Origin of the sequence: Bacillus sp. FSL W7-1346 (assembly GCF_038593335.1) — a bacterium.
Taxonomy (GTDB): domain Bacteria; phylum Bacillota; class Bacilli; order Bacillales; family Bacillaceae; genus Bacillus; species Bacillus altitudinis.
In genome coordinates this window covers 1902139-1959809 of the sequence record NZ_CP151988.1, presented here as the reverse complement: position 1 = coordinate 1959809, position 57671 = coordinate 1902139, and the positions used below count along the sequence as shown (strand labels likewise).

The window sequence follows — 57671 nt, the reverse complement described above, 5'->3', positions numbered from 1 at the left end:
TTGGTTAAAAGAAGACTTGTCCTAACACGAATAAAAAGTAAGGAACACAGAAAAAAGCAATCACATAAAACCATCCCCTCAAGATACGGCCCATCACCTGATCAAAAGTATGTCCATCTAAAATGCTTAACCATTTCATTGCCTCATGCCCCTTTTCTTTTCGTTTACTGCATTTATATGTATGGAATGAGCCATTATGACAAACTGTAATAAAAATAAGGCGACGTTCATACATCATAAAAAAGGAGGCGGAAAGCAATGAAAGAAGCAGATTTGGTGATTGATACAGAGGAAATTGCAGAATTCTTCTACACGGAGCTGGTCAAAAGAGGGTACATACCATCTGAACTGGAAACGTTTGAGCTTGCCGATATTACATTTGAATATATGCTGAGGAAAGCAATGATAGTTGAAGAAGAGGCGTGGTAGGCACTATACTTTGAAGAGATTCTGAGTAGAAAGGGAGGGAAATTGGTTCGCGTGTATGTCATCATTTTTTTCCTTTTGTTTGGCGCCATCGCAGCGCTTATGGTGTCTGGCATGTTCCAGGAGTTGGACAACCAGATCATCTTATCGTTTGAAAACATCAGACTTCCTTTTTTAAATGATGTCATGCTGACTTTGACTGACTTTGACTGACTTTGGTATCAGTGCGCTGCTTGTCCCAATCATGCTCATCTTTAGCGTGGTGCTGTTTATGTATAAACGCTACCACTCTATTATGCTGCTTTTTCTACTATATATAGCAGAAAAAACGGTCAATCATGAACTGAAAGGACTGTTTGCTAGAGAGCGTCCAGCCTTTGATCATCTAGTGAATGAGACCTATTACAGCTTTCCGAGCGGTCATTCTATGAATGCAGCAACGATCTATCCATTTATCGCCTATCTATTCATTGAAATGGTTCCGTGGCTGAAAAAGAGACAAAAAGCAGTCTACATGGTGACAGGGTGCTATGTGCTGATGATCGGCATCAGCAGGATGTATATCGGTGTTCATTATGTCACTGATGTAGCAGGGGGCTTTGCGATAGGACTAGCTTTATTTCTCATATGTAAAAAGATTGACGAAAAATTGTCTGTCATTCGACAAAAATAGAAGAAGGAAATTCATAGATCCCAGCCAATTTTATATAAAAGGGGAGGGATTTGAATGCAATTGACGTTGAGATTTTTTCAAAAGAAACCTTCAGCTTATCACTTAACCATCTACCAAACACCTGAATATGGTGCAGAAAGCGGACATCAGCCTGTGTACCGGACAAAGATTGGCGGCAGGACACACCTTGATGTACTGGAAAAAGCATTCTCGACATTTAATGTACAAGATACAGTCCCTAATGATTACAATGCACGGTTTATCACAACAGGGGATATCGTTGTGATTGATGACCAGAAAAAAGGGAAGTGCTACTACCAGCTCTTTCCGGCAGGATGGAAACGCAGTGAACGCCTAATGACGATGAGTTAAATATAAACGACGATGCCAGCTTTACTTTCAGCTGGTATTTTCTTTTTTGAACGCAATCGTTTATAATAAATGGGACTAAACACATGTTAAACGTAAGTGGAGGCTAAAAAATGAGTGTACATATTGGAGCAGAAAAAGGACAAATTGCAGAAACGGTATTGCTGCCAGGCGATCCGCTTCGTGCGAAATATATTGCAGATACATACTTAGAAGATGTTGTGTGCTATAACGAAGTGCGCGGCATGTATGGTTATACTGGAACATATAAAGGAAAACGCATTTCTGTACAAGGTACTGGAATGGGCGTACCGTCTATTTCGATCTATGTGAATGAGCTGATCCAAAGCTATGATGTTCAAAACTTAATCCGTGTTGGCTCTTGCGGAGCGATCAAAAAAGATGTCAATGTACGTGACGTTATCTTAGCTCAAACATCATCAACAGATTCTCAAATGAACCGTGTGGCATTTGGACCGATTGATTACGCACCATGTGCTGATTTTGGTTTACTGAAAAAAGCCTACGACACAGCAGAAGCGAAAAATGTAGCTGTGCGTGTTGGGAATGTATTTACAGCAGACCAGTTTTATAATGAAAAACCACTTGAGCTGATGGACCAATATGGAATTCTAGCGGTCGAAATGGAGACAACGGCTCTTTATACGCTTGCTGCAAAATTTGGCAGAAAAGCGTTGTCGATTCTGACAGTGAGCGATCATGTGCTAACAGGAGAAGAAACAACTGCTGAAGAGCGTCAAACGACATTTGACGAAATGATCTTAATTGCACTAGATTCTGTTTTATAATAGTATAAAGGGTGTGCTACGATGTAGCGCATCTTTATTTTTTTAGTAGAGCAAAAGGAAGGTATGTCATGAAGAAAAGCTATAAAATACTCTCAATCGCATCGATTCTTGGTTTGACGGCCGCATTATCAGGCTGCCAGTTGCTGGATCAGAAAAGCGGTACCACTGAATCTAACAAAACAAACGAACAAAAGAACGCAGCAAGTTCATCATCCCAGCAAAACTCAAACGATACGGCAGATTCATCTAATCAAGAGCTGACGTTAAAGAGTGAATATTTCAATGACATCAAGGTAGTGAGCGGACTGAAGACCATTCAAAACCCTGAAAATGTGCTTGCTTTAGTGAACAAAGAATATGCACTGCCAGGAACCTATAAACCTTCTGATCTCGTTGTACCAAAAGTGGAATTCTCTTTTTCAGAGGATATTGAAAAACGATATATTCGAAAAGAAGCAGCGGAGGCACTTGCGAAGTTATTCAAAGGTGCTAAAAAGGAAAACTTTGAGCTAGCTGCAGTATCTGGCTATCGTTCCTATGACCGTCAAAAAGTCATTTTTGATAGTGAAGTGAAACTAAAAGGGAAAGAAAAAGCCCAAGAAGCCGTAGCCTTACCAGGCGAAAGTGAACATCAAACAGGTTTAGCTATGGATATTTCCTCAAAAAGTGCCGGCTTTGAAATCTCTGAAAAATTTGGTGAAACACCTGATGGTAAATGGGTAGCCAAAAACGCTTATAAATATGGCTTTATCATCCGTTATCCAAAAGGGAAAGAAGACATCACGAAATATGAATATGAGCCGTGGCACTTGCGCTATGTAGGGAAAGAAGCTGCAAAAGCGATGCATGATCATGATTTAACTTTCGAAGAGTATATGAATAAAGTGAAGAAAATATAAACAAATAAAAGGCCTCCCGAAGCTGGGAGGCCTTCTTTTATACGCCGTTTTAAAAAAAGAACAAACCTGCTAAAGCGAAGCCGGTAATAAAACCGAGACCGATGCCATAAGCTGCACCCCAGCCATAATAACCTCCGTAATATCCATAACCAAAGCCCCCGCGGGACCCGCCGACTGGCCGGATATAAACTTTGCGGTTTGACACCCGCTCAATACGTCCAACATGTACTCTGCCATTTCGATCAGTAATTCTAGCTACTTTCCCCATATGCTGCTGACAAAGTTTATAGTAGCGCTCCATGTTTTTCCTCCTTATGACAAACTCTTTTCACTCTTATCCTATGCGAAAGACTTCATAGAGTTTGGACAAAACATATAGGAGATTCGCTCATTTTATACTGTACATTCAAATACAAGGTGACTCAGGTGTTCTCGGTGTGTTTGAATCAGGTCATAGTGTGTCTGCAATGTATCATAAAGAGAAGGTGGTATTTGATCTGATAATTCCATTTCGGTCGGCTCTTCCTGCACCATGTGTTCATCAAATGAGAGAATCTGAATGTCACGGAATCCTGCGGACGCTAACTGTTTTTTCCATTCAGGAAATGAAAAGAGGGAGTGAAACCCATAAAACTCCCGAATGGTTGCCTGTTCTTTTGAGGGGAGCGGCACTTTTAACACAGCCTCATTTGCGATCAATTGCTTTCCAGGAGCAAGCACCCGTTTGATCTCAGCAAGCGCAGCAGGTAAATGGGTGAAACTTAAAACAGATTCACTGATCAGTAGAGAGAACGAGTCATCTGAAAATGGCAGGTGTTCGATCGATGCTTGCTGTGCACGGAAAGGTAGTTGTTCCCGCTCGAATCGCAGATTGGCTTTTTCAATCATCAAAGGGTGTGTATCAATCGCCTCTACTTCATAACCTAAATGTCCTAGATAGGCGGCTGTTTGTCCTGTGCCGCATCCAACATCCAGTATACGATCGTCAGACGCCAAGTGAAGATGCTCAATCATCGTTTTTGTTAGCTCAATTCCGCCAGGATGGGCACCTGATACACCAAAATAGGCAAGCATTTCTACATAGTCACTCATGGAATCCCTTCTTTCTTTATCATGTTTCTCTCTAAAGATTATGCATTGCAAGGCGAAATGGCTTATCTTTTCAAATAGAAGTTTGATCCTTTGGTTGACGGATGAAGAATCGTCCTTGATAATAATGAAAGGAGATAAAGGTGGTGTTTTTTTGAAAAAACAATTCAAGTTCGTGATAGCCATTCTGGTGACAGCAGCGCTTTCCTCAGCGATTACATTTGTGATCACAAAACAAGGTGCTGTCAGCGTTTCAGGAGATGAGAAGTTTAGTAAACTCATGGCTGCATATACGAAGGTAAAAAACGAGTATTACGAAAAAACGGATGATCAAAAACTAGTAGACGGTGCGATTCAAGGAATGATTGCATCACTTGATGATCCATACTCTACATATATGGATCAGGAGGAAGCCGAAGGGTTTAACAACACCATTTCATCTTCATTTGAAGGAATTGGTGCACAAGTAGAAGAGAAGGATGGACAAATTTTAATTGTCGCACCGATTAAAGGCTCTCCTGCTGAAAAAGCTGGTTTGAAACCTCATGATCGTATTTTAAAAGTGGATAGTAAAAGTACAAAAGGCATGTCAGTGAATAAAGCCGTTTCTCTTATCAGAGGGAAAAAAGGAACGGATGTCAAACTGCATTTGAACCGACAAGGTGTTGGAAATGTGGATGTCACGATCACAAGAGATACGATTCCACTTGAAACGGTGTATGCAAAACTAACAAAAGATAAAATAGGCGAAATCCAAATCACGTCTTTTGCTGAAACCACGTCTAAAGAGTTAGATAAAGCGATTGATGACCTCGAGAAAAAAGGGGCAAAAGGTTTTGTCATTGATCTGAGAGATAATCCAGGCGGCATTATGACAGAAGCAATTGAAATGAGCAATGACTTTATCGATAAAGGAAAAGTCATTATGCAGGTTGAGGAAAAAGGAAAGAAACAAGTGTACAAAGCGGAAAAAGAACGCAAAGTTCATCAGCCGACAGTTGTTCTTGTAAACGGCGGTTCAGCGAGTGCTGCTGAAATCATGGCGGCAGCTCTGCACCAATCCTCTAGCATTCAACTTGTTGGAGAAAAGACATTTGGTAAAGGGACTGTTCAAAATGCGCAAAGCTACAATGATGGTTCTAGTGTGAAATTAACCATTGCCAAGTGGTTGACACCAGACGGGTCTTGGATTCACAAAAAAGGAATTGAGCCACAGGTGAAAGCATCTCTGCCGAGTTATGCGAAGCTGCCATACTTAAGTCCGAAAAAGACGTATCAACTGAATGATGATGGAGATGAAGTCAAAGCGGCTCAAAAAATGTTCCAAGCGCTTGGCTACAAAGCAAAAGCCAATGGAGAATATGATCAAGCATTCCAGTCGGTCGTGAAAAGTTTCCAATCAGATCACGATCTGAAGGCTGATGGTATTCTGACAGGGGACACAACGACGGTACTGATGACAAACATACAAGATAAGCTCAAGAAAAATGATACGCAAATGAAAAAAGCCATTGAAGTGTTGAAAAAAGAAATGAAATAGAAAAAGCAGTCCTCATCAGGGGACTGCTTCAAATTGTTGACAAAGGGCTAAAATGAACTTTATTTTAGCCCTTTGTCTTCTTTTCAGCTCAGCGTGATAGAAAACCTTTGAAGTCTAGGAAGGACGAGTACTGGAGCGGAGCGAATTTGACATTCGTGAGCACCAGCACGCAGGACTGACAAAGAATGCGAGGGTTTGTCTACACGCTGAAGCAGTCCTTATCAGGGGACTGCTTTTTTCTTGTGTTATGCTTTGTTAGCCACAGGTTCCGTTGTTTTCCCATTCTTTTCAAACAAATCACTTGTCACAGAATTAGATGCGACATTCTTCTGGAAGAATGGATTCAATATCAAGATGACCACAACGTTTGCTAGTAAACCGAGAAAGCCTTCATAAAGGCCGAATGTCATTTGTGTCATATTCGCTGTAAAGGTCACGATAATTCCTACGATGAGCCCCGCAATCGTTGCTTCTCTCGATTGTTTTTTCCAGAACAAGCTGATGGCAATGGCTGGGAAAATTTGAACCATTCCAGAAACACCGATCAGCTGAAGCGTGACGAGCGCAGTCGGGAACAGCATACCGAATAAAAGAGCAAGACCGATCACGATAAATACCATCGAACGTGTAATGATCGTTAACCGTTTAGGTGACACATTTGGATGGATTAAATCACGGTACAAATTATTGGCAAATAAATTCGACGCCCCAATGGCCATGATCGAACATGGAATGAGAGAAGCAAGTGCAATCGTTGAATACGCAAGCCCCTGCATCACGCCGCCATATGACGTCTGAATTAAATGAAGAAGAGCAAATCTTGGATTTGTATCTTCCGGTAAGACTAAAAAGGCAATGAAGCCAAGGAAGATGACCAAAATCAATACAATGTTGTAAAGAGGTAAAAACATACTGTTTTTACGGATGGCATCTGCGCTTTTGGCTGTGAAAACACCAGTTGCTGCATGAGCCCACATAAATAATGCGAGTGCAGAAACACCTGATGCGGTAATAAACCACAAAATGCCTTTAGGGCCGCTTTCAGGAATCGTCAGAAGCTGTGGAGCTTCCTTAGCTAACGTATTCATCATTGGTGTCCAGCCGTTAAAATGAATAATCGGGAGGGAAACGACCATAAAGAGCATGATCACCCAAACAAGAATATCTTTAATAATGGCTGTATATGTAGGACCTTTAATACCACTGAAAAATGTATAAAGTGCAACTAAAATAAATGAAATCATAACAACTGCATTCACATTAATATAACTCGTTCCAGCGACAGTTAACGTATCTTGAATCCCGCTGAGCTGAAGACAAATGTATGGAATGAGCATGAGTACACCAACAATGGCAATCAAACTAGATAACAGTTTACTGTCAAATCGCTCACGTGCATAGTCAGCAAGTGTTGTCAGCTTGTGATTTTTTGCAACCGTCCAAAGTTTTGGTAAGAAGAAATACGCAATAAAATAAGCAAGAACTGAATAGGGGATAGCGAAAAAAGCAACACTTCCCGCTGTATAAGCTGTACTTGTGAGCCCTAAAAAGGTATAAGCAGTATATAAGTCTGCGCCAACAAGGAACCAGACGAGAAGCCCGCCAAATTTTCTCCCGCCAACAGACCATTCTTCGACTGATTGTCTTGATGATTTATCACGACCAGCGGCAAAACCGATGACCACGACGATGAAAATGATACTTGCAGTAATCAATAAAGCTGTTAAGTTTCCTTGCATTCGTCAGTTCCTCCATTTGAATGTTGCATCCTGTAAATGATAAATGTGCAAACGGGTGTGAGTACAATCCATAGTAAGAGCCAGAAGTGGAAAAAAGGCAGCCCGATGACAAATGGATGAATACGATTCACAAAGGGGAGCAGTGCAAGCTGTCCAATGAATGGAATCGCGATGAGTAGCGCCAGTATCAGTTTTTTGTTCATGTTTTCCTCCTCTAATATTTTGTAATTTCATAATAATAGCAGTTGTCAGATTAGATCACAAGACCATTTTCAGAAAAAACAATCATTTTTATGAATATCATACTAATATAACGCTTTCATTTTTAAAAAGAGGTAAATAGTGAAGAATGAGAAAGGAAGACTTAAAAATAAGTATGGAAAAATAATATTCAGAGCAAATAAAAAAGCCCCAGCATGACGCTGAGACTGTGCCGTTTTTTATAGGAAATCAGATACTTCTTCGATGTCAAAACGATTGCTTTTGTGAGCTTCTTTTGCTGCTTTCCCGACAGAAATCAACATCACTGGTTCGTATCGACCACTCACATTGAATTCTTTTACGTACGCTTCTTTGCTGAAACCGCCCATTGCGCATGTATCATATCCCATTGCTTTCGCCGCAATCATTAACTGCATAGCAGCTAACGAAGCGTTTGAATACGCAGCTTCACGTGCATATTGCTCGCTTTGGTAAGCACCATTGATTTGCGTCATCAATGTTTCTTTAATATCTTCTGTGATGAAGCCTTGTTCTGCTAGCTCACTGTAGATTTTTTCACCCTTTAGATTGGCTTCAAGGTCACCTAGCACAGCAATCACAGCTGATGCTTGAGAGACTTGTTTTTGGTTGTAAGCAATTGGAAGAAGCTTTGCTTTTGATTCAGCACTATGGAACACAGTGAAATGCCAATGCTGAAGGTTCCAAGCAGATGGTGCTTTTGTTGTGATATCAAGAAGCTCTTTTAACTCTTCTTTTGTCATTTCATGAGTTGTATCATACTCTTTTACTGAAGCTCTTTCTTTTAAAATGTCAATCGTTTTTTGATCGCTCGCCATATGGATATTTCCTCCCGTTTTTGCAAATAGTATGGTACAATAAATAAAAAAGTGAGAAACTTACTTATTGTAACTAGAGATATATTTTAAATTGTACACCGTTAGTTTGTCAAACGATTATGAAAAGAAAGGCTGAAATATATGGAATTTCAATTATGTCCAAACATTCAGCAAGCTTTTTTGCTTCTTGGCAAAAGGTGGAATGGTCTCATCATTCATGTATTGCTTGATGGTCCGAAGCGGTTTAAAGACCTGACGGACATTATTCCATCCATCAGTCAAAAAATGCTCGCAGAACGCTTAAAAGAGCTTGAGCAAGAAGGAATCATAAAGCGCACTGTACTTCCTGAAACGCCAGTCAAAGTCATCTATTGTCTAACCGAAAAAGGGAGTGCATTACATGGTGTGTTCGGAGAAGTATCGCGCTGGGCAGGGGAGTATGCTGGATCTCATGTAAAAAAGGAGCAAGCCTAGTTTTAGGTTTGCCCAAACGTTTTGTCTCCTAATGAATATGCTGATGTTAGGCACATGACAAAGGAGGAGAAAAGCATGTACCCTCATACTCCGTATTTTCGAGGCGGTGCCCCTGGCATTCCGCCATATGAATCTAGAGTCCCTTTGTTTTTTGGTTTTGGCGCTCCTTTAGTCGGCGGACTGCTTGGCGGATTTCTAGGAAGTGCGATTTTTAATTATCCTCGTCCATATTACCCGCCACCACCACCGCCTGTTCCACCACCTTATGGCGGCGGATATCCACCATATTATTAAGAAAAAAGAGTAAGCCTGCTTCCATTTCAAAGCAGGCTTTTTATAATGGAATATCAATTTCAGAAATGCCTGGATCATCATGCTTTAAAAACATAATTTCTAAAATACCATCTTGATACGAAGCCTTCGTTCCTTTTCTTTTCACAGCAGCAGGCAGGACAACCTTCTTTTGTTTATTCTCTTCAGGAAAATGATCAATAAACAGCAGATTGGCTGTATGTTTGATTTTTACTTTCTCCGTGTTCGGACGATCGAGCTCTATTTTGACAAACACGTGATCTGTCGTCTCAAATACTTCAACATTCGGCTCTTTCTTTTTTTTATCGTCTGTCTCTCTTTCTTTCTGCTTCTGAGACAGCGGATCCTGAAAGGGGAATTGAGCAGAATAATTGGAGCCGAAAACACTTTCCATGACTTGATTGACATATTGCTCAACGTCTTTAGGATCTGAATTTTTTAACGCTTCTTTTGAAAATTGCTTTTGAAAAGGAAATAATCGGTTCCAGTCAAACATGCAAATCATCCTTTCTAAATGCCCTGAATTAGTATATGCCCATAAAGTGATGTGCGTGCTATAATATACGATAGGTTTAGAAAGGAATGGTTAGATTGAACGAACAGCAATCAAAAGGTGTCTTATATACGGCTGCATCTTTTACATTATGGGGGTTATTCCCATTATATTGGAAGCTGATGGAGCATATTTCGTCAGGCGAAATTTTAGCGCACAGAATCATATGGTCCTTTGTTTTTATGTGCGGTATTCTTTTATATTTAAAGCAAGTCCGTCCAGCGATGCAGACTGTGAAAGGTCTGATGATAGATGGAAAAGCACTTTTTTCATTACTTTTATCGGCTATTTTAATTTCGGTCAACTGGTATGTATACATTTGGGCTGTAAATCACGATCTGATGCTGGAAGCGAGTTTAGGGTATTATATTAATCCGCTTGTATCAGTTTTACTAGGCATCATTTTCTTAAAAGAACGACTGAATAAAATGCAAACCACCGCCATTCTCATTGCTGCAGCTGGGGTCATCATCTCAACTGTTCAGTACGGCTCATTTCCTGTCGTGGCTTTCGTATTGGCTTTTAGTTTTGGGTTTTATGGACTGATTAAAAAAAGGATGAGTTTTACGAGTGCCATTGGATTAACCATTGAAACACTGCTTCTTGCACCAGCTGCGCTTGTTTACTTATTCTTCTTCTTAAAAGAACCTGTTGTCACGATGAATCCGAGCAGCTTCGGCTCTCTTGGGCTATTATTTTTTGCAGGTGTCTTTACAGCTGTACCGCTTCTTTTATTTTCTGAAGGAGCCAAAAGAATTCCTTTATACCAAGTTGGTATTTTGCAGTATATTGCACCAACTATTACACTCTTTTTGGGGCTGTTTGTGTATCACGAACACTTATCTGCAGCAAAAATCGTGACATTCCTCTGTATTTGGGTGGCGATTTTACTATTTACAACCTCTCAACTCCGAATGAAAAAAACAGCGAATTCTCATTAAAGAGACGAAGCAGTTTGCTTTTTTTTGCAGGCGGATCATGTCATAATAAGTTGTTACCAAAACTGTAGAGGTGATCACATGTCATCAGTCGATGAGCTTGCACACGCTTATCAATCTTTATGGAAAAATCGGCAGCTTGATGTAGTGGATATGACTTCATTACACGAGGCGATACGAGATGATTTGCTTGATGCACGCACCCATCCTCGCGCAAGAAAGTCATTACATCAAAAGTATGTACTCGCTGTGGAAAGAATTTTAGAAAGCACGATTGAACAGGGTCATCAACTACAGCTGATCAGCTTACATACGAAAAAGCTGCGAGAACTAATTCAAAATGAAGGAAGGAACCACTCATGAAACCAATTCAAACGGAAGATGTCACAGCACATCTTGAATCGTTTTTAAATCGGCCAGTCTTCGTTCATCTTGAAACGACAACTGGTTCTTATTCAGCTCATGTGAATGAGCAAAATATGACGGTCGTGGCGTATATCCGCAACGCAAAAGTTGTCTATTCACAGGCAAAAATAAAAGGACAAGGTCCATACCGTGTCGGAATGAAAACAGAAGATGGCTGGATTTACGCAGAAGGTTTAACCGATTACGTGTTTGATGAACAAGGTCGCCTGCTGTTAGCAGGACACCTGCCAGACGGAAAACTAGCGATCTCATTACAAATTAGTGAAACACCATTTCAGGTGTAGGAGAGAGGGGAACAGTGATGAACGAACATGTACTTGTGATGCTGCCTCACCCCGACGATGAATCCTTCGGGGTCGCAGGGCTCATCGCGCAAAGCAGAAAACGTGGAATTCCAGTGACGTATGCATGCGGGACACTTGGAGAAATGGGAAGAAATATGGGAAGTCCAACTTATGCTAACCGTGAGACACTTCCTGAATTAAGAAAACAGGAATTAATCAATGCATGTAAAGAAATGGATGTCACAGACTTGCGAATGCTTGGTCTTCGAGATAAAACGTTGGAATTTGAAGATGATGAGTATTTAGCGGATGTGATGGAACGCATAATTGATGAAGTGAAACCAACTCTTATTGTCACGTTTTATCCAGGTCATGGCGTACACCCTGATCATGATGCGACAGGTGAAGCGGTCATTCGTGCTCTATACCGCAAGAAAAAAGAAGACCGTCCTGTCACATACTGCATGGCCATTACGAAAAATCGAGAAGAAGTGCTAGGAAATGCCGATATTGTGATTGATATTACGGATGTAGCCGATATCAAATTAAATGCACTAAGAGCGCATAGAACACAAACAGAAGGCATGCTAAGAGAGCTTGAACAAAAGCTGAAAAACAAAGAACCAGTCGTTCAAAAATGGTTTGATGAAGAAATTTTCTGGACGTATCAATGGAATGACTAAATGAAAGGCAGCTGACTGAAGTCAGCTGCCTTTTCCTGTTGTATCAGAATGCATACGTCTTTCAATCAACCTGAGACGAACAAATAGGACGATGGCACCTGCGGCAAGCCCAGTAATCAGCCCAACCCAATAACCAAACGCTCCAAATGAGGTATACGTGCCAATCAAGTAGCCAGCTGGAAGGCCGATGACCCAGTAAGAGACAAACGCAGCAATCAGTGTGTAATTCACATCTTTATAGCCGCGCAGAGCCCCTTGAATGGGTGCAGCGATCGCATCAGACAGCTGGAAAAAGATCGCATACATCAAAAAGTGCTGTGTCATTTGTAAAACAGCTGATTCAGTTGTATATAAACCAGCGATCTCAGGTCTAAATAACAAGATGAGTGCTGCAGTACATAATGAGAACAAAACAGCTGTTGCAATGCCAATATAGCTGTAGCTTTTTGCGTCTTTATACCGCATGGCACCGGCTTCAAAACCTACAACAATCGTTAAAGCCATTGAGATACTAAGCGGCAGGATATATAAAATAGAAGCAAAGTTCATCGCTGCTTGGTGACTGGCGATTGTCACGGTATCAAAGTGACCCATTAAGAGCGTGACAGCTGCAAAAATACTTGTTTCAAAAAAGATCGCAAACCCAATAGGGATACCGATTTTCAGTATTTGACCCATTCGGGAGACGTTAAAACGAGGTAATGTCTGAAACAACCGAAAGGATGCAAACGGTTCGGCTTTGATGACAATACAAATACTCATGATGAAAATCGCCCAATACGTCAGCGCAGATGCAAGACCAGCCCCTGCACCGCCAAGCTTTGGAAACCCAAAGTTTCCAAAAATAAAGAGATAATTTAAAACAAAATTAATAGGAAGTGCGGTTAACGTAATGAACATCGTCACACGTGTTTTTCCTAATGCATCAATGAACGATCTCATGACTGAATAACCAAAAAGCGGGATGATCCCAATAGCAAGGAAGCTGAGAAAATGACGGGCAATAGTTTCTACGGATGGTTCAAGCCCAAGTCTCCCTAAAATAAACGGAACACACAACGATCCAATAACAATCACCACGATACTTAAAAGAAAAGATAAATAAATGGCCTGGAAGACTGCACGAGGAACGTCTTCCCTGCGGCCGCCACCCATCAGCTGAGCCACAATAGGGGTAACAGCCATTAAAATGCCAGCGAGGCCAGTATAAACAGGTGTCCAAATGCTCGAACCGATCGCAACACCTGCTAGGTCTTCTGCACTCACTTTTCCAGACATCACCGTGTCTAAAAATGTGATGAGCGAAAGACCTGCTTGTGTAATTAAAATCGGAATCAATATGGTTAAAAATTGTGACAGCTTTGCTCGAATACTATTCGTTTCTCTCATCATAAGTTCCTCTCTGAACAGAAATAACGAGAGGAATTATATCACGCTATGTAAAAAAATCAATTCTCCGTCGGATTATTTTTCTTTGAGGGCTTCGTTTTTTTGAACATTTGGGCATAAATAAAAGAAAGACTGACAACACCTAAAATGCTGCAAGCATATTGAATCACTTTTTGAATGGTCATATTGAATTCACCTCCATACAAATAGAATGTGCACAATTTGTTATTTTATGACACAAGCGAAAGAAGGAGGGACATGGTGAGATGATCAATCGCACAAATGAAGAAGCGATGTTTAAGTTAGAAATGAAATCTCATTTAACGCAAATTATGATGGATGCAAGGAAAATCGTCGAATCGCTTGACCAGACGGAACAATGCCTTCTTTGTGAACTCGAATCATTGCATGATCAGTTTAATGAAATGCATGCAGAGGCTTCCTCGTTTTATTTACAAGCATATATGGAAGAATTCACACCAGGTTTTGCTCAATTTTCTTTAGCCATTGAGAACTTATCAAAACAAAAGCATGGCGCACTGATTGTGATTCAAAGGAGAGATGAGGTGGAGGATTATATACAAAAAGGGACAAACCTCCATGCGAAAATTAGCGCATCATTAATAGAAAGCATTTTCTATCCTGGAAACCCACTTCATGATGGCGCCCTTTTAGTAAAAGAAAACACGCTTGTTTCCGCTGCAAACGTCCTACCGCTCACCTCAAAAAAAGTCAGCCCTTCTCTAGGCACAAGACACCGGGCAGCCATTGGACTTTCTGGCATGACTGATGCCCTTGTTCTTGTGGTATCAGAAGAAACAGGGAAAATGTCGTTTGCGAAAGAAGGCGTCCTCTATCCGTTAACTGTAAAAGACCAAGAAATCAGAAAGTAAACATGAACACAGCATTCTTCTTTGGGAAGGGTGCTTTTTTTATTGAGGAGAAAAAACAGGCAATTAAGTAAAAAGTCATTTGATACAGAAAAATTTGTCATGTAGAATAGAACTATGAAACTAGCAACGTGCTTGTTTTGACAAATTTCTAAACGTCAACTTAAAAATTCCTTAAAAATTGTTTATAAATACAGCAAACAGCCGATAGAAACGATATGGCTTTGTTTTAGCATTTTGAGTTTGCTGCTCTAAAACCTATTTAGTATTGCCCAACGTCTTCATGTCGAGTAATATTATAGAAATAAAGATAAAATAGTGCAAGAGAAGCAGAACCATTAAATGCTAAACTCAAAACTAGTACATAAGTCTTATGGGACGAAATCATGAAAGGCGGAGATTCATCTATGAAGAAAAAAGTAGTAACCGGCCTCACAGTTTCAGCGATCGCGGGCTCAGCTGTTATTGCTGCACCGGCAGAAGCACAGACGATCAAGGTGAAAAGCGGTGACTCACTTTGGAAGATTGCCGAACAGTACAACACAAGTATTTCGGAACTTCAATCTCTTAATCAATTAAAAACGACGATGATTTTTGCAGGACAAAGCTTAAAGATTCCTGGTGCAAAAAGTTCAAAATCCAGCTCATCAACAAGTTCAAAAGCAACGAAATCAAGTGCTTCAACAACATCTAGCTATACAGTCAAGCTTGGGGATTCATTATGGCTGATTGCGAAGAATCACAAAATGTCAGTTGCAAGTTTGAAAAGTTTGAACAGCTTAAACAGTGACCTTATTCGTCCTGGACAAAAGCTGAAAGTGTCTGGAACGACGAAAACGAGCGGCAGCCAGTCCTCAAATTCAAACTCAACATCTAATTCCAGCTCAAGTAACAAATCAACGAATTCTAATAGTTCATCATCAGCATCTAGTACATATAAAGTAAAATTAGGCGATTCACTATGGAAAATTGCCAATTCGTTAAACATGTCGATTGGTGAAATTAAAACATTGAACTCGCTAAAATCTGATATGATTTATCCAAATCAAGTATTGAAGGTAAAAGGAACGGTGACGTCAAAACCAAGTCAGCCGAAAGCACCTGCTCAACCTAGCACGCCTTCAAACAGCAATCAGTCTTCAAGTAGTAAAACAACATCTTATACGGTTAAATCAGGTGATTCATTATGGAAAATTGCGAATCAGTTTAAGGTGCAGGTTCAATCAATCCGCACAGCAAACAGCTTGAAAAGTGATGTGCTGAGAATTGGACAAGTATTAAAAATCAACGGAACAGCTTCCGGTTCAACTGGATCTAATGGTTCTACGTCAAACGGTTCAACAACACCGGTCAACAATAATAAAACTGACGTTCCAATGAATGCAAAAATCACGACAATGATTCAAGAAGGTAAAAAACTCACAGGCATTCCTTACAGATGGGGTGGCAATACACCAGCTGGATTTGATTGTAGCGGCTTTGTTTACTATCTCATTAATAAGGTTTCATCAGTATCTAGATTGAGTACAGCAGGATACTGGAATATGATGACGCCTGTCAGCACACCACAAGTTGGAGATTTTGTTTATTTCACAACGTACAAAGCAGGTCCTTCTCATATGGGACTATACCTAGGTGGAGGAGATTTCCTTCATGCAAGTGACAGCGGAGTAGGAATTTCAAACTTAAGCAATCCTTATTGGAAAAAAGCCTACCTAGGCGCAAAACGTTTCTTCTAAAAAAGCCGATTTTCGGCTTTTTTTGTTTGCCCGTTGCTGTGATTGTCCATACTGATATCAAAAGGGGGCAGTCATAAATGAAAAAGTCAGTGTGGATGATCATGATATGTTTGATCTTTACCGCATCAGCATGTCATGCACCGCCGAAAAAAGAAACGACAGAAGAAACAAGAGAAGTTGCCGCACCTAAACAAGCACCAGTCACAACGTCACTCATAAACGAAAGCGGGCAAAAAATAGGGAGCATTGAAATAAGAGAGTCCTCAGAAAATGGGCTGGATCTGCATGTGAAAGCGAAAGGACTGCCACCAGGTCCTCACGGCTTTCATATTCATGAAACAGGAATATGTGAAACGCCAGATTTTGAAACAGCAGGTGCACATTTTAATCCGACCCATAGAGAGCATGGCTTCGACAACCCAAAAGGGCATCATGCTGGAGATATGCCTAATTTAGAGGTAGGGGCAGATGGACAAATTGATGTTGTCGTGAATGTACCAGATGTGACGTTAAAGGGAGGCCCAAATCAATTAATCGATCAAAACGGGCGAAGTTTCATCATCCATGCAGAAGCAGATGATTACTTAAGCAACCCTTCTGGCAACTCAGGGAAACGCATTGCTTGCGGAGCCATCACAAAAGAAATGGTAAAATAACAGAAGACGAACCTTTATGTATTGAGTGCATAAAGGTTTTTTTAGTATACTTGGTGAGGAAAATGATCGAAGAGAGGAATTAATCATATATGTTTAACCAACCATCACTCCCAGAAGAAATTCAAGCAATGATCGAAGCAAAAGGAAAAGTTCTCGAAGAAGAATTTCGTCCGCTTATCGGAACAGGCGGCTATGAATCACAAGATACGTCTATTATTCAAGATGCCATGATTGCACTTGCCCTAGGAAAAAATGTTCTGTTAAAAGGACCGACGGGCTCAGGTAAAACCAAACTAGCAGAAACTTTATCCGCTTTCTTTCAACAGCCGATGCACAGTGTAAACTGCTCAGTTGACCTTGATGCAGAAAGTCTTATTGGCTATAAAACCATCCATAATGATGGACAAGTTGCTTCTATAGAATTCATTGAAGGACCCGTTACAAAAGCAATGAAAAAAGGACACCTTTTATATATTGATGAAATCAACATGGCAAAACCAGAAACACTGCCTATTTTAAACGGTGTGCTTGATTACAGAAAAATGATGACAAACCCATTTACAGGTGAAGTCGTTAGAGCAGAAGAAGGTTTTGGCGTGATTGCAGCAATCAATGAGGGATATGTGGGGACAGTGCCGCTCAATGAAGCGCTGAAAAATCGTTTTGTCGTCATTGAAGTTCCTTACATTGGCGGTGGCATTTTAAAAGAAGTACTGCACACTCAATCCGTATTAAAGGATGAGCGTTTAATCGATCAATTCGTACAGCTCTCATCAGATCTCATCGTCCAAGCACACAATGGACAGGTCAGTGAAGAAGCCGCATCCATTCGCGCACTGTTAGACACATGTGATCTTGCGCAATATATTCCGCCGCTTCGTGCAATTGAACGAGGAATTGTAGAGAAGCTAGAAGATGACCGGGAAAAAGCAGCGGTAAGAAATATCGCTCAAACATTATTCGAGTGAGGTTCTGACTTTTGAAATTCATCAAATTTAATGACAGCAGAATCGATTCATTTCTATTTATGGAATTAACGGATTTAGCCAAAACACTTGCCAAAAGTGATGATGTGGAGCTTGAATACGGTGTTCAATCGTACTATGAACCGTTTGAAAAGAAAATTTTCATCAGCCATTTTTGGGATGATCGTCATCAAGAGGATATGATGGCAGGCTTAAAAAGTGATGTGTTTCTGCGAGCAGTAGGGACAGTGTATAGCGATCTTACAGTATTTGAAGACATCATTCGCTATGCCCACACATTATCCATTCCTGATGTGTGCAAACAATTGTTTATGCTGTTTGAAGATATCCGCATTGAAGAGCGGATTAAACGTGACCGCCCAGGAACAAAAAAGGTATTTAAACGAAGAAGAGAGCTTTACAGACGTCACTTTAAAACACAATTAACGATTAACCAAGAGCGTAGTATTTTAACAGATGCACTCTTTTGTGCGATATACGTGAAGCTGACAGCCGAATCTCCGCTTGAAGAAATTCCACCCCTTCATGAGCGGATAGATCCAATGATTCCGTTTATTGAGTCGAGTCTTGAACGTGTATATGACGCACGCTCGACATCTGATATCGCCACTATTGTGAAGGAATTGACAGAAGGCTTCGATGAGCTCCTTGAAAAGGATATGCTGAATACATACTTCTTCTTCCCAGAATTGGACTATGAAAAAGCGGCAAAAGAACCGCTTTTCCATGACCTCAAAAGAAAGCCTAAATTAAGTGAGGATATAAAAGTCGATCGGGAAAAAGAGGGGGATGAAGACATCCATAATGAATATATGGAAGTATGGCATAGAGAAACAGAAGCACCATCTAAAAGTTTCCTTCAATTTGATTTAGAACACGGTGGTAAAAGCGATCTCGGTAAAGATGCGGCAAGAGAAGGTGACGATGGAGATCAGGCGCTTGGAACGGTTCAAGGTTCAGCCAAACAAACCCATCGAAAAGACTATTCAAAGCTTGAAGCACTAGAAGAGGCAGAAGGAGAAGAAAGCGGGGCAGATGCGCATGAGAATGGAAAAGAAAACAAATATGCATTTCCAGTCATGATTTCACCAGAACCTCCTTCACCAGAGCAAGTAGATGTGTACAAGCAGCACGCAAAGGCAATCGAGCCTTATCAGAAACGCTTAAAACAAATGATTCAAAAAACACTTGAGCATAAAAAATCATGGCCAAAAACAGATCTTCATGCAGGACGTCTCAGTAAAAAGCTCATTCGTTATTTTACAGAGTCCAACCCTCGACTATTTTATAAAAAACAAGCGCCATCTTCTCAAATTGATGCTGTGTTCACTTTATTAGTTGACTGTTCTGCAAGTATGTTTGACAAAATGGATGAGACAAAAAAAGGGATTGTTCTGTTTCATGAAGCTTTAAAATCAGTGCAGGTACCTCATCAAATTGTAGGGTTCTGGGAAGATACAAATGACGCAACTGAAACAAGTCAGCCGAACTACTTTAACACCGTCGTATCGTTCAAAGATTCCTTATTTGACGCAGGACCATCCATTATGTCACTTGAGCCAGAAGAGGATAACCGGGATGGATATGCGATTCGCCAAATGACAAAAATGATTTTAAAACGAAGAGAAGAGCAAAAGTTCCTCATTGTTTTCTCAGACGGAGAGCCGGCTGCATTCAGCTACGAACAAAATGGGATCGTGGATACACATGAAGCGGTTCTCGAAGCGAGAAAAAAGGGAATTGAAGTCATCAATGTGTTTTTATCCAATTCTCCGATTGAAGAGGCGCAGATGAAAACGATCCAAGATATGTATGGCAAGTTCAGCATTTTTGTACCGGATGTCGATACATTGCCAGATGTGCTATATCCATTACTCAAGAAATTGCTGCATAAAAGCATTGGGGCATAAGGTTTTGCCCCTTTCTTTAAAATATTTTTCGGAATGATTTAAATTTTTTGTTTTTCTTTGAATTTTTTATCTTTAATTGAACAAAGAATGTAGAAAGTAATCCGAAACAGTGGTAGAATATGATTGGAAGCGTTTTATTACATAAATTTGGTCATTGTGTTCTGGAAGTTATATCGAGATAGTGTTCAATCACTTGATGATCAAAGTTGGGGGTAGTGTTCAAAATGTTTCAAAATGATGTGAAACAACCGTTGAGTTGGGAAGAATTTCATGGTCCGAACCTCGGCTACGTGCTCGAGCTCTACGATCAATATGTCCAGGATCCTACTAGTGTTGATGAAGACATAAGAGGCATATTTGATGAACTTGGTGCACCACCGAGTGAAATGAAGGAGGAAATTGGGAAAAAAGAAAATAGCGTAGTTACTTCTGAACAAATCCAAAAGATAGCATCAGTCGTTAAACTGGCAGAAGACATCAGAACGTATGGCCATTTAAATGCTTCCGTCAATCCTCTTCGCAAAGAAAAGGAATTACAAGAGCTGTTTCCATTAAAGGAATACGGTTTAACTGAAGAAGACGTTAAGAATATTCCAATATCAATTATTAGTCCAGATGCACCTAAACACATTTCAAACGGCATAGAAGCCATTAACCATTTGAGAAATACGTATAAGCGTACCATTTCATTTGAGTTTGATCATGTACATGACTTCGAAGAGCGCAACTGGCTCTCTAAATCTATTGAGTCTGGTGAATTATTTAAGAAAAAACCAGCAGATAAACTAGTTTCTGTACTCAAAAGATTAACAGAAGTCGAGCAATTTGAGCAGTTCCTTCATAAAACATTTGTTGGACAAAAGCGTTTTTCTATAGAAGGATTAGACGCACTTGTTCCAGTACTTGATGAAATTATATCCGAGTCTGTTACACAAGGGACTTCAAATATTAACATTGGAATGGCACATAGAGGCCGTTTAAATGTATTAGCACATGTGTTAGGAAAGCCATATGAGATCATTTTCTCAGAATTCCAGCATGCGCCTAATAAAGAGCTTGTACCATCAGAAGGCTCTATCGGCATCAGCTACGGATGGACAGGGGATGTAAAATATCATCTCGGTGCTGACCGCCAAATCAAAGATGAAGATACAAAGAGTGCAAGAGTCACACTTGCCAATAACCCAAGTCACTTGGAATTTATTGATCCGATTATTGAAGGAAGCACTCGTGCTGCTCAAGAATCGCGTACTCAAAAAGGCTATCCAGTTCAAGACGTTGAAAAAGCGTTAGCCATCTTAATTCATGGGGATGCTGCATTTCCTGGAGAGGGAATTGTCGCAGAAACATTAAATTTAAGTCAATTAGTCGGCTATCAAGTGGGGGGAACGATCCATATCATTGCCAACAATATGATTGGATTTACCACAGAAAGCAATGAATCTCGTTCAACGAAATACGCTAGTGACCTTGCAAAAGGTTTCGAGATTCCAATTGTTCACGTCAATGCAGACGATCCAGAAGCTTGTTTAGCAGCTGTTCAGCTGGCGGTAGAATACCGTAAACGGTTTAAAAAGGATTTCTTAATTGACTTGATTGGCTACCGCAGATATGGCCATAACGAAATGGATGAGCCTTCTACTACTCAGCCAATGCTGTACGATGCGGTCAGAAAGCACAAAACGGTCAAGAATATCTTCGCAGATAAGCTTGTCACTGAGGGCCTTCTGTCAAAAGAACAAAGAGAAGAAATTGAGCAGGCTGTCACGGCAAAAATTGAAGAAGCTTATAAAAAAGTACCTTCAAAGAAAGAACATACGATTCAAGAAATCGAACTGCCAGAGCCTGTATCTAACGGCTTCCCTGCAGTTGATACATCTGTAGAGTTTGATGTATTAAGAAAGCTGAATGAAGAATTAATTAGCTGGCCGAAAGACTTCCAAGTATTCGGTAAGCTAAAGCGGATCCTTGAAAAACGTGCAAAAGTGTTTACAGATGATCGCAAAGTGGAATGGTCACTTGGTGAAGCACTGGCATTTGCATCTATATTAAAAGACGGTACGCCGATTCGAATGACCGGACAGGATTCTGAGCGAGGCACATTTGCTCAAAGAAACCTTGTTCTTCACGACAGTCAAACGGGTGATGAATTCATTGCTCTTCATGAACTGAGTGATGCAAATGCATCATTTACAGTCCATAATAGTCCACTGTCAGAAGGCTCTGTCATCGGGTTTGAATATGGTTATAATGTCTATTCTCCTGAAACATTAGTGATTTGGGAAGCTCAATTTGGAGACTTCGCAAATGCGGCTCAAGTGTATTTTGATCAATTTATTTCAGCAGGCCGCGCCAAGTGGGGACAAAAGTCAGGGCTTGTGATGCTCTTGCCACATGGATATGAAGGACAAGGTCCAGAACATTCTAGTGGAAGAACAGAACGCTTCTTGCAATCAGCTGCTGAGAATAACTGGACAGTTGCGAACCTGACAAGTGCAGCTCAATACTTCCATATTCTTAGAAGACAGGCGAAAATGCTGCTTCGTGAAGAGATTCGTCCTCTTGTCATCATGACACCGAAGAGTCTGCTTCGAAACCCGAACACATTATCCGAAGTCCAAGAACTAACAGATGGACAGTTCCGTCCAGTTCTTGAACAGCCGGGCCTTGTGCATGATCATGAAAAAGTAACACGCCTTGTGCTATCGAGCGGGAAGGTATCGATCGATATTAGTGATCGTTTTACTCAAATGGAAGACTCAAAAGATTGGCTTCATATTGCGAGAGTGGAACAATTATATCCATTCCCAGCCAAAGATATTAAAGCCATTTTATCAAAACTGACGAACTTAGAAGAAATCGTATGGGTGCAAGAAGAACCGCAAAATATGGGCGCTTGGGGATATATTGAGCCATATTTACGTGAAATTGCATCTGAAAAAGTAAAAGTACGTTACATCGGCCGCAGAAGACGTTCAAGTACGGCTGAGGGTGATCCAACTGTTCATAAAAAAGAACAAGAACGAATTGTATCTGATAGCTTGACTCGCAAAAACTAAGGGGGAAATGAAAAATGGCGGAAATTAAAGTACCTGAACTAGCGGAATCAATCTCGGAAGGAACAATTGCTCAGTGGCTAAAACAGCCGGGCGATTATGTTGAGCAGGGGGAATACCTGTTAGAACTTGAAACAGATAAAGTCAATGTCGAATTGACAGCTGAAGAATCTGGTGTTCTAAAAGAAGTACTGAAAGATTCTGGTGACACTGTCCAAGTTGGAGAAGTCATCGGAACGATTGCAGCAGGTGAAGCTGGCGGAAGCGAGTCCGCAGCTCCAGCACCTGAGCAAGATTCTGCACCAGCTTCGAAAGAAGAACCAGCAGCTGAACAAAAAGAAGAGGCAGCAAAAGAAGAGCCGAAATCTGGTAATGGCAGAACGATCGCTTCTCCAGCAGCTAGAAAACTAGCAAGAGAGAAGGGGTTAGACTTATCTGAGATTCCAACCGCAGATCCGCTGGGCAGGGTACGAAAGCAGGATGTAGCTTCTTACCAAAAGAATGAAGCTCCTGCAAGTGCACCGAAAGCCGCGCCAAAAGCAAATGCTGCGGTGCAAAATGATCAAGCAGGGAAACCAGTTGAGCGTGAAAAAATGTCACGCCGCAGACAAACCATTGCAAAACGTTTAGTTGAAGTTCAACAAACGGCAGCGATGCTGACAACATTTAATGAAGTCGATATGACAGCTGTCATGGATCTAAGAAAGCGTCGCAAAGATGCCTTCCTTGAACAAAACGATGTGAAACTGGGCTTCATGTCCTTCTTCACAAAAGCAGTGGTAGCAGCACTTAAAAAATATCCACTTCTCAACGCAGAAATTCAAGGTGATGAGCTTGTCATTAAAAAATTCTATGACATCGGTATTGCTGTAGCCGCCAATGAAGGGCTTGTGGTACCAGTTGTCCGTGATGCAGATAGACTATCATTTGCAGGAATTGAAAAAGAAATCGGTCATCTTGCGAAAAAAGCAAGAGATAACAAATTATCGCTCAATGAATTACAAGGTGGATCATTCACGATCACAAACGGAGGAACATTTGGTTCTCTGCTTTCAACACCAATTTTAAACAGTCCTCAAGTTGGAATTTTAGGTATGCATAAAATTCAGCTTCGTCCTGTTGCAATTGATGAAGAACGCTTTGAAAACCGTCCAATGATGTATTTAGCTCTTTCATACGACCACCGTATTGTCGATGGTAAAGAAGCTGTTGGGTTCCTTGTCACGATTAAAAATCTACTTGAAGATCCTGAACAGCTATTGCTTGAAGGATAATCGAAAGAAAAAGCTAGTACCGATGAGGGTACTAGCTTTTTTGGTCTTTATTTTCTGGGTAGCCTCTTTTTGACCAAAATGTTGCCAGCCAAGAGCCAGATAAATTATGCCATACGCTAAAAATGGCACTGGGGACGGCGGCAAGCGGAGAAAAATGTGCGGTCGCAAGGGCTGCGCCAAGTCCAGAGTTTTGCATCCCTACTTCTATTGAAATTGCTCGTTGAGAAGGAATGTCCATTTTACACCATTTTGCAATGAGGTAACCCAATAATAGACCAAGAGCATTATGTAAAACAACAACGGCAAAAATAAGCAGTCCAGACTGCAGAATCTGTTCTTTGTTTGCGCTGACAACAGCTGCAATGATGGCGACAATGCCAGCAACAGATACAAGTGGGAGTGCTTGTACAGCATACGTCACTTGTTTTTTAAAAAACAATTTGACGATGACACCTAAAATAATCGGAATTAAGACAACTTGGACAATCGACAAAAACAAAGCACCCGGTGATACAGATAACCAAGATTTTGCAAAGATATAAATGAAAACAGGGGTCAAAATGGGAGCAAGTAGGGTCGAGATCGTTGTCACGGCAACAGATAAGGCCGTATTTCCTTTCGCCAAAAAGGTCATTACATTGGATGCAGTCCCGCCTGGACAGCAGCCGACGAGAATGACACCAACAGCGATTTCAGAAGGCAAATGTAACCCATAGGCCAATAAAAATGCTATGAGTGGCATAAGTGTATACTGCGCTAAAACCCCGATCAATACATAAAGAGGCTTTCTAAAAAGCTCTTTAAAATCTTCAGAAGACAGCGTCAGCCCCATGCCAAACATAATAATGCCCAGTAAAAAAGGGATATAAGGTCCAATCAAAGAAAATGCCGCAGGAAAAGTAAAACCTAGACAAGCAAAGACAATGACCCATATAGCGAATGTTCTTCCTGCAAAGTGACTAATGTGTAAAAGGGTGTTCATACTATCTTTCAACTCTCTTTCTTTTCATATCTTTTCTATTTTAAATGAATTTTCTGAAAAAACAACCTATGATTTTGTAATGGGTGTTCATAATATTATTATGTTAACTAATAAAACCCACATAGTAAATGAACTATGTGGAGTATGCGATCAAAAAGGTGTCCATTTCACTTGTTGAGCCTGTTTTAGTCTTGCTTCTGGCTCACGCCAGTCAACGACATTCCACCACCGGTCTACATATTGCGCCTTTTCATTTCGATATTGGAGGTAATAGGCATGCTCCCACACATCAAGAGCAAGAAGGGGGATGATGTCCCATTGTGAGAGGAACTGATGGCGTTCTGCTTGTAAAATGTCTAAACGCTGAGATCGAGGGGACCATACAAGAATCGCCCATCCGACACCTTCTACTTGTTTGGCAGCAGCTGAAAAATGTGACTTGAACGCCTCATAGCTGCCAAATGATTGATCAATGAGACGAAGCATTTGACCAGTAGGTTTTCTTTTCCCTGAAGGACTCATGGAAAACCAAAAGATACAATGTAAATAATGTCCTGCCCCATGAAAGGCAAGCTCACGTTCCCAATGCTTGATCATGGTAAAGTCGTTGGTTCTTCTTGCTTTTTTTAGCGCAAGTTCAGCTTGATTTAGACCATCAACATAAGTTTGATGATGCTTTTGATGGTGCAAGTACATAATTTCTTTTGAAATATAAGGTTCGAGAGCGTCATACCGATAAGGCAGTGGTGGTAACTGATGATTTCCAGCTGCTACATCGCGCACTTCTTCGTGTGGATGCTGCATGTCTTCTGCAATCCTTTCGGCTAGTTCGTACCATTCTTGTTCACTGGAATCATCATCCTCCATTTTGAGTCGTAAATGTTCCACTTTTCGATGGATATTATCATCTTGCCACACATGTTGAATCGTGCTAAGCCACTCTTTGAGCTGTGAGCGATATTCTTCTTTATTCATCTATACGCCTCATTTCCTCTAAAAATGTAGAACAAGCCATCATCGGAAACACAAATGGGTAGCTATGATAGGTGATGTAAAATTGTTTTGGCAGTCCAATGCCGACCGGATAGTACATGGCTTCTTCAGTATGGTGATGGTTCACTAAAAAGGAGACAGCTTTCAAAATGGCTGCGTTATTTGCTTTCTCATATTGGAGGAGCGCCTCTGTCGCCCATGCGGTTTGAACCACTGTGCCAAAGGGAAGCGGGACATAGGTTTTCAGTTCTGCACTTTTACACGATTCTCCGAAACTGCCATCTTCAAGCTGAATCTGCTTTAGGAAACGGCACGCTTTTTGCACAGCAGGGTGTGAGGAGGGAATGCCAGCCGCTTTCAGTCCTGTTAACGCTGCCCAAGTTCCATAAATATAACAAACACCCCATCTGCCAAACCATGATCCGTTTTTCTCCTGGTGGTCAATGAGCCATTTTACACATCGATCTTTTTGCCTGAGAATCGTGGGTGAAGCAGTATCTTTTTCTTCTAAACCAATCAAATGGAGCACACGACCAGTAATATCAGGAGTTGACGGATCAATCGCCGCATCCTCCGCAGATTCAAGCGGAAGGTGACGAAGCAGAAAGTGATCTTGATTTTTTTCAAAAGCAGAAAAGCCGCCATCACGGTTTTGCATGGAGAGAAGCCAGTCATATCCTCGTTTCCACTGAAGTGGAGCGTATTCCTTTGGGAGCGCTTTTAACACAATTTGCGTGTCATCACAATCAGGATTATTCGTATTGATATGTGAGAAACCAAAGCCCCCGGGAGCAGCATGACGGTTATGAACTGCCCAATCCGCTTTCTTCATTTGCTGCCGGTCTATCAAATAGGTGAAGGAATTCATGATCATGGGATCTTCTCGTTTTCTTCCTGCTCTTTGAGAAGCGTAACTGACAAGCGCTGTATCCCACACAGTCGAGGTGGAATTCTCAGCATATATCTTGCCTTGACAGGAGGTGACGAGCTTTTTCATACCTCTGACTGCTTTTTGGATGAGATGATGTCCAGGGGAGTACCCAAGGCTCATGAGGGCATAGACCATAAAGATGGTTGCACTTAAGTAACTGTACAGCGTCCCATCTTTTTCAAAACGGTCAAACATGTATCGCTTTGCCGCTTCATATCCGAAAAAGTCGAGCCGGCTGTCGAGGGCTGTATATGACCGCATATACATGAGGAAGTCATCAGTCGAACGTTCTTCTCTTGCCATAAACCAGTCAAATGGATTTTTAGACATGGTTTCATCAAGATGGGCTAATGATGGAAACGCAGCATGAGAGGTATACCGTTTGTTCAGTGCGATCATCATGGGTACAAAATGAATCCTTGCATAGGCACTAAGGTGGTAGAAGTGTAGCGGAAAAGACGTAGGGATGAGTAAAAAGGAAAGAGGTGCATAGAAGTAGGGCCAAGGGTGCATGCCATTTACGGCAAGCATCCACTTTGTCATAAAATGAACGTTCTTTAGGCCACCTTTTGAGCGAATATATTGTGCTGCTTTTTCCATATGGGGCTCGTCTTTTTGAAATCTGCCAGATGCGAGCATGCCGCAATAACCTTGTACTGTAGCTGTGAGATGTCCCGACTGGTCATGATACAAAGAAAAGGAACCATCTTCATTTTGTTTGGCATGTATTGCTTCGGCCAATTGATGGATCATTTGCTGATCGGGGTCACCAACGGCTTTTAACAGCATAATGAAAAAAGCATTTGTCATCATAGGTCCTTCAAAGCAGAAAATAAATGCGCCATCTTCTCTTTGTCTGCGTTCTACCTGCATGTGCAGTTCATCGATATATTCGTTGACTCTCGTTTTAAAATCTTGCATTCGGCCATGCTCCTTTCCTTTATCACTATATTCAGGAGTCGGCCTGTCACATGACAGCTCAAAAAAAGCCGATGACATCGTCACCGGCTCAGCGTGTAGACAAACCCTCGCATTCTTTGTCAGTCCTGCGTTCCGGTGCTCACGAATGTCAAATTCGCTCCGCTCCAGTACTCGTCCTTCCTAGACTGCAAAGGTTTTCTATCACGCTGAAAAAAAGACAAAGGGCTAAAATCAAGTTCATTTTAGCCCTTTGTCAACAATCTGAGCCGATGACATCGTCATCGGTTTTCTTAAATGATTAGTCTTGCAGATTAATCCACACGCTTTTGACTTCTGTATAGTTGTTAAGGGCATATGATCCCATTTCTCTGCCAAGGCCTGACTGTTTATATCCGCCAAACGGGGAGGCGGCATCAAAGACATTATAGCAGTTGACCCAAATGGTTCCTGCTTCTAGGCGTGCAGCGATATCGTGGGCATGCTTTAAGTTTTCTGTCCAAAGTCCTGCCGCTAACCCATAGTCAGATTGATTGGCCCGTTCGACCACTTCATCAATGGAATCGTAAGGAATCGCAGATAGAACTGGACCGAAGATCTCTTCTTTTGCGATTGTCATTTCATCTTCTACATCTCTAAAGACAGTAGGGGAGACGAAATAGCCTGCTTCATAAGGGCAGTCACCACCGACTACAGCTGTTGCACCTTCTGACTTCCCTTTTTCGATATAACCTAACACACGTTCATGCTGCTCTTTACTCACTAGAGGCCCAATCTGGGTATCATGATGAAGACCAGCTCCTTGTTTTAAGGATGTCGCATATTTAGCCATTTGATCGACGACTTCATCATATTGGCTCCGGTGCACAAAGACCCTTGATCCTGCACAGCACACTTGACCTTGGTTAAACATCACGCCGTTTAATGCACCTGGAATGGCTTTCTTTAAATCGGCATCTGGTAAAATAATATTCGGCGATTTTCCGCCAAGCTCTAAAGTAACACGCTTGATGGATTTGGCTGCTTTCTCCATGATCAATTTCCCAACACTTGTTGATCCAGTGAAAGCCAGCTTATTGACATCAGGGTGATCGGTTAATGCTTCACCGGCTGTTTCACCGAATCCAGGAACGATGTTAATCACGCCTTCTGGGAATCCGACTTTATCCACTAATTCAGCTAAATATAAAGCAGATAGCGGTGTTTGTTCGGCTGGTTTTAAAACAATGGTGCAGCCTGTTGCTAGTGCAGCACCCATTTTCCACATGGCCATGAGGAGCGGGAAGTTCCAAGGAATGATTTGTCCCACAACGCCAACAGGCTCATGGCGGGTATAATTAAAATATCCCTGGCTGACAGGAAGGGTTTGTCCAGTCATTTTTGTGGTCCACCCTGCATAATAGCGCATGTGCTCAATGGCAAGAGGGATATCCGCATTGGTTGTTTCATTAATTGGTTTTCCATTATCAAGTGTTTCCAGCTGAGCTAGTTCTTCTTGGTTTTCTTCCATTAAATCTGCAAGCTTAAACATCAAGCGGGCACGTTCGGCTGCAGACATAGAACGCCAAGGTCCATGGAACGCCTTTTTAGCAGCTTTTACTGCCTCATCAATGTCGGCTGCACCTGCTTCATATACATCAATAAGGGTTTCTCCTGTGGCAGGGTTAGGCGTAGAGAATGTTTTGTTATCATGACTTGTGACAAACTGACCGTTAATGTAGAGTTTTTTCGTCCCTTGGAGAAAAGATTCGAGTTTTGAACTGATTTGAAGTGTTGTAGAGCTCATAAATAAACAAACCTCCTTAAAGATATGGGTTTTGTTATGCGAGTTCTAGGTGGAAAAAGTGGACATGAAGCATTTTGTATACGCACACATATGTAAACGTATACATTTATCATATTACACGACATGTTTGAAAGCAATCGATAACACTCATTGCATTTCATGAAAAATTGGCTACAATAAATGTATAGATGAAAAAAGGAGTTTTTAAATCATGATCCATCAAAATTGGCAAACGGCTGAAACGGTAAAACAAGTAAAATGTGTACATACAAATGCGAAAAAATATATGGTTGACCGGGCATTAACGGTTGGACACACATATGATGTGAAAAATGAAACAGAGGAATTCCTCTTTGTCGTTGATAATACGGGTAAAGTAGGCGGGTACTACAAAGAGTATTTCGAAGACAATTCTGCTGAATGATTTTGATGGTCATCACTCATACTAAGAAAAATAGTAAAGGGTGATGAAGATGAAAAAGCAACAGCAAGAAGAGCAGAAACATCAAAATGCTTGGCATGACAATGAAGATGCTGATATGGCGATTACACTTGAGCAAATTTCTGATGTGTATGCCGAAGGAACGATTGATACCCCGAAAGATGAATAGTCATTTAAAACAGTGATTTTACATAATCACTGTTTTTTTATGGTCTCATAACGAATGATTTCTTGAAAAAAACTGAAACTTTTTTCCTGCTTTAACAGTCTAAATAAGTAGAGGAAAGAGCATCGGATCAAAAAGAAAAAGTTAAATGAAATTTAATCTATTCGTAATGGAATAACGACGATTTATAGCGTATTCTATAAGTGAGAATAAAACGTACCCACAGAGCCGTGTGGCCGTTTTGTCATAAAGGAATTTGATGCAGGAAGAGGGGGTTTACGTGGGTATTTTTTCTGTCAGTAAACAAAATGATCATAAAAAATTCGAATCCTTATTAATTGAAGGAGAAAGAATTGAGGCTGTTTACAGACTGCGTCACGACCAAATTTGTTTCACTAATAAACGACTGATCTTTGGCGATAACCGCGTATTTTCTAAAAAGAAAGTCAGGGTCTCCTTGCCGTATCGATCAATAGAAAGTTTTGCCATTCAAGAAGCTGGCGTGTTTGATCAGGACACTGGTATGCTGCTTGTTACAAGCTCAAAAGTATTTGAACTCGATTTTTCTAAAGATACAGATTTGAGTGACGTGCAGGCCATTTTAACAAAACATCTTTGCTGATCAACGATGCGATTACATAGATCACATGCACTTTTCTCATTCTTTGTTCTTATTTTTATCTATCGCACATCTCTTGAGCTTTTCCCACTACAGTGGGGAAGGCTTTTTTCTATTCATGTGTTTGAATCACAACAAAAAAGGATAAAGATGAAACAGATACAGAAAGGAGAATGAACAATGAAAGTATTAGTTGCTGGAGCAAACGGACATACAGGGAGACTTGTCATTCGATATTTAAAAGAAAAAGGACATGAGCCGCTTGCTCTCATTCGAGATGAAAAACAAGCAGATGCGCTAAAAGAACTTGGTGCAGCGCCTGTCATCGGTGATCTTGAAGAGGATGTGACAGATGCTGTGAAGCAAGCAGAAGCTGTCATCTTTGCAGCTGGTTCAGGCTCAAAAACAGGTGCAGATAAAACCATCGCTGTTGATCAAGAGGGGGCAAAACGCCTCGTTGATACAGCCAAAAAAGAAAATATTCAGCATTTTGTGATGCTGAGTTCTTATAATGCCGACGATCCTCATCAAGGAAAAGGACAAGGCAGTATGGAAATTTATTATGAAGCGAAAAGAAAAGCCGATGAACATTTAAAACAGTCTGGTCTTTCTTACACCATTGTGCGGCCAGGAGCACTGCTGCATGAGGAAAAGACAGGGAAAATAGAAGCGGCGGCTCATATTCCAGACGATCGTGACATTGAGATTTCAAGAGAAGATGTAGCCACTGTCTTAGTGGAAAGCTTAACGGAATCCAATGTGAAAAATAAAGCCTTTGACTTAATCAAAGGTGATACACCAGTAGAAGAAGCACTTCGCAATCTTTAAATGAAGAAAGCTGCTGCCAAAGGCGGCGGCTTTTTTGATGTTTTCATTTCGCATGGAGCGGGAAGGTAAAGAGAAAGGAGTGATTGACCGTGAGCTTAACGAAAGAGCAAAAAGCTGATTTATATGAAAGACTTATTCAATTAAAAGAAGATGTGAAAGGATCAAAAAAGAAAGAAGAATCCATGCTGGCCGAATCGAATGAGATTTCAAATGGTGTTGGAAACCATATCGCAGATCACGGAAGCATCTATTTAGACCGCATGACCGAACAGACGCTGGATCAAGTCGATGATCAGCTCGAAGGTGAAATTGATGCGGCGCTTAAGCGGATGGAAGACGGAACATATGGAATTTGTGAAAAAACAGGAAAAGACATTCCATATGAACGTTTGAAAGCAGTACCCTATACTCGTTATTCAATTGATGCAAAGAAAAATGAAGAAACCAATCAAGATCCAAATGAATTTGACCGTTCGTTCTCTGAGCAAATGCGTGATTTAACAAATAGAGAAACAATGGATCAATTACATTCAGATACGTATGAAAGGCTAGAAGAAGAGCAAGATGTTGATGTAGATGAGGAAAAATAACATGATGAGAGGAATTTATGTTTTCTCAACATAATGTTTTCCTACGTCTACATGGACAAAAATCTTGTATACATGAGTATTTTTTTAGAAAAAACATATCTTGAAATTTAATAAACTTTCGTGTAGTATAGTTTAAAGGCTGCGATGCGCGTAATGTTAATTAAGTTTTAACCTTTAAGCTGTAATAGGGAGTTTTATATTGAAGCCGGAATGTCACGCCTCCTTCGAGAGGAAGACAGGAACGTTTCTGCAAACACCCACTTTGAGGAGTGGTGGTTTAAAACTTTCTTACTTAGATTACGGCATCCGCAGCTTTTCCTAGGATGATTCAAGCCATTTTCCATTTTTGGAAAATGGCTTTTTATTTTGTCCAAAAGACGATTTTGAACAGACCGAATGTGCATGTACAAATGTATGTTAAAATAGACAAAACAAACGACGGAGAGGGAATTGGATGTTACAACAAGCAGAAGCACTTCTTAAACAATATTATGGCTTTGATGCTTTTAGACAAGGACAAAAACAAGCCATTGAATCGATTGTGAATAAACGGAAGGATACGGTCTGCATTATGCCGACAGGCGGAGGGAAATCGGTTTGCTACCAGATTCCTGCTCTTATGATGGAAGGAACGACAATCGTTGTATCTCCGCTTATTTCTTTAATGAAAGATCAGGTTGATGCGTTAAATGAGATGGGAATACGATCGTCCTTTTTAAATAGTACACTTTCAGCAGGTGAAATGAATACAAGGCTGAAAAGATGTGAACAGGGGGAGTATGATTTGCTTTATATCACCCCTGAACGCTTACAAAATGAACGTTTTTTTCAGCTGCTTGATCGATTGACGATTCCTTTAATGGCTATTGATGAAGCGCACTGTATATCTGAGTGGGGACATGATTTTAGACCGAGTTATCGCTTTATACAAGAATGTGTAAACAAGCTTTCAAAAAGGCCTGTTATTGTAGCATTAACAGCCACTGCTACAAAGAAAGTCCAACAGGATATATGTGAGCAGCTTGGCATGGACGAAGAAGAAACAATCTTTACTGGTTTTGCTAGAGAAAATTTGTCTTTTCAAGTGGTGAAAGGGCAAAACAGCGACCAATTCATCACACAATATATGAAGAAAAACAGTCTTGAGTCAGGCATTATCTATACAGCCACACGAAAAGAAGCAGATCAAATTTATCATCGTCTAAAAAAGCAAAAGATCAAAGCGGGTGTTTATCACGGAGGATTAGATGATGAAGTCAGAGAAGAACAGCAAAATCTTTTTTTAAATGATGATATTCAAGTAATGGTAGCTACATCTGCATTTGGTATGGGGATTAATAAGTCTAATGTACGTTTTGTCATTCATCATCAAATTCCAAGAGATATTGAAAGTTACTACCAAGAAGCAGGACGTGCCGGGAGAGACGGGCTTGAAAGTGAATGCATTTTGCTGTTTTCACCGCAAGGCGTACGCGTGCAGCGCTTTCTCATTGAACAATCAACAGAAGATGAATTGCGGTATCAGCATGAATTGCTCAAGTTGAGACAAATGGTAGACTACTGTCATACGGAACAGTGCCTTCAGCAATTTGTGATGGATTACTTTGACCAATCATCAAGTGCCCCTTGTCAAAAATGCAGCAACTGTCTAGACGAGAGAGAGCGTGAAGACGTCACGAGAGAAGCACAAATGGTTTTGTCGTGTACCGTTAGAATGAACGAACGATTCGGAAAAATGATGATTGCTCAAGTATTAGCCGGCTCTAAAAATAAAAAAGTGCTTGATTTTGGTTTCGACCGGCTCCCTACTTATGCTTTAATGAAACAGCATTCAGCCCAACATATCAGTGATTTCATTGAATTTTTAATTACAGAAGAGTATTTACACATGTCTGAAGGAGCATTTCCAACACTAAAAGTGACACAAAAAGGAAAGAAAGTGCTAGTGGGGCAGGAGACCGTCTATAAAAAGCAGGCGATTAAGGCAGAGGCTATTCAAGAAAATGATGCATTATTTGAGCAGTTAAGAATGGTCAGAATGAAGTTGGCAAGAGAGCAGGGCGTTCCGCCATTTGTTGTCTTTTCTGATCAAACATTGAAGGAAATGTCAGCAGTAGAGCCTAAAACAGAAGAAGAACTTTTAAATATTAAAGGTGTCGGAGCACAAAAAAGAGAGAAATATGGAGATGTTTTTTTAGAAGAAATTCGTTTATTTATAGAAAAAGAGAAAAAATAAAGAGTTTGAAGAAGGAAAATAAATTTTTTTCGTTTCACTTGGACGCGTTTTCATCATGATGATTTCCATCCCTACAAAACCTTGATATGGTGCGGAATTGAGCCATTTAGTGGGCTGATTTACCAATGGAGAGAGATGTTTCATGTAAAGGAACTGTAATCTAAAACATATCGTTTTGTTATTGAAATGACATTTACATATGTTACGATAGCACTCGTTAGCCGCCATAAAAAGCTAACAAGGGAGGATTTACTTTATGAAGAAGACTATTATGTCCTTGGTTGCTGTTGCAGCAATCTCAACAACAGCATTAGGAGCACAGCAAGCTTCTGCAAAGGAAATCACTGTACAGAAAGGTGATACACTTTGGGGAATCTCTCAAAAAAATGATGTGTCTCTAAAGGACCTAAAGGGTTGGAACAATTTATCTACAGACATGATCTATGTAGGAGATAAATTGACAATCTCTTCAAAAGAGAAAACTCAGGAGCAGTACAAAGTCCAGAAGGGGGACAGCCTCTGGAAAATCGCTCAAAAATTCAATGTGTCAATTAGCGATATTAAGTCTTGGAATAACTTAAACTCAGATATAATTATGATTGGTTCAACACTAAGTGTTGCTGGTCAAAGCTCAGCTCCGGTAAGCTCAGAACCTGTTCAAAAACAGGCACCTGTCCAAAAAGAGCAAACAACGAAAAAAGCTGCTCCTAAAAAGGAAACAGCTAAAGCAGAATCATCTTCTGCTAGTCAAAGTGTTCAAAAAGAAATGACTGTAACGGCTACGGCTTATACAGCAAATGATGGTGGCATCTCAGGTATCACTGCAACAGGGGTAAACTTAAACAAAAACCCAAATGCAAAAGTAATCGCAGTAGATCCTAATGTCATTCCATTAGGAAGTAAGGTTTATGTTGAAGGCTACGGTGAAGCCATCGCAGCAGATACTGGCGGCGCAATTAAAGGTAACAAAATTGATGTACACGTACCAAGCAAATCCCAAGCTAAAAATTGGGGCGTAAAATCAGTCAAAGTGAAAGTACTTAACTAGTAGTCTATTGTTTTTGGAAGAAAGCATCAGGTGGCGGCCTGATGCTTTTATTATACCTTTTTTTGGGCAAAAATACACATATTTTTCTGAAAAATTCGCATTTTCGACAAAAACCAGCGTATAAGCCCATCTCAACGCTGGTTTTTGTGTCGTTAGCTGTCCACCCAATAAATTTCTCCGCTTTGCTCTTTCCAATTAATTTGGACATCAAAATGGTGTTTTTCATAAAAATGAATCAGGCGGTCCACATGATTCCAATCTCTTTTGACGAGATCCCCAGTAATGACTGGAATGTTTTGCTCTCTTGCGATTTCTTTTAAATGCTTCATACAAATGGATCCATAGCCATTATCAGGCGGGCCTTTAATATCGGCAATGTGAATCTTTCCTTCTTCAGGATATTCCGCGATCAAGGAAAAATCAGATTGTCCGCGAAAAGCTTTTTCACAATCGCTTAACATGATTTTGCACGTATCTGCATTCTCAATTGCAGAGACGATCATCCATTCATCTTCCTTCGCTTGATCAATGCCAATAATCTTTGCTTTTTTTGAAATATCTTTTATATTTTCTTGCATTCGATACATTTGGAACTGCAACTGCTGTAATTCTTGCTCTAATGTCTTCACATCTTTTGTTGTTTCCTGTAAGATTGACAAGTCTATTGCTCCTTTCATAGAAGAGTTGATAAAAACCACACAAATTCCCATTCTAAAGGAAGTGTGTGGATCTTTCAAGCCGCTAGAAGGCAGGCAATCGGCAAGTTTGTCTAAAATTCGACGAAGACAGCGAATTCATTGACTTTAGAGAGAAAGTTAAATAACATACTCTTAGTCGGAACTAATAAAGAGAGGTTTTCAAACATGAACGAACAGAATCAAAAACCGAAAAATTTCACCGGCATTGTTGTCTTTTTAACAATTGCCATAAACGGCTTAATTGCTTTATTATTTTTCATGCCAAAAACAGATAAATTTAGTCATCTGGATATTACATTTCTGCCGTTACTGAATGCCGTGATGAACAGTTTTACGTTTATCTTTTTACTTTCAGCGCTCATTATGATTAAACAAAAGAACATTAAAGCCCATAGACGATTTATCTTTGCGGCTTTTTCAACCACACTTGTCTTTTTAATTTCGTATGTGACGTATCATTCAATGGCAGCTGATACACACTTTGGGGGAGAAGGAATCATTCGTCCGATTTACTTCTTTATTCTCATCACACATATCGTCTTATCTGCCGTCATTGTACCGCTTGCACTGATCACTCTCTTTAGAGGCGCACAAATGCAAGTCGAACGTCATCGTAAAATTGCCAGATGGACCATGCCTCTTTGGCTCTATGTCAGTCTAACAGGTGTCATCGTATATATTATGATTTCTCCATATTACAGCTAACGTATGTCCATCTGGACATACGTTCTTTTATTTACAAGATGAAGTGCTTTGGATAAAATGGGAATTGGGTATCCGACTTGCACGGTATCTTCCCACCTATAGAATCACATCATGTCTGGCCGTTTGCTCGTTTGGAGAACACAATTGAACGAAACGGGGGTTATATGATGACTGAACAATTGCAGTACAAACCGGGGCTTGAAGACATTGTGGCAAGCGAAACGTCAATTTCGTTCCTAGATGTCCAGCAAGAAGAAATTGTGATTCGCGGTTATGACCTCATCGAGCTGGCACAAAGCAAGACGTACTTAGAAACAGCCTATCTGCTCATTTATGGAAGATTACCAGATGCAATGGAATATCACCAATTTCAGCAAGATATTTCCTCACAAACAAGCTTACATCCAACCATTCAAACCATTTTGACAAAACTGCCAAAAACCACTCACCCAATGGATGCCATGAGAACGTGTTTATCTGCTCTTGCAGGGTACGATGAACAACTGAATGATCGATCAGAAGCATGCCAACAAGCGCGTGCTGTTCGATTACTTGGCCAGCTGCCAGCGATTGTTGCGGGAAGCTATCATATTCTCACACAAGACACCACACCTACTCCAGACCAGACCAAATCCTACACTGAAAACTTTCTAGCGATGTTAACAGGCCGCACTCCGGCACAAGACGAAATCAAAGCATTTGACCAAACGCTCACGCTTTATAGTGAGCATGAGCTGCCGAATTCAACATTTGCAGCAAGAGTCATTGCATCTACTCATTCTGACATGTATGGTGCTTTTACTGGAGCGATTTCTTCATTAAAAGGTGACTTACACGGAGGCGCAAACGAAGCAGTCATGCACATGCTGCTCGAAGGCAAAACAACAGAAGGTTTCCTTGCGCTCATCGAACGTAAATTAGCCGCAAAAGAAAAAATGATGGGTTTTGGACACCGGGTATACATGAGAAAAATGGACCCAAGAGCGGCACTTTTAAAACGATCGTTGAAAACGCTTACCGAATCAAAAGGAGACACGACGCTTTATGACATGTGCGTCGCAGGCGAGGCATACATGAAAGAAAAGAAAAACCTCTATCCAAACCTTGATTATTACGCAGCACCTATTTATTACGTGCTCGGCATTCCTATTTCACTTTATACACCGATTTTTTTTGCTGCGAGAGCAAGCGGATTAGCAGCGCATGTCATCGAGCAGCATTCACACAATCGGATTTTTAGACCGAGAGTAAGGTATTTAGGACCAAGAGGATTAAAAGTCTCAAATGATGATGGAAAAACGGGGGAATGAAGATGAATAAAACAGCAGTAGCCAATCAAACAGATCAACTATTAGAAGATATCGCAGCTTATGCCGTGGATGGAGAAATTACGAGCAAAGAGGCCATTGAAACAGCTCGGTATGTACTCATGGATACACTAGGCTGCGGAATGCTGGCGCTCAACTTTCCAGAATGCACGAAGCATCTTGGACCCATCGTACCTGGAACTGTTGTCCCTAACGGAGCAAGAGTGCCCGGCACTTCATTTGTATTAGATCCTGTTCAAGCGGCTTTTGATATTGGCTGTATGATTCGCTGGTTAGATTATAATGACACGTGGCTTGCACAGGAGTGGGGCCATCCATCAGATAACCTGGGCGGGATATTGGCTATAAGCGATTATATCAGCAGAACACGCCTTGCAAACGGAGAAGAGCCGCTAACGATGAATGACGTACTGCATGCGATTGTAAAGGCACATGAAATACAAGGTGTGCTTGCTTTAGAAAATTGTTTGAATCGAAATGGCTTGGATCATGTTCTTTTTGTCAAGGTGGCATCAAGTGCAGTCGTTTGTGCAATGCTTGGCGGAACGAAAGAAGATGTGCAGCATGTGTTATCACAAGCATTTGTGGATAATTCACCGCTTAGAACGTACCGGCATGCCCCAAACACAGGATCAAGGAAATCGTGGGCAGCAGGGGATGCCACAAGCCGTGCGGTGAGACTAGCGATGATGACATTGAAAGGAGAAATGGGCTATCAAACGCCCCTCAGTGCAGAAAAGTGGGGATTTGAAGACGTGTTAATGAAAGGAAAACCACTCACACTTGCCCAGCCGCTCGGGTCATATGTGATCGAAAATGTACTCTTTAAAATTGCTTATCCAGCAGAATTTCATGCGCAAACTGCCGCTGAGGCCGCTGTCATTCTACATGACGCGGTAAAAGACCGTTTAGATGAGATTGACAGAATTGAGATTACGACACATGAATCAGCCATTCGAATTATTGATAAAAAAGGACCGCTTTACAACCCGGCAGACCGTGATCATTGTTTGCAGTATATTACGGCCATTGGGTTAATCTATGGTGAGCTGACCGCTGATCATTATGAAGAAGAAACGGCGCAGAATCCGCTCATTGACCGTTTGCGTGATCAAATGATCGTCAAAGAAGATAAACAGTATACAGAAGACTATTTAGATCCGAAAAAGAGATCAATTGCAAACTGTGTTCAAATCTTCTTTAAAGACGGAACGATGACAGATCGAATCGAAATTGAATATCCGCTTGGTCATCGCAGAAGAAGGCAGGAAGGGATCCCGTTGCTTGAAAAGAAATGGGTATATCATTTGAAAACGAGATTTCCACAAAAACAAGTCGATCAAATTGTTTCACTTTGCCAAAATCCCAATCAATTAAAAACAACGACAGTACCAGCATTTATGGACTTATTTGTCATATAAGGGGGAGCTAGTGTGTGGATCGTGAATGATGAAGTAAATCAAGCTGACTTAGCCGCAGCTTTTAAAGAGCAAATGCACAAATCCGCTTTATTTCAAATTCCAGGCGTTCACGATGGAATGTCTGCGCTCTATGCGAGGAAAATGGGATTTCAAGGGCTTTATTTATCGGGTGCCGCTTTTTGCGCAAGCAAAGGGCTTCCTGACCTCGGTATGATTCATTCCACTGAAATGGCAGAAAAGGCAAAGGAAATCATTCGAGCTTCTCAGCTGCCTCTTTTAGTTGATATGGATACTGGCTATGGCGGGGTATTAAATGCAGCCAGGGCAGCAAAAGAAATGGTGGAGAGCAAGGTAGCGGCTGTTCAAATTGAAGATCAACAAATGCCGAAGAAATGCGGACATTTAAACGGAAAATCACTCGTTTCTGTAGAAGACATGATGGCGAAAATCAAAGCGGTCAAACAAGCGGCTCCTACACTTCTCGTCATCGCAAGAACGGATGCCAAGTCAGTAAACGGGATGGAGGATGTCATTCACCGGGCGAATCTCTACCTAGAAGCAGGAGCAGATGCCATTTTTCCTGAAGCGCTGATCACAGCAGAAGATTTCACGTATGCTTCAAATAATATAAAAGGGCCGCTTCTTGCAAACATGACAGAGTTTGGAAAAACACCTTATTATCATGCAGACGAATTTTCTATGTTTGGCTTTCAAATGGTGATTTATCCAGTGTCATCCTTGAGAGTTGCTGCAAAAGCGTATGAGCGTTTATTTACAGAGATTAAAGAAAAGGGGACGCAGCAGGGAATGCTGGAGGACATGCAAACGAGAAAAGAGCTATATGAAACGATTCATTATGATGAATATGAAGAAATGGATCAGCATTTAGCCAAAACGATCCTGCCGGAAATCGGGAAAGAGCATTCATAAGATGAAAAGAAGACAAAGGGCTAAAATAAAATTCATTTTAGCCCTTTGTCAACAATTTGAAGCACTTCCGTTTAGGAAGTGCTTTTTTTTACGATGATGGTGTGGATGATGAAGCCAATTTCATCTTTTCTTCAACTGTTTTCGTTTTTTCTTTTACTTTTTCAGCATAAGTGAAATCACCGTAGCAATACGGATAGCGGAAGTTATCTTTGTCGCCCCCGCATGTATAGACTTCAGGGTTTCGCTTCACTTGCTTTTTGGAGTATTGCTTTGCCAATTTTTCGGAATGTTTTCCCCCGTTTTTTGCAACAAAATCAATATAGCCGATTCCCATGTTATAGCTTTGAATAATGGTTTCCAAATCAACGCCTTTTTTCTTCCCATGCTTGTACATGGTTGAAAAATGATGGACTCCTTGTTTAATGCTTTTCTGAGGGTCATTGATTTCATTTCGTTTCAAACCAAGAGATTCAGAGGACTGCATTGGATCTCCGCCTCTGCCTTTTGATTCTTGATACATCATACCGAGAATTAACGCGGTATATTGATCTAAATCTTGATCTCTTAACTCTGTTTCTACAAGCGGTTTGTAATCATCCAATCTCGACAAAACAATTGATTCCGTATCAATCGGCAGCTTTTTTAACTCCTTTTGATTAAAGGAAATGACAATGGCCGCTAATACGCAAACAAACAGAAAAATCGTGAAACAGCCTGAAATGGCAAAACATCCTGTTTTTTTCTTTTTCAAGGTCAGTTCACCCCTGTTTTGCCCCGCTTTTAAAAGGGAAGTACAGCCTTTATATTATGCCATATCCTGCACAGGATACCAAGTGAAAACCTTATATTCAATCATAGCCAAACGTAAATTCTGTTCTTGTTTTCAGTCTATAGCAGAAATAAACAAAACCGATCATGAGCCACACCATGCCGATGATTAATGCATTTGTACTGATGCTTGTTAAGAGCCAAATACAAAAAGCCGTTCCGCAAAGAGGGATGATGGCATACCTCAGTGTGTTTAATACACCTCTTTGTTTTTGTTTGATGAAATAGTAAGCGAAAACAGACAAGTTAACAAACGTAAATCCAATTAATGCCCCGAAGCTGATAAACGAGTAAATGACCTCAAGCTCACCAACAACTGCGGTTAACGAGAAAACACCAATTAATAAAATATTAAATACAGGCGTTTTCAATGTTGGGTGAATATAACCGAAGAAACGCTTTGGTAATGATTGATCTCTTCCCATCGCATACAAGAGTCTTGCGGCACTCGCATGTGATGATAGGGAGGAAGAGATGACAGCGACCATGGTGCCGGCTAAAAAGAATGAGTGGAGAAACGCGCCGCCCACAAATTCCGCAATTTCAAGTGATGCCGCATCTGGATGCTTGAACTGTTGAAAATTTGGAAACACCTGCTGTAAAAAATAAGAGGTGAGGGTAAACAGCACACCTCCAATGGCGACCGTTAAAAATATGGCGAGAGGAATCGTTCTTTTTGGCTTAATTGTTTCCTCAGACATAGTCGAAATCGCATCAAATCCTAGAAAAGAAAAACATAAAATCGTCGCGCCGGAAAAAATAAGGGCGGGATCTAAGCTTGCTGAATAAAACGGGCGGGTTGACAGTATCTCTCCCGTGCCTGCATGCTGCGTGAGCCCATAAATAATAAACCCAACAAATGTAACAGCGACAATCACCTGAAAGGTCACAAATAGCGCTGTAATGTTGGCTGTAAGACGTATACCGATTACATTGACAGTCGTTATGGCGATAGCAAGTATGATGATCCAAATGTAATGAGGTACATCAGGAAAGGCTGCGGTTAAATATGCACTTCCGATTGCAAAATTCACCATAGGCAAAAATAAATAGTCCAGCAATAGTGTCCAGCCTACAAGGAAGCCGACGTGAGGATGAATACTTTTTTGCGCGTATGTATATGCAGATCCTGCTTTTGGAAAAGCCTTCACCATATTCCCATAGCTAAGCGCTGTCAATAGTAATGCCAGTAAAGTAAAGATATAAGCTGCAGCAACGTGTCCTTTCGTCAGCTGAGCAACAATGCCGTATGAATCAAATACGACAAGTGGGTCCATATAAGCAAGCCCGATCACAACAAGCGGAAAAACAGTCAGGCTGCGTTTTAGTCTTGGCTCTTCAGTCAATTTGCCTATCAGCTCCTCTAAAAAAATGTATAAATAATGCTCATTTTAAAAAGAATGCTACCACGTGTCAATGCTATTTGAATAAATCTTTTTTCAAAAGGTGTGGAAGCTTTGCATGCTACACGTTTTGGTATATGATGATACATAGAATAAGTCGTGAGTTGACTGACAAGAAAGGTGAAGCGAAATGAAGGAAGAACTGAATACAAATCAAGAACAGGAACGGATGGAGCTGGACGAAGAAAGTCTATTTCTTGTCTCCCAAACATTTAAAGCCTTATCTGATCCGACGCGTATTCGTATTCTGCATTTGCTGTCTCAAGGTGAACATTCAGTAAATGATATAGCAGAAACACTAAACCTTATGCAATCAACCGTATCTCATCAGCTGCGCTTTTTAAAAAATCTTCGTCTCGTGAAATCTAGACGAGCAGGGACCTCGATTTTTTACAGTCCTGAAGATCAGCATGTGATGGAAGTGCTTGAACAAATGATACACCATGCACAGCATGATTGAGAAAAAACCTTCCTACTTTTATATAGGAAGGTTTTTTATGCATGATGTACTTGGGTTGATCGTTTATTTGCTTTCATCATTTGATAAGAAAACACAATATAGTAAGCCGCTAGAAGGAAAAAGCTGAGTATTGTCAGCGCATCATCGCTGACAATATGCTGATACAATTCAACGATATCCATTTTGGTGATCGCATGTGTTGTCAGATTGACCGATTTAAATGCAAGCCTAGATAAAAACAAACATAAAATAAAGCTTTCAATCCATTTACTTGTTTTCATATACAGCCGGCCATTTTCTAATTTCATCTGAATCGTCTGATAGGCGTGGATGGCGAGACTGCTCCCGAAGATCATGCCAATGACGGCATAGATAAAAATACTGTGATTTTGCCATCCTTCTGATAAGAGAATAAGGGCAGTCAGACTAAATACATACATTCTCATGAAAAGATTTACCGGGCGCACAAGCTGATAGCGTCTCATTCGATTCATTCGAATGATGATCCAGACGAGCATGACGATCCCGATCATGAACAACTGCCATACGTGATGTGTCATGATGCAACCTCCTCCTGCACAGGCAGGGATGTAAACGAATGCTGGCTGTTACTTATCATTACCATTCTTTCTTTTTTTATCAAATCAAAACCTATATTTATGAAAAAGAGGAAAAGTCATGAAAATCGATCGCATTTTGTCCATTGTGATGATACTGATTAGCAAACGGCAAGTACAGGCGAAAGACCTCGCTGAACTACATGAAGTGAGCGTAAGAACCATATACCGTGACATTGATACGATTAATCAAGCGGGGATTCCAGTTGTCACAAAACAAGGCGCAGGGGGTGGAATTTCACTCGTTGACGACTATCGTCTAGAGAAAAAATTATTCACTGATGATGATATTGAACTGATTTTAACAGCTCTTGAAAGCATTACGAGTGCATACACCTTTAAAGAAAGTGAACATGTACTAAAGAAAATGAAATCCCTGATCCCGCCTCAAAATGAGAAACAGCAACATGTCTTTATTGATTTAAGCTCTTGGGGGAAAGACAGCTACTTAGAAAAGAAGCTCCAGCTCATTCATACCGCTGCCTCAGCGCATCAATATATCCAGTTCACCTATCGCAATGCAAAAGGCGAAGCACTTCCTAGAAAAGTAGAGCCTTATACACTTGTCTTAAAAGGAAGACACTGGTATTTGTATGCGTATTGCTGCGTGAAAAAAGCGTTTCGTCTGTTTAAACTCAAAAGAATGTCAGACCTTATCACGCATTCAGTATCTTTTCTTCCTAAACGAATAAAAAATGAAGACAAGCCTTGGAATGATTCTTGGCATGAAGAACCTTCCGTCAGTACACTAACGCTCAGGTTGACTCAAGATTTTGTTGGTAAAGTGAAGGAATGGATAGATGAAAATGAATTCACCGTATGTGCAGATGGTACGTATCTTGCCACAATCACTTTGCCTCAGGATGATTGGTTATATAGCTTTCTTTTTTATTTAGGGCCAGATGTCGAGATTGTCTCTCCGCTATCCGTTCGGGAAGCATTTGATCTAAAGTTGAAACAATTTCAAAAACCAAAAGGAACTTGACACAATGTTGTCAGGTTTCTTTTTATATGATGGAAAAAAAGGAGATGAGAATGTATGTACGATATCGTGATTTTACAGAAACAATGGATCAAGGGATTATCTGTTCGAACAACAAATGAAATGGAGCAAACAAACGAGCGGAAGATTGCACCGCTTTGGCAGCAATTTTTCACGCAGCAGCTCGACGGAGGCCATGCGCCAGTCATAGGGCTGTATTCAGATTATGAAAAGGATGAAAATGGCGCTTATTTGTTCACAGCGGGGCAATTGGTTGACCAGCAGCTAGCACAAGATGCAAAAGAGATTCCAGGCTCTACCTACGCAAGATTTCAAACGAGAAAGGGCCCGATTGAAGAGGTTGTGTTTGAAACATGGCAGCAGATTTGGAGTTGGGATCAGCGTTATTTGCGAACATATACTGGCGATTTTGAATGGTACGACGAACGATCAATTGATCCAAAAGAAGCGCAAGTTGATATTTATATTGCAGTCGATGAAAAAATAGTTGCTAAAACTAATACTATTAGTTAATATAAAACTAACGACATTAGTTTTAGGGGGAAACAAGATGAGATTGACAACATTTGACCGTTTGCACCAGCTTACACTCATGCCACGTATTTTTCCGGTAAATTGTTATGTATTTGAGGAAGAGAATGAACTCATCTTAATTGATGCAGCTTTGAAAATGGCAGCAAGCTCGATAATTGAATTTGCACATCAATTAAACAAACCCATTAACAAAATTATTCTGACTCATAGTCATATGGATCATATTGGCGCACTAGATGAAGTGAAAAAGGCTTTTCCAGAGGCAGTTGTTTATTTATCGAAACGAGATGCTCGCCTGTTTGCTGGCGATTTCTCTTTACTTCCTGGTGAACCGAAGAAAAAAGTCAAAGGCAGTTTTTCAAAAGACATTCTCACAAAACCAGACGTGCTTGTTGAAGAAGGGGACGAGATTGGGTCACTGAAAGTCATTGCCACACCAGGACATACACCAGGAAGCATCTCTTTATACGATGAAAAGTCAGGGGTTGTCATTGCGGGTGATGCAGTTGTGACAAAAGGCGGTTTATTTGTAACGGGTGAGTTTCGCTTCACCTTCCCATTCCCGGCTTTTGCCACTTGGGATGCAGAAACAGCACTAAAAAGCGCTGAAAAATTACTGGCACTTCGCTTGTCTTGTCTCGCAGCAGGACATGGTGATCTTATCATAGAGCCTGAGGCAAAGCTCAGAGCTGCTATCGAAAAAAGGAAGCATCAGCTACAAAAGGGAGGACAGTAAGCCATGTCTCCAAGAATGGGTATCACACAAGAAAAAATTGTTGAATCTGCCATCGAATTTGTCGATGAGGAGGGCTTTTCCGCTTTGACCATTGCTACATTGTCCAAACGGCTTAACATCAGACCACCATCTCTTTACAACCATATATCCGGTCTTCATGAAATACAGGCAGCTCTTGCTGTTAAGGGGCTGACAATGCTTTGTGAGGCCGGCAAACAAGTTACAGCGGGGCTGGAAAAAGAAGACGCTGTTTTAGCATTTGCAAGACAATATGTTCAATTTGTTCGTCAGCATCCCGGCCTTTATGAGGCTGCTTTTTCACATATGAATGAAAAAGAAGTCAGTGTGGCTGCAGAGAATCTTGCTGATTTTGTCCAATCCATCATGTCTCGTTTTGGTGTAAAAGAAGAGGACATGACGCATGTCGTCAGAGGGCTTAGAAGCTTACTGCACGGCTTTGGAGATATTTCAAACAAAAAAGGATTTCAACGGAAAGAGCAGCTTGAAGATAGTGTGAGCTATGCGGTCCGTCTTTATATTGCAGGCATCAAAGAGCAAGAAGATCTGTCTCATTGACAGGTCTTTTTTATGTATCGAACCGACATGATGAAGGAGATGTAAACAAATCAAAACATTTTTTGGGCAAAAAACCAATAAAGATTTGACAGTTTTGTGAAACATGGTATGCTTATTATGTGAAATAATTCACATAGAGGAGTAGAGGCAGATGAAAAGAAAGCCTGTTTATGTGGAAACAACCATTCAAGCACCTATTGAAAAAGTATGGGAGTATACGCAAAATCCAAAGCTTCATGAACAATGGGATTTGCGATTTTCGACCATTTCATTAAATGGACCTAGTGATGAACAGCCCCAATCCTTTTTGTATGAGAAACACCTTGGATTTGGCATTAGTGTAACTGGGACAGGAGCGTATCGAACGAGCGTGAAGGATGAGCGTCATGAAAGAGCATCCTCACTTCAATTTAAATCATCACACCCTTTGTCTTTCATCAAAGAAGGCGGAGGGTATTGGAAATACATGAAAACGAATGATCACATTGTGTTTCAAACGCAATTTGATTATGAAACAAAGGAAGGAAAAGGGTGGAAATGGGCAGACCGGTTCTTTTTTCGGCCAATGATGGGGTTTATGACTGCCTTTAGCTTTGGCGCATTAAAGACGTGGCTTGAAAAGGGAACGCATCCCCGTTTGCTGCTAGAGAGAACACTTGCCCATTATGGCATTTGTTTGTTGTTTGCCATCGTCTGGTTATGTCAAGCGATCATTCCTTTTTCACCTTCTGCTTTTGATCATAGCACCGGATTTCGATTGTTTTATGCGCTATTAGGTGTATCATGGCTCATGCCTAAACTGCCAAAAAAATATATATTTATCCTTCAAAGCATTTTTCTGCTACTGATGCTTGGTATAGGGATTTTATCGCCAGAAACGACTCTGCACGAGCCGCTGGTGCTGAGTGCATTTTTCATTTTATCCGTTGCAGGAATGATCAATTTAAAAGATTGTGTAGATGTGTTTTCAATCAAACGAAAAAGGGGAGGTAGACATGGTCGTTCATCATCATCAAGTAAAGGACTACGATAAGCTGCATCCAACATTAAAAGAACGTTATAACCGCGCGTTTACGGCCGAAGGCATCATGGAGGAAATAGGAGGCGGGACAAAGCTCATCCGATTGTTATTCAAAATCGGTCCATTGTTTCGCTGTTTTTTTCCTGAAAGAGGGCGAAATATTCCCTTCCAAATTGAGAACAAGTCTTTTACGACAAGTAAGGGAGAAGAAGGGATGCACTGGTTTCGAACGTTCTATTTTCCTGACAAGGAAAGACATTTTGATGCAGATATGATCATTGATCAGAAGAGCCATCAAGTACTAGACTACTTTGGAAAACCTAGGCTTCTTGTGTCAGAGCTTCATTTTACAGTCACGGAAAAAGGATTCTTGCACATTCAATCAGGTAAGCAAAAGTTTTTGCTGTTTGGGCGGGAGTGGCCACTGCCTTCTTGGCTTTATGGTGAATCTGATGTAACAGAAGGGTACGATGAGCATGCAGGTGAGTATACGATTGATGTTCAAGTGAAAAATCGCCTTTTTGGCACTCTTTTTACTTATAAGGGCCGGTTTACGGAAAGGGTGTCACCTCATGAATAAATGGCATTTGATGTGTAGCATCATGTTGATGGCTTGCTTTCTCGTTACACGTTTGACGACAGCTCCCATACCAGAATTTTTTGTTTTGATTGCGATTTTATTTTTTCTTCCCGCTTTCTTACACTTTTTTTATCAGGAAGAGAAGAAACGGCAGCAGAAGGGGCTGATCGGCTTCATAATGAAAGCCTTTCCAGTAGCAGCTCTATGTGCAACAGGCGCATTCATCTATCATTCTCTCTGGCTTGCATTGGGATGGCTTTTCTTTACAATGATTCTGGCTTTATTTGGTTTCACCCGTTTGCTGAAAAGAGGAGCCCATCCGCTTCATGAGCTGATGATCGATGGCGCATGTATGTATATCGCTCTAGGTGGGCTTTGGTTCTGGCTGTACATAGCAGATATACAAGTGATGACATTTTCACCGATGATTGTTCTTTTGACCGCTATTCATTTTCATTATTCGGCTTTTTTTATCCCAATCTTTTATGGATTATTGGGGAGGCAGCGCAAAAAAGAGACGACGCTATACAAAGTGGGTGGCTGGGTTATTTTACTGTCGCCAGTGATGATTGCTGTGGGAATCAGCTATTCTCGCCTGTTTGATACGTTCAGCGTCGTTCTTTATGTGATCGCACTTTATTTGTATGGAATTTTATGTATGACAACTTCTTTTCGTTCAACTGTCGCAAAAGGGTTCGTTGTGTTTTCTAGCATCATGTTAATGGGAACCATTGTCCTATCATTCCTTTATTCTGCCGGAATGCTTTTACATGTTACCTACATCAGCATGGATCAAATGATTTGGTTTCATGGCAGTATCAATGCAAGTTTGGTTATTTTACCAGGCCTCATTGGATGGTTGATTGAAAGACCAGCTGATCGATTGAAACAGAAGGATTTTCCGGTATCGAGAGTTCACGGTCGTTTTCAGGTCATGTCTTTTCAACAAGACGACATGCAGCATGATGAGAAGATTGGTTTAGTCGATTCTCTTGACCAATTAAATGGAAAGGCATTTTCAGCAGAGAGTGTGTCACCTGTTATTCGCAGATTTTATGAGGACCCGATGTCCTTTACGTTAAAAGCAGCCGTCTGTTTTCATTGGTGGGTAAGGCCGTTTGTCTTTTTGCTTCAACCTGTTTTTAGACAAATAGGACAGCTCTATTTAGGGTCATCACGAATGCCATATGAAATGCCGGGGAGTCTTTCAAGATTTCAACATCCTCTTGAAGAAAGGAAGAATGTACGTGTGTGGATCAGGCGCAATGAGAAAGGCGAGCAAGTCTTTTATGCGCTCTATGCCCAGCACCATGATGAAGAGACAGTCTATATGAATATTGCTTTGCCGCTTCCTTTTTCACAGCTTACGGCAATTTTAAAACCTTTGAATGAAAAGGAAGATTTTCTATTAAAAAGTAAAAGTCCAAATGGCAGTACGGGTGATGAAGGATTGTATTTGCATACGTCTTTCATCACCATGAAACTGCCAATGGAAGAAAGCTTTCATATGAAACCGGAGACGGAAAAAAGTCTCACAGCAATTCATCAAATGAAGCTATTCGGTATTCCTTTTTTAACGATTCAGTATCAAATCGACAGTGAAAGCCACTCATCTTAATCAATGATGTCGCATGGTTCACCGTGACGAATGATGTTCACAATCGCTTGCCCATCACTCGGATGATGATCTGCATACTGTACTGGCAGTAAAGCAAAAAATACATAGTAGACTGAGAAGTAAGCAAATTGATAGAAAAATTGATGTTCTGGCAGGAAATCGTTGGCGATCATTGTGTTCAATATAAGAACACTGAGCAGGTTGCATAATGATCCGCCTAAGTAGACAAGAATGTGTGAGAAACGGTTATTTCTCCTCATTTCTTCATAGTGGCAAAATGCATCAAGAAAATAGATTCTTCTAATTTCAACGACGCCTATTTTCAATACTTTTTTGCCTCGGCCAAGCGCAAACGAAACCTTTGCTCCAAACAGCCAGGCGACTACAATATGGCCCAGCTGATGCAAGATGGCAACGATAGGAAGAATGACGAAAAACGACCAGCAAAACGTCCACATATCTGATAATGTAAACAAGTGTTAACCCTCCCTGAAATATTCGAGAGGAAGCAGTAGGATTATTTGCCATTTTACCGAATTCATTTTCATGATGCAAACATTTAATAGACTACTATAAAATGATTATGTAAACTAAAAAGGATTTTCAATCAATAGGCTTTTTAACCCTTTCTTTTAGAAGAGTAGGGTGTGCTACAATTAAGAAATTAGTGGAAAACAAGTGGTCATCTAGCAGAAGAAAAATGTGACCTTTTTTATGAAAGATTGAAAGGGAGAGAGATTCTAATGGCAGATATTGAACAGTTTTTAGCGTTAGACATTCGTGTTGGGACGATAGTAGAAGCAGAGTTCTTTGCAGAAGCGAGAGTGCCTGCTTTCAAGCTGAAGATTGACTTTGGGGATGAGATTGGCATAAAACAATCTAGTGCACAGCTGACAAAACGATATCAGGCTGAGAATCTCACTGGGAAACAAATTATTGCAGTGGTCAATTTCCCGCCAAGAAGAATTGCCGGGTTTAAATCAGAGGTGCTTGTCTTAGGAGGCATGCCGTCAAAAGAAGACGTTGTCCTGCTTGCCACAGATGAGCCGGTTGAAAATGGCACCAAAATAGGGTAAGAAAAAAGACATCTTCATCAGAAGATGTCTTTTGCGTATTGAGGCGGAATAACCACACGCCACATTCGTGTGTGTCTCAAAGAGACGTGTTACCCGACTTACACAATTCAGCTCATCGCTTGATTAATATAGCATGGGATTGGTATGAATGCAACCATTATTTGAGTTCTCTTTGTTTTTGGAAGATAAAAAGAAGGTTCATCTCCTCATATCATAGAAAAAATGACAAGAAATCAATTATTTGGATTATTTTTTCAAAAAATATTGAAAAGTCAGATCATATTTTATAAAATGAATTCATCTTAGTTTGTTTAATCGATAAACTAAGATGGCGATCATCTATTGTTTAAAGCACATGATTTGCTGCTATGTGGGCTAAGCTGAAAGAAAGAGCTGTTCAGCTTCATTTTTACAACGAATTGAAAGCGCTTTATTTTTGACCTATTGATTGCTGCTGCCCTGCACCATCTGTCCGTTAGAAGAGGCTAAGTGAAGAAGGGAGAAAACTCATGGTGAGTGAGAATTTAAAGAAGATTCGTATGTCTGAAAAAGTGGGGTATGCTTCAGGAGATTTCGCATGTAATTTAATTTATGCAACTGTCTCTACGTATCTATTATTTTTTTATACGGATGTGTATGGATTATCAGCAGCAGCAGCAGGGACGATGTTTTTGGTGGTTCGGGCCATTGATGCGCTTGCAGATCCGTTTATTGGGGCGATGGTTGACCGAACGAACAGCCGTTTTGGCCGGTTTAGACCTTATTTGTTATTTGGTGCGTTACCTTTTGCCGTTCTTGCTATTCTTTGTTTTACGACACCGGATTTTTCCGAAATGGGAAAACTCATTTATGCGTACATCACGTATGTTGGTTTATCGCTTACATACACGTTCATCAATGTTCCTTATGGTGCTTTAACTTCCGCAATGACAAGAAATAACCAAGAGGTCGTCAGTATTACGTCTGTTCGTATGCTTTTTGCAAATCTCGGTGGTTTAGTTGTTGCTTTTTTTGTTCCGTTTCTTGCGACGTTTTTGAGTGATACAACAGGAAATACAGCACTTGGCTGGCAGATCACGATGGCATTTCTCGGCGTACTTGGGGGCGGATTACTGATTTTCTGTTTTAAAAGTACGAATGAGCGCGTCACGCTTCAAAAGCCAGAGGAAAAGATCAAGTTCAGTGATCTCTTTGTCCAGTTACGAGTGAATCGTCCGCTTGTTGTGTTAAGCATTTTCTTTATCATTATCTTTGGTGTGAACTCGATCAGCAACTCAGTCGGGATCTATTATGTGACGTATAACCTCGGCAGAGAAGATTTAGTGAAGTGGTACGGCCTGATTGGCAGTCTGCCAGCTTTAATGGTGTTGCCTTTTATACCTAAGCTGCACAAACTATTAGGAAAGAAAAAGCTGCTGAATTATTCATTATTGCTGAATATTGTAGGCCTTCTTGCCTTACTTGTGATCCCACCGAGTCAAATCACTTTAATACTTATTTTCAGGCTCGTTGCGGCTGCAGGGAGTATTACAGCAGGTGCTTACATGTGGGCACTCATTCCTGAAACCGTTGAATATGGCGAATATAAAACAGGGAAAAGAATGGGTGGACTGATTTACGCAGTGATTGGCTTCTTCTTTAAATTTGGGATGGCCTTAGGCGGCATCGTTCCAGGGCTTGTCCTTGACCGATTTGGTTATATTGCAAATCAAGTGCAAACACCAGAAGCTTTACTGGGCATTTTAATCACGACAACGGTGATTCCTGTATGCTTACTCATTTTAGCGATGGTTGATATTAATTTTTATAACCTAGATGAAGAAAAACATAAAAAAGTCATACGAGAGCTTGAGAATAGAGATAAGGTGTATATCGATCATATGGACGACTTTAAAATGTAGCTCTCTGAAAGAGGAGGAAGTTCAATGAACATTACCAATCCAGTGCTCAAAGGGTTTAACCCTGACCCAAGTATTTGCCGTGCGGGAGAGGACTATTACATGGCGGTTTCTACATTTGAATGGTTCCCGGGGGTGCAAATTTATCACTCGAAGGATCTCGTCAACTGGCGGCTCGCCGCGCGTCCCTTGCAAAAAATTTCTCAACTCGATATGAAAGGAAATCCAGATTCCGGCGGGGTTTGGGCGCCGTGTTTAAGTTATGCGGATGGTCAGTTTTGGCTCATCTATTCTGATATTAAAGTAGTAGATGGTCCGTTTAAGGATGGTCATAATTATTTGGTCACAGCTGATGCAGTAGATGGCGAGTGGAGCGATCCGGTTCGACTCAATAGTTCTGGGTTTGATCCTTCCTTGTTCCATGATCCAAGCGGAAAGAAATACGTGTTGAATATGCTGTGGGACCATCGAGAAAAACATCATTCTTTTGCAGGTATAGCCTTGCAGGAATATAGTGTATCTGAAAAAAAACTAGTTGGTGAGCGGAAGGTCATTTTTAAAGGCACGCCAATCAAACTGACAGAAGCCCCGCATCTTTATTACATCAATGATGTCTATTATTTATTAACAGCTGAAGGGGGCACGCGTTACGAACATGCAGCCACAATCGCCCGTTCCTCGCGTATTGATGGGCCGTACGAGGTTCATCCTGACAACCCAATTTTAACGGCTTTTCATGCGCCTAGCCATCCACTACAAAAATGCGGGCATGCTTCCATTGTACAAACGCATACAAATGAATGGTATATGGCTCATCTGACTGGCCGCCCAATTCATTCAAGTAAGGAATCCATTTTTCAGCAAAGAGGCTGGTGCCCTTTAGGAAGAGAGACAGCCATACAAAAGCTTGAATGGAAAGATGGCTGGCCGTATGTGGTAGGCGGAAAAGAGGGGCTCCTAGAGGTTGAAGCGCCTGCGATGAGCGTAAAAGAGTTCTCTCCAACCTATCACATAGTCGATGAATTTAAAGATTCATCGTTAAATAGACATTTTCAAACATTAAGAATCCCATTTACGGATCAGATTGGTTCAGTGACGGAAAATCCTCATCATTTAAGGCTGTATGGGCAGGAATCTTTAACGTCTAAATTTACCCAAGCATTTGTTGCGAGGCGCTGGCAAAGCTTTTATTTTGAAGCAGAGACAGCGGTTTCCTTCTTTCCGAAAAACTTTCAGCAAGCGGCAGGACTTGTGAATTATTATAATACGGAAAATTGGACTGCACTTCAGGTGACTTATGACGAGGCGCTTGGCCGTATCCTTGAATTATCTGTGTGTGAAAATCTGGCCTTTTCTCAGCCGCTAATTAAAAAAATCATCATCCCAGACGAGATTCCGTATGTGTATTTAAAAGTGACCGTTCAGAAAGAGACGTACACGTATTCTTATTCTTTTGATCAACAAGAGTGGGAAAAAATAGATGTACCGCTTGAATCGACTCATTTATCAGATGATTTTATTCGAGGAGGGGGATTCTTTACAGGGGCTTTTGTCGGAATGCAGTGCCAAGACACAAGCGGCGAACGTCTGCCTGCCGATTTTAAGTATTTTCGATACGAAGAAACAACTGAATAAAAAAAGACAACACTCTAAAGGCTGTCTCTCTTTAACATGTATTCCATTATGGTGAAGGCGTGACATCACGCAAAAAAGCTTCAGTGACAAGAGATGTCATCCCTAAGGCTGGTGCGTTTTGTCCTAATGATGAAGGAAGCAGCTCCACCCGTGAGCTGAATTGTGCATCCATTCTAGAGGATACTTCATCTTGAATGACACTTAGAACGGCTTGCTCAGATTCAATGACCTTGTTTCGTAAAATAACGGCTTGTGGGTTGAAGGTATGCAGAACGTTTGTGAGACCTACCCCGATGTAAAAGCCAAAGTTACGCAAGGCATTGAGTGTTTTCATATCATTTAACTTCGCCAGCCGCTCAATATCTTGATAGGTGAATGGCTGACCATCTGTTTGGAGCGATTGGAACAGTGCCTTCTCAGATGCATACAGTTCCCAGCAACCACGATTTCCGCAGCTACATGTCGGTCCATTAAAGTCGATCGTCATATGTCCCATTTCACCAGAAAAACCGTTTGTGCCTCTATATAAATGATGATTGATAATGATGCCTATTCCAATACCAGTGCCGATACTTGCATAGATCAGATGGTCATAATGTTTAGCAGCACCAAAGATTTTTTCACCGTACGCACCGGCATTTGCTTCATTCTCGATAAAAACCGGTACTTGGAATGTGTCTTGGAGACTTGTTTTCAGATCGACATTTTTCCATTTTGAATGAGGCGTAAACACAATTTGTTCATCTGCATCGACCAGACCTGGTATACAAATCCCAATACCAATTAGCCCGTATGGGGAAGAAGGGATATGTGAACGTAACTGCTGAATCAATTCAATTAAAATACGGACGGTCACTTCAGGTGTGCTGGATGGGAGCTTGAGCTGCTCATCATGAATCATCGACCCTTCAAGGTCTGTTAAAATGCCGTTGACATAATCAACACCGACATCAATGCCGATAGAGTAACCTGCACGTTTATTAAACATGAGAAGCACGGGTCTTCTTCCGCCGCTAGATTCGCCTTGACCGATTTCATAAACAAGATGTTCTTTCATTAATGTACTCACTTGAGAAGAAACGGTCGATTTATTTAACCCAGTGCGTTCAGATAATTTTGCTCTGGAAATTGGTGCATGGTGAAGAATTTCGTTTAGCAATAGCTTTTGATTTATTTTTTTCACAAAGTTCTGATCCGCAATATCCATTGTATCCACTCCATTTGTTTCGTCTTTAGATTAAGTGAAGAAAAGCCATTTTTTGTCGTGTTTATTCTCTATAAAACATGCTTTTCACTTTATTATAACGAAAATATTTCTAAAAAACTAAAAAATATGGAAAATTCAAAGAGATTAGTTGGTCAACTTGTTCATTTGTTTGTTGAATCAACTTACTAAGTGAATATATAGGGGGAATCACTTATGGTCAAATCAAATATGACTTCGTTAAGTAGTTTACAAGGGATTGGCAACATTCAATATGAAGGAAAACATTCAAAGAACCCATTCGCATTTAAATATTATGATCCGAGCGAAATGATTGGCGGAAAATCAATGAAAGATCACCTGCGATTCTCCGTCGCTTATTGGCATACATTGACTGCTGATGGAACAGACATGTTTGGAACTGGCACGATGAAAAGGGCCTGGGATTCTTATAGTGGAATGGATTTGGCGAAAGCTAGATTGGAAGTGGCCTTTCAGCTCTTTGATCTATTGGATGTTCCGTATTTTTCATTCCATGACCGTGATATTGCACCAGAGGGCGACACGCTTCAAGAGACCAATCAGCAGTTAGACATCATCATAGAAAGAATGAAAGATTACATGCAGCAAAGCGGGGTTCGGCTTCTATGGAACACGGCTAATATGTTTAAGCATCCAAGATTTGTTCACGGTGCAGCGACATCCTGTCATGCAGATGTATTTGCCTATGCAGCAGCACAAGTGAAAAAGGGCATCGAAACAGCAAAGGAACTCGGCGCAGAAAATTATGTTTTCTGGGGAGGACGAGAAGGTTACGACACACTGCTGAATACAGATATGAAAAGAGAGCTTGACCATTTGGCGACCTTTTTGCATATGGCGGTCGATTATGCAAAAGAAATTGGATTTACAGGTCAATTTTTAATTGAGCCAAAGCCGAAGGAACCGACTACTCATCAATATGATACGGATGCAGCGACATCGATCGCCTTTTTAAAACAATATGGATTGGATTCACACTTTAAATTAAATATCGAGGCCAATCATGCGACATTAGCGGGTCATACGTTTGAGCATGAGCTGCGTGTAGCAAGAATTCATGGACTGCTCGGTTCCGTTGATGCCAACCAAGGAAACTCCCTTCTAGGATGGGACACAGATGAATTCCCAACGGATTTATATGCCACAACACTCGCCATGTATGAAATTTTGCAAAATGGCGGACTTGGAACAGGCGGTCTCAATTTTGATGCAAGAGTCAGAAGAGCCTCCTTTGAACTGGAAGATCTTCTGTATGCCCATATTGCGGGGATGGATGCATTCGCAAAAGGGCTGCGGGTGGCTCATAGACTCATAGAAGACCGTGTGTTTGAAGATGTGATCAAGCACCGGTACCGCAGTTTTTCTGAAGGAATTGGACGGGAGATTTCAGAAGGAAAGGCAAACTTTCATACATTAGAAGAATATGCACTGAAACATCCGCTCATCAGAAACGAATCTGGCAGAGAGGAACAGCTGAAAGCCAGATTAAATCAATATTTGTTAGAAGATTAATGGAGCAGGTGGATGTTTTGAAGGAGTGAACACATGAAGTATGTGATGGGAATTGATCTTGGAACGAGCGGAGTCAAAGCGATATTAGTAGATGAGAGCGGGAAGGTATGCTGCGAGACAACTAAATCTTACCGC

Annotated in this window: 62 protein-coding genes, 1 other RNA gene and 1 pseudogene (2 of these 64 only partly in view); 45 read left to right on the top strand and 19 right to left on the bottom strand. The window is 40.8% G+C overall.

The annotated features are described in order from the left end of the window. A protein-coding gene (locus NST09_RS09935) for a hypothetical protein (RefSeq protein ID WP_008346441.1) crosses the window boundary here: on the top strand, positions 1-8 show its 3' end. 673 nt of this gene lie to the left of the window's left edge; 8 of the gene's 681 nt are visible here — the last part of the coding sequence; its start codon lies off the left edge, out of view; it ends in the stop codon at positions 6-8. Here NST09_RS09935 and NST09_RS09930 read toward each other — a convergent pair. Continuing rightward, positions 5-139 carry a hypothetical protein gene (locus NST09_RS09930; RefSeq protein WP_017359686.1) on the bottom strand — a complete coding sequence of 45 codons (135 nt, stop codon included), beginning with the start codon at positions 137-139 and terminating at the stop codon, positions 5-7. The two genes, NST09_RS09935 and NST09_RS09930, sit on opposite strands and share 4 nt — an antisense overlap. Positions 140-258: 119 nt before the next feature. On the opposite strand from NST09_RS09930, the gene NST09_RS09925 reads away from it, so the two are divergent. The 5 genes and pseudogenes from NST09_RS09925 to NST09_RS09905 all read left to right on the top strand — a co-directional run bounded on the left by NST09_RS09925 (position 259) and on the right by NST09_RS09905 (position 3176). Further along, a complete protein-coding gene (locus NST09_RS09925; protein WP_017359685.1) occupies positions 259-429 on the top strand; it encodes a YozD family protein in 171 nt (56 codons plus the stop codon). Between the two features lie 51 nt (positions 430-480). Next, a pseudogene (locus NST09_RS09920) lies at positions 481-1099 on the top strand (phosphatase PAP2 family protein). Between the two features lie 54 nt (positions 1100-1153). Further along, positions 1154-1471 carry a hypothetical protein gene (locus NST09_RS09915; protein ID WP_007500756.1) on the top strand — a complete coding sequence of 106 codons (318 nt, stop codon included), beginning with the start codon at positions 1154-1156 and terminating at the stop codon, positions 1469-1471. Positions 1472-1581: 110 nt separating this feature from the next. Then, complete coding sequence (deoD, locus tag NST09_RS09910) at positions 1582-2277, top strand: purine-nucleoside phosphorylase (protein WP_342492979.1); 696 nt, start codon at positions 1582-1584, stop codon at positions 2275-2277. Positions 2278-2345: 68 nt separating this feature from the next. Further along, a complete protein-coding gene (locus tag NST09_RS09905) occupies positions 2346-3176 on the top strand; it encodes a M15 family metallopeptidase (RefSeq protein ID WP_007500752.1) in 831 nt (276 codons plus the stop codon). 49 nt (positions 3177-3225) lie between these two features. Here NST09_RS09905 and NST09_RS09900 read toward each other — a convergent pair whose 3' ends face one another. Together NST09_RS09900 and NST09_RS09895 are read right to left on the bottom strand one after the other, a co-directional pair. Further along, positions 3226-3477 carry a hypothetical protein gene (locus tag NST09_RS09900; protein WP_008346452.1) on the bottom strand — a complete coding sequence of 84 codons (252 nt, stop codon included), beginning with the start codon at positions 3475-3477 and terminating at the stop codon, positions 3226-3228. Between the two features lie 92 nt (positions 3478-3569). Next, the gene (locus tag NST09_RS09895; RefSeq protein ID WP_035703277.1) at positions 3570-4268 is read right to left on the bottom strand and encodes a class I SAM-dependent methyltransferase; all 699 of its coding nucleotides are present in this window, start codon (positions 4266-4268) and stop codon (positions 3570-3572) included. A gap of 151 nt (positions 4269-4419) precedes the next feature. Here NST09_RS09895 and NST09_RS09890 point away from each other — a divergent pair, with 151 nt between their 5' ends. Beyond that, positions 4420-5805 carry a S41 family peptidase gene (locus tag NST09_RS09890; RefSeq protein ID WP_017367455.1) on the top strand — a complete coding sequence of 462 codons (1386 nt, stop codon included), beginning with the start codon at positions 4420-4422 and terminating at the stop codon, positions 5803-5805. A gap of 245 nt (positions 5806-6050) precedes the next feature. Here NST09_RS09890 and NST09_RS09885 read toward each other — a convergent pair whose 3' ends face one another. The 3 genes from NST09_RS09885 to NST09_RS09875 form a co-directional block, all read right to left on the bottom strand. Then, positions 6051-7544 (bottom strand): sodium:solute symporter, encoded by a 1494-nt coding sequence (locus NST09_RS09885; protein WP_098680955.1) that lies wholly within the window; start codon positions 7542-7544, stop codon positions 6051-6053. Beyond that, positions 7529-7747, bottom strand: coding sequence for a DUF3311 domain-containing protein (locus tag NST09_RS09880; RefSeq protein ID WP_017359680.1), 219 nt, complete (start codon positions 7745-7747; stop codon positions 7529-7531). Before NST09_RS09880 ends, NST09_RS09885 begins: the two co-directional genes overlap by 16 nt. Before the next feature lie 237 nt (positions 7748-7984). Further along, the gene (locus NST09_RS09875; RefSeq protein WP_008346464.1) at positions 7985-8602 is read right to left on the bottom strand and encodes a nitroreductase family protein; all 618 of its coding nucleotides are present in this window, start codon (positions 8600-8602) and stop codon (positions 7985-7987) included. Positions 8603-8743: 141 nt separating this feature from the next. Between NST09_RS09875 and NST09_RS09870 the strand changes: the two genes are divergently transcribed. Further along, on the top strand, positions 8744-9076 hold the full coding sequence (locus NST09_RS09870) for a winged helix-turn-helix transcriptional regulator (protein WP_008346466.1): 333 nt from the start codon (positions 8744-8746) through the stop codon (positions 9074-9076). Positions 9077-9151: 75 nt separating this feature from the next. Then, positions 9152-9370 (top strand): hypothetical protein, encoded by a 219-nt coding sequence (locus tag NST09_RS09865; RefSeq protein ID WP_003215921.1) that lies wholly within the window; start codon positions 9152-9154, stop codon positions 9368-9370. A gap of 40 nt (positions 9371-9410) precedes the next feature. On the opposite strand, the gene NST09_RS09860 is transcribed toward NST09_RS09865, so the two are convergent. After that, positions 9411-9884, bottom strand: a complete 474-nt coding sequence (locus tag NST09_RS09860) for a germination protein GerT (protein ID WP_008346468.1) — start codon at positions 9882-9884, stop codon at positions 9411-9413. Between the two features lie 86 nt (positions 9885-9970). Between NST09_RS09860 and rarD the strand changes: the two genes are divergently transcribed. The 4 genes from rarD to bshB2 all read left to right on the top strand — a co-directional run bounded on the left by rarD (position 9971) and on the right by bshB2 (position 12272). After that, entirely contained in the window at positions 9971-10882 is a 912-nt protein-coding gene (gene rarD, locus NST09_RS09855) for an EamA family transporter RarD (RefSeq protein ID WP_034646492.1), read from the top strand. 78 nt (positions 10883-10960) lie between these two features. Then, a complete protein-coding gene (locus NST09_RS09850) occupies positions 10961-11242 on the top strand; it encodes a hypothetical protein (protein ID WP_008346472.1) in 282 nt (93 codons plus the stop codon). Then, a complete protein-coding gene (locus tag NST09_RS09845) occupies positions 11239-11589 on the top strand; it encodes a YojF family protein (RefSeq protein WP_008346474.1) in 351 nt (116 codons plus the stop codon). The genes NST09_RS09850 and NST09_RS09845 overlap by 4 nt, the downstream gene beginning before the upstream one ends. Before the next feature lie 17 nt (positions 11590-11606). Further along, positions 11607-12272 carry a bacillithiol biosynthesis deacetylase BshB2 gene (gene bshB2, locus NST09_RS09840; RefSeq protein WP_007500738.1) on the top strand — a complete coding sequence of 222 codons (666 nt, stop codon included), beginning with the start codon at positions 11607-11609 and terminating at the stop codon, positions 12270-12272. A 21-nt stretch (positions 12273-12293) separates the two neighbouring features. On the opposite strand, the gene NST09_RS09835 is transcribed toward bshB2, so the two are convergent. Continuing rightward, the gene (locus NST09_RS09835; protein ID WP_017359498.1) at positions 12294-13661 is read right to left on the bottom strand and encodes an MATE family efflux transporter; all 1368 of its coding nucleotides are present in this window, start codon (positions 13659-13661) and stop codon (positions 12294-12296) included. Positions 13662-13720: 59 nt separating this feature from the next. Beyond that, on the bottom strand, positions 13721-13846 hold the full coding sequence (locus NST09_RS09830; protein WP_003215647.1) for a hypothetical protein: 126 nt from the start codon (positions 13844-13846) through the stop codon (positions 13721-13723). An 81-nt stretch (positions 13847-13927) separates the two neighbouring features. On the opposite strand from NST09_RS09830, the gene cdaS reads away from it, so the two are divergent. The 7 genes from cdaS (at position 13928) to odhB (ending at position 24172) form a co-directional block, all read left to right on the top strand. Continuing rightward, positions 13928-14554 carry a sporulation-specific diadenylate cyclase CdaS gene (gene cdaS / locus NST09_RS09825; protein WP_007500734.1) on the top strand — a complete coding sequence of 209 codons (627 nt, stop codon included), beginning with the start codon at positions 13928-13930 and terminating at the stop codon, positions 14552-14554. A gap of 404 nt (positions 14555-14958) precedes the next feature. Continuing rightward, a complete protein-coding gene (locus NST09_RS09820; RefSeq protein WP_025207502.1) occupies positions 14959-16290 on the top strand; it encodes a peptidoglycan endopeptidase in 1332 nt (443 codons plus the stop codon). Between the two features lie 77 nt (positions 16291-16367). After that, on the top strand, positions 16368-16946 hold the full coding sequence (locus NST09_RS09815) for a superoxide dismutase family protein (RefSeq protein WP_007500730.1): 579 nt from the start codon (positions 16368-16370) through the stop codon (positions 16944-16946). An 89-nt stretch (positions 16947-17035) separates the two neighbouring features. Continuing rightward, positions 17036-17914: a MoxR family ATPase gene (locus NST09_RS09810; RefSeq protein ID WP_017367449.1), complete on the top strand. Its 879-nt coding sequence runs from the start codon at positions 17036-17038 to the stop codon at positions 17912-17914. 11 nt (positions 17915-17925) lie between these two features. After that, on the top strand, positions 17926-19842 hold the full coding sequence (locus NST09_RS09805; RefSeq protein ID WP_074041995.1) for a VWA domain-containing protein: 1917 nt from the start codon (positions 17926-17928) through the stop codon (positions 19840-19842). Between the two features lie 224 nt (positions 19843-20066). Next, positions 20067-22901 carry a 2-oxoglutarate dehydrogenase E1 component gene (sucA, locus tag NST09_RS09800; RefSeq protein ID WP_035391743.1) on the top strand — a complete coding sequence of 945 codons (2835 nt, stop codon included), beginning with the start codon at positions 20067-20069 and terminating at the stop codon, positions 22899-22901. A gap of 14 nt (positions 22902-22915) precedes the next feature. After that, positions 22916-24172 (top strand): 2-oxoglutarate dehydrogenase complex dihydrolipoyllysine-residue succinyltransferase, encoded by a 1257-nt coding sequence (gene odhB / locus NST09_RS09795; protein WP_007500721.1) that lies wholly within the window; start codon positions 22916-22918, stop codon positions 24170-24172. Positions 24173-24203: 31 nt separating this feature from the next. On the opposite strand, the gene NST09_RS09790 is transcribed toward odhB, so the two are convergent. The 4 genes from NST09_RS09790 to NST09_RS09775 form a co-directional block, all read right to left on the bottom strand. After that, positions 24204-25154 carry a bile acid:sodium symporter family protein gene (locus NST09_RS09790; protein WP_342492978.1) on the bottom strand — a complete coding sequence of 317 codons (951 nt, stop codon included), beginning with the start codon at positions 25152-25154 and terminating at the stop codon, positions 24204-24206. 150 nt (positions 25155-25304) lie between these two features. After that, complete coding sequence (locus tag NST09_RS09785; RefSeq protein ID WP_007500719.1) at positions 25305-26129, bottom strand: superoxide dismutase; 825 nt, start codon at positions 26127-26129, stop codon at positions 25305-25307. Next, on the bottom strand, positions 26122-27999 hold the full coding sequence (locus tag NST09_RS09780; protein ID WP_342492977.1) for a prenyltransferase/squalene oxidase repeat-containing protein: 1878 nt from the start codon (positions 27997-27999) through the stop codon (positions 26122-26124). Before NST09_RS09780 ends, NST09_RS09785 begins: the two co-directional genes overlap by 8 nt. Positions 28000-28297: 298 nt before the next feature. Further along, positions 28298-29782 carry an aldehyde dehydrogenase family protein gene (locus NST09_RS09775; protein WP_342492976.1) on the bottom strand — a complete coding sequence of 495 codons (1485 nt, stop codon included), beginning with the start codon at positions 29780-29782 and terminating at the stop codon, positions 28298-28300. Between the two features lie 211 nt (positions 29783-29993). Between NST09_RS09775 and NST09_RS09770 the strand changes: the two genes are divergently transcribed. From NST09_RS09770 to NST09_RS09735, 8 genes are all read left to right on the top strand, one after another. Further along, positions 29994-30206, top strand: a complete 213-nt coding sequence (locus NST09_RS09770; RefSeq protein WP_017367443.1) for a DUF6501 family protein — start codon at positions 29994-29996, stop codon at positions 30204-30206. Between the two features lie 49 nt (positions 30207-30255). Further along, positions 30256-30393 carry a YozQ family protein gene (locus NST09_RS09765; RefSeq protein ID WP_017359491.1) on the top strand — a complete coding sequence of 46 codons (138 nt, stop codon included), beginning with the start codon at positions 30256-30258 and terminating at the stop codon, positions 30391-30393. A 277-nt stretch (positions 30394-30670) separates the two neighbouring features. Next, positions 30671-31012 carry a PH domain-containing protein gene (locus NST09_RS09760; RefSeq protein WP_008346505.1) on the top strand — a complete coding sequence of 114 codons (342 nt, stop codon included), beginning with the start codon at positions 30671-30673 and terminating at the stop codon, positions 31010-31012. Positions 31013-31189: 177 nt separating this feature from the next. Next, positions 31190-31837 carry an SDR family oxidoreductase gene (locus tag NST09_RS09755; RefSeq protein WP_007500715.1) on the top strand — a complete coding sequence of 216 codons (648 nt, stop codon included), beginning with the start codon at positions 31190-31192 and terminating at the stop codon, positions 31835-31837. Positions 31838-31926: 89 nt separating this feature from the next. Beyond that, on the top strand, positions 31927-32427 hold the full coding sequence (locus NST09_RS09750) for a TraR/DksA C4-type zinc finger protein (RefSeq protein WP_017367441.1): 501 nt from the start codon (positions 31927-31929) through the stop codon (positions 32425-32427). Positions 32428-32560: 133 nt separating this feature from the next. Beyond that, positions 32561-32746, top strand: a non-coding RNA gene (ssrS, locus tag NST09_RS09745) — 6S RNA. A gap of 135 nt (positions 32747-32881) precedes the next feature. Further along, complete coding sequence (recQ, locus tag NST09_RS09740; protein ID WP_341003283.1) at positions 32882-34663, top strand: DNA helicase RecQ; 1782 nt, start codon at positions 32882-32884, stop codon at positions 34661-34663. A gap of 256 nt (positions 34664-34919) precedes the next feature. Continuing rightward, entirely contained in the window at positions 34920-35711 is a 792-nt protein-coding gene (locus tag NST09_RS09735; RefSeq protein WP_007500712.1) for a 3D domain-containing protein, read from the top strand. A gap of 152 nt (positions 35712-35863) precedes the next feature. On the opposite strand, the gene NST09_RS09730 is transcribed toward NST09_RS09735, so the two are convergent. Next, positions 35864-36370, bottom strand: a complete 507-nt coding sequence (locus tag NST09_RS09730) for a GNAT family N-acetyltransferase (protein ID WP_008346514.1) — start codon at positions 36368-36370, stop codon at positions 35864-35866. Positions 36371-36574: 204 nt separating this feature from the next. Here NST09_RS09730 and NST09_RS09725 point away from each other — a divergent pair, with 204 nt between their 5' ends. From NST09_RS09725 to prpB, 4 genes are all read left to right on the top strand, one after another. Beyond that, positions 36575-37114, top strand: coding sequence for a DUF420 domain-containing protein (locus NST09_RS09725; RefSeq protein ID WP_008346516.1), 540 nt, complete (start codon positions 36575-36577; stop codon positions 37112-37114). Positions 37115-37281: 167 nt separating this feature from the next. Then, a complete protein-coding gene (gene mmgD, locus NST09_RS09720; RefSeq protein WP_019743303.1) occupies positions 37282-38424 on the top strand; it encodes a citrate synthase in 1143 nt (380 codons plus the stop codon). A 2-nt stretch (positions 38425-38426) separates the two neighbouring features. Next, the gene (locus NST09_RS09715; protein WP_342492975.1) at positions 38427-39863 is read left to right on the top strand and encodes a bifunctional 2-methylcitrate dehydratase/aconitate hydratase; all 1437 of its coding nucleotides are present in this window, start codon (positions 38427-38429) and stop codon (positions 39861-39863) included. A gap of 12 nt (positions 39864-39875) precedes the next feature. Then, positions 39876-40793: a methylisocitrate lyase gene (prpB, locus tag NST09_RS09710; protein ID WP_217815859.1), complete on the top strand. Its 918-nt coding sequence runs from the start codon at positions 39876-39878 to the stop codon at positions 40791-40793. Between the two features lie 88 nt (positions 40794-40881). On the opposite strand, the gene NST09_RS09705 is transcribed toward prpB, so the two are convergent. Both NST09_RS09705 and NST09_RS09700 read right to left on the bottom strand, forming a co-directional pair. Beyond that, positions 40882-41544, bottom strand: a complete 663-nt coding sequence (locus tag NST09_RS09705; protein ID WP_017359484.1) for a lysozyme family protein — start codon at positions 41542-41544, stop codon at positions 40882-40884. A gap of 97 nt (positions 41545-41641) precedes the next feature. After that, positions 41642-42967 carry an APC family permease gene (locus tag NST09_RS09700; protein WP_017359483.1) on the bottom strand — a complete coding sequence of 442 codons (1326 nt, stop codon included), beginning with the start codon at positions 42965-42967 and terminating at the stop codon, positions 41642-41644. Between the two features lie 187 nt (positions 42968-43154). On the opposite strand from NST09_RS09700, the gene czrA reads away from it, so the two are divergent. Next, on the top strand, positions 43155-43484 hold the full coding sequence (gene czrA / locus NST09_RS09695) for a Zn(II)-responsive metalloregulatory transcriptional repressor CzrA (RefSeq protein WP_007500691.1): 330 nt from the start codon (positions 43155-43157) through the stop codon (positions 43482-43484). Between the two features lie 35 nt (positions 43485-43519). Here the strand turns inward: czrA and NST09_RS09690 are convergent, their stop codons facing one another. After that, positions 43520-44044 carry a hypothetical protein gene (locus NST09_RS09690; RefSeq protein WP_025207492.1) on the bottom strand — a complete coding sequence of 175 codons (525 nt, stop codon included), beginning with the start codon at positions 44042-44044 and terminating at the stop codon, positions 43520-43522. A 118-nt stretch (positions 44045-44162) separates the two neighbouring features. On the opposite strand from NST09_RS09690, the gene NST09_RS09685 reads away from it, so the two are divergent. From NST09_RS09685 to NST09_RS09655, 7 genes are all read left to right on the top strand, one after another. Continuing rightward, complete coding sequence (locus NST09_RS09685; RefSeq protein WP_342492974.1) at positions 44163-45086, top strand: YafY family protein; 924 nt, start codon at positions 44163-44165, stop codon at positions 45084-45086. A gap of 54 nt (positions 45087-45140) precedes the next feature. Then, positions 45141-45617 (top strand): GyrI-like domain-containing protein, encoded by a 477-nt coding sequence (locus NST09_RS09680; protein ID WP_056704336.1) that lies wholly within the window; start codon positions 45141-45143, stop codon positions 45615-45617. 37 nt (positions 45618-45654) lie between these two features. After that, entirely contained in the window at positions 45655-46374 is a 720-nt protein-coding gene (locus NST09_RS09675; RefSeq protein WP_025207489.1) for an MBL fold metallo-hydrolase, read from the top strand. 3 nt (positions 46375-46377) lie between these two features. Next, on the top strand, positions 46378-46950 hold the full coding sequence (locus NST09_RS09670) for a TetR/AcrR family transcriptional regulator (protein WP_008346533.1): 573 nt from the start codon (positions 46378-46380) through the stop codon (positions 46948-46950). 151 nt (positions 46951-47101) lie between these two features. Beyond that, positions 47102-47983 (top strand): hypothetical protein, encoded by an 882-nt coding sequence (locus NST09_RS09665; RefSeq protein ID WP_007500684.1) that lies wholly within the window; start codon positions 47102-47104, stop codon positions 47981-47983. Then, positions 47946-48551 carry a DUF4166 domain-containing protein gene (locus tag NST09_RS09660; RefSeq protein ID WP_212338028.1) on the top strand — a complete coding sequence of 202 codons (606 nt, stop codon included), beginning with the start codon at positions 47946-47948 and terminating at the stop codon, positions 48549-48551. Before NST09_RS09665 ends, NST09_RS09660 begins: the two co-directional genes overlap by 38 nt. After that, positions 48544-50169, top strand: a complete 1626-nt coding sequence (locus tag NST09_RS09655) for a YndJ family protein (RefSeq protein WP_342492973.1) — start codon at positions 48544-48546, stop codon at positions 50167-50169. The genes NST09_RS09660 and NST09_RS09655 overlap by 8 nt, the downstream gene beginning before the upstream one ends. On the opposite strand, the gene NST09_RS09650 is transcribed toward NST09_RS09655, so the two are convergent. After that, on the bottom strand, positions 50166-50645 hold the full coding sequence (locus NST09_RS09650; RefSeq protein ID WP_007500681.1) for a hypothetical protein: 480 nt from the start codon (positions 50643-50645) through the stop codon (positions 50166-50168). The two genes, NST09_RS09655 and NST09_RS09650, sit on opposite strands and share 4 nt — an antisense overlap. Positions 50646-50912: 267 nt before the next feature. Here NST09_RS09650 and csaA point away from each other — a divergent pair, with 267 nt between their 5' ends. The 3 genes from csaA to NST09_RS09635 all read left to right on the top strand — a co-directional run bounded on the left by csaA (position 50913) and on the right by NST09_RS09635 (position 54778). Continuing rightward, the gene (gene csaA, locus NST09_RS09645) at positions 50913-51245 is read left to right on the top strand and encodes a chaperone CsaA (protein WP_017367427.1); all 333 of its coding nucleotides are present in this window, start codon (positions 50913-50915) and stop codon (positions 51243-51245) included. Positions 51246-51754: 509 nt separating this feature from the next. Continuing rightward, entirely contained in the window at positions 51755-53146 is a 1392-nt protein-coding gene (locus NST09_RS09640; protein ID WP_007500679.1) for an MFS transporter, read from the top strand. Between the two features lie 24 nt (positions 53147-53170). Further along, complete coding sequence (locus NST09_RS09635) at positions 53171-54778, top strand: glycoside hydrolase family 43 protein (protein WP_342492972.1); 1608 nt, start codon at positions 53171-53173, stop codon at positions 54776-54778. Between the two features lie 46 nt (positions 54779-54824). Here NST09_RS09635 and NST09_RS09630 read toward each other — a convergent pair whose 3' ends face one another. Further along, a complete protein-coding gene (locus tag NST09_RS09630; RefSeq protein WP_048002882.1) occupies positions 54825-55985 on the bottom strand; it encodes an ROK family transcriptional regulator in 1161 nt (386 codons plus the stop codon). 213 nt (positions 55986-56198) lie between these two features. Here NST09_RS09630 and xylA point away from each other — a divergent pair, with 213 nt between their 5' ends. Both xylA and xylB read left to right on the top strand, forming a co-directional pair. Continuing rightward, a complete protein-coding gene (gene xylA / locus NST09_RS09625; protein ID WP_342492971.1) occupies positions 56199-57536 on the top strand; it encodes a xylose isomerase in 1338 nt (445 codons plus the stop codon). Positions 57537-57569: 33 nt separating this feature from the next. Then, positions 57570-57671: the 5' portion of a xylulokinase gene (gene xylB, locus NST09_RS09620; RefSeq protein ID WP_046343755.1), read on the top strand. It continues 1392 nt past the right edge of the window; only the first 102 of its 1494 coding nucleotides appear in the window; the start codon lies at positions 57570-57572; its stop codon lies off the right edge, out of view.

Bases quoted from the DNA above. Each gene is read 5' to 3' on its own strand.
- NST09_RS09835 (WP_017359498.1), bottom strand. From the start codon at position 13,661: ATGAGAGAAACGAATAGTATTCGAGCAAAGCTGTCACAATTTTTAACC.
- czrA (WP_007500691.1), top strand. From the start codon at position 43,155: ATGAAGGAAGAACTGAATACAAATCAAGAACAGGAACGGATGGAGCTG.
- NST09_RS09755 (WP_007500715.1), top strand. From the start codon at position 31,190: ATGAAAGTATTAGTTGCTGGAGCAAACGGACATACAGGGAGACTTGTC.
- NST09_RS09850 (WP_008346472.1), top strand. From the start codon at position 10,961: ATGTCATCAGTCGATGAGCTTGCACACGCTTATCAATCTTTATGGAAA.
- NST09_RS09885 (WP_098680955.1), bottom strand. From the start codon at position 7,544: ATGCAAGGAAACTTAACAGCTTTATTGATTACTGCAAGTATCATTTTC.
- NST09_RS09630 (WP_048002882.1), bottom strand. From the start codon at position 55,985: ATGGATATTGCGGATCAGAACTTTGTGAAAAAAATAAATCAAAAGCTA.
- NST09_RS09830 (WP_003215647.1), bottom strand. From the start codon at position 13,846: ATGACCATTCAAAAAGTGATTCAATATGCTTGCAGCATTTTAGGTGTT.
- NST09_RS09815 (WP_007500730.1), top strand. From the start codon at position 16,368: ATGAAAAAGTCAGTGTGGATGATCATGATATGTTTGATCTTTACCGCA.
- NST09_RS09770 (WP_017367443.1), top strand. From the start codon at position 29,994: ATGATCCATCAAAATTGGCAAACGGCTGAAACGGTAAAACAAGTAAAA.
- NST09_RS09880 (WP_017359680.1), bottom strand. From the start codon at position 7,747: ATGAACAAAAAACTGATACTGGCGCTACTCATCGCGATTCCATTCATT.
- NST09_RS09670 (WP_008346533.1), top strand. From the start codon at position 46,378: ATGTCTCCAAGAATGGGTATCACACAAGAAAAAATTGTTGAATCTGCC.
- NST09_RS09785 (WP_007500719.1), bottom strand. From the start codon at position 26,129: ATGAATAAAGAAGAATATCGCTCACAGCTCAAAGAGTGGCTTAGCACG.
- NST09_RS09900 (WP_008346452.1), bottom strand. From the start codon at position 3,477: ATGGAGCGCTACTATAAACTTTGTCAGCAGCATATGGGGAAAGTAGCT.
- NST09_RS09845 (WP_008346474.1), top strand. From the start codon at position 11,239: ATGAAACCAATTCAAACGGAAGATGTCACAGCACATCTTGAATCGTTT.
- NST09_RS09870 (WP_008346466.1), top strand. From the start codon at position 8,744: ATGGAATTTCAATTATGTCCAAACATTCAGCAAGCTTTTTTGCTTCTT.
- NST09_RS09925 (WP_017359685.1), top strand. From the start codon at position 259: ATGAAAGAAGCAGATTTGGTGATTGATACAGAGGAAATTGCAGAATTC.
- NST09_RS09790 (WP_342492978.1), bottom strand. From the start codon at position 25,154: ATGAACACCCTTTTACACATTAGTCACTTTGCAGGAAGAACATTCGCT.
- NST09_RS09765 (WP_017359491.1), top strand. From the start codon at position 30,256: ATGAAAAAGCAACAGCAAGAAGAGCAGAAACATCAAAATGCTTGGCAT.
- NST09_RS09655 (WP_342492973.1), top strand. From the start codon at position 48,544: ATGAATAAATGGCATTTGATGTGTAGCATCATGTTGATGGCTTGCTTT.
- NST09_RS09715 (WP_342492975.1), top strand. From the start codon at position 38,427: ATGAATAAAACAGCAGTAGCCAATCAAACAGATCAACTATTAGAAGAT.
- odhB (WP_007500721.1), top strand. From the start codon at position 22,916: ATGGCGGAAATTAAAGTACCTGAACTAGCGGAATCAATCTCGGAAGGA.
- NST09_RS09875 (WP_008346464.1), bottom strand. From the start codon at position 8,602: ATGGCGAGCGATCAAAAAACGATTGACATTTTAAAAGAAAGAGCTTCA.
- NST09_RS09675 (WP_025207489.1), top strand. From the start codon at position 45,655: ATGAGATTGACAACATTTGACCGTTTGCACCAGCTTACACTCATGCCA.
- NST09_RS09905 (WP_007500752.1), top strand. From the start codon at position 2,346: ATGAAGAAAAGCTATAAAATACTCTCAATCGCATCGATTCTTGGTTTG.
- NST09_RS09895 (WP_035703277.1), bottom strand. From the start codon at position 4,268: ATGAGTGACTATGTAGAAATGCTTGCCTATTTTGGTGTATCAGGTGCC.
- rarD (WP_034646492.1), top strand. From the start codon at position 9,971: ATGGTTAGATTGAACGAACAGCAATCAAAAGGTGTCTTATATACGGCT.
- NST09_RS09930 (WP_017359686.1), bottom strand. From the start codon at position 139: ATGAAATGGTTAAGCATTTTAGATGGACATACTTTTGATCAGGTGATG.
- NST09_RS09725 (WP_008346516.1), top strand. From the start codon at position 36,575: ATGAACGAACAGAATCAAAAACCGAAAAATTTCACCGGCATTGTTGTC.
- NST09_RS09820 (WP_025207502.1), top strand. From the start codon at position 14,959: ATGAAGAAAAAAGTAGTAACCGGCCTCACAGTTTCAGCGATCGCGGGC.
- NST09_RS09685 (WP_342492974.1), top strand. From the start codon at position 44,163: ATGAAAATCGATCGCATTTTGTCCATTGTGATGATACTGATTAGCAAA.
- NST09_RS09690 (WP_025207492.1), bottom strand. From the start codon at position 44,044: ATGACACATCACGTATGGCAGTTGTTCATGATCGGGATCGTCATGCTC.
- NST09_RS09680 (WP_056704336.1), top strand. From the start codon at position 45,141: ATGTACGATATCGTGATTTTACAGAAACAATGGATCAAGGGATTATCT.
- NST09_RS09640 (WP_007500679.1), top strand. From the start codon at position 51,755: ATGGTGAGTGAGAATTTAAAGAAGATTCGTATGTCTGAAAAAGTGGGG.
- xylA (WP_342492971.1), top strand. From the start codon at position 56,199: ATGGTCAAATCAAATATGACTTCGTTAAGTAGTTTACAAGGGATTGGC.
- recQ (WP_341003283.1), top strand. From the start codon at position 32,882: ATGTTACAACAAGCAGAAGCACTTCTTAAACAATATTATGGCTTTGAT.
- NST09_RS09665 (WP_007500684.1), top strand. From the start codon at position 47,102: ATGAAAAGAAAGCCTGTTTATGTGGAAACAACCATTCAAGCACCTATT.
- cdaS (WP_007500734.1), top strand. From the start codon at position 13,928: ATGATCAATCGCACAAATGAAGAAGCGATGTTTAAGTTAGAAATGAAA.
- NST09_RS09865 (WP_003215921.1), top strand. From the start codon at position 9,152: ATGTACCCTCATACTCCGTATTTTCGAGGCGGTGCCCCTGGCATTCCG.
- csaA (WP_017367427.1), top strand. From the start codon at position 50,913: ATGGCAGATATTGAACAGTTTTTAGCGTTAGACATTCGTGTTGGGACG.
- mmgD (WP_019743303.1), top strand. From the start codon at position 37,282: ATGACTGAACAATTGCAGTACAAACCGGGGCTTGAAGACATTGTGGCA.
- NST09_RS09780 (WP_342492977.1), bottom strand. From the start codon at position 27,999: ATGCAAGATTTTAAAACGAGAGTCAACGAATATATCGATGAACTGCAC.
- NST09_RS09660 (WP_212338028.1), top strand. From the start codon at position 47,946: ATGGTCGTTCATCATCATCAAGTAAAGGACTACGATAAGCTGCATCCA.
- NST09_RS09915 (WP_007500756.1), top strand. From the start codon at position 1,154: ATGCAATTGACGTTGAGATTTTTTCAAAAGAAACCTTCAGCTTATCAC.
- deoD (WP_342492979.1), top strand. From the start codon at position 1,582: ATGAGTGTACATATTGGAGCAGAAAAAGGACAAATTGCAGAAACGGTA.
- NST09_RS09860 (WP_008346468.1), bottom strand. From the start codon at position 9,884: ATGTTTGACTGGAACCGATTATTTCCTTTTCAAAAGCAATTTTCAAAA.
- NST09_RS09775 (WP_342492976.1), bottom strand. From the start codon at position 29,782: ATGAGCTCTACAACACTTCAAATCAGTTCAAAACTCGAATCTTTTCTC.
- NST09_RS09810 (WP_017367449.1), top strand. From the start codon at position 17,036: ATGTTTAACCAACCATCACTCCCAGAAGAAATTCAAGCAATGATCGAA.
- NST09_RS09735 (WP_007500712.1), top strand. From the start codon at position 34,920: ATGAAGAAGACTATTATGTCCTTGGTTGCTGTTGCAGCAATCTCAACA.
- NST09_RS09635 (WP_342492972.1), top strand. From the start codon at position 53,171: ATGAACATTACCAATCCAGTGCTCAAAGGGTTTAACCCTGACCCAAGT.
- sucA (WP_035391743.1), top strand. From the start codon at position 20,067: ATGTTTCAAAATGATGTGAAACAACCGTTGAGTTGGGAAGAATTTCAT.
- bshB2 (WP_007500738.1), top strand. From the start codon at position 11,607: ATGAACGAACATGTACTTGTGATGCTGCCTCACCCCGACGATGAATCC.